We start from the raw sequence: 55,548 nt of genomic DNA on the forward strand, positions 1-55,548 counted from the left end.
GCGCCCGAACTGCTGCTGCAGCACCCGAAGACCTCACCGGCCCGGCACGCCATCTACTACCGGGTCAACGCCCGCAACCGGGTCTGGCTGGTGCGCCGCCGACTGCCCCTGCCGCTCATCCCCGTGCACCTCGGCGTGTGGACGGCGCTCACCCTGCTGCGGATCCGGTCGGCGAGTGGACTGCGCGCGTGGTTCGGCGGGTTCGTCGAGGGCCTGCGGGAACCGGCCGGTGAACGGCGGCCGATGCGGTGGCGAACGGTGTGGCACCTCACCCGGCTGGGACGCCCGCCCGTGATCTGAGGGCCCCTGGTCCGGGGACAGGACGAGGATCCCGGTCGTTCACCTCCACCGACCGGGACCCTCTCGCGTCCCACGGATCCGGCCGCGACGGCGACACTCCCCCGAGTTGCGCGTCGTACGCGCGCGCCCTCGGGCCAGATCCGATGATGTGATCACATCAGGTTGCGCCAACAAATCGCTAACATGTGGCCAACGCATCTACGTGTGGTGGTCCGCCGGTTGGCGCGAAGTCGACGGCGGCGATGGGGGACCGACGGTGTGCAACCGCGGAGCGACAACGGATTCCGGCAGTGGCCGGCATCGGACGGCTGGCGGGAAACCGCCGTGAAGAGGGCGGATTTCCGCCAGAAGTGGGCGGCGTGATGGGGCGCGGATCGCAGTCGGGGCTGCGGTTCGGACTGCTCGGGCCGCCGATTCTGTACGACGGCCAGGGCGGCGCCGGTGTCCGGGTCGTCGGCAGCCGCAAGCAGCGGATCCTGCTGGCCGCGCTGCTCCTCGAAGCCGGCCGGGTCGTCTCCACCCGCTCCCTCAAGGAGGCGCTGTGGGGGAGTACCCCGCCCGCCTCGGCCAAGGCCTCGCTTCACAACCACGTCTCCCGGCTGCGACGGCTGCTCGACGACCCCGAACGGCTGCAGGCGGTGGCCCCCGGCTATCTGCTGCGCGTCGCGCCGGGTGAACTCGACGTCCAGGTCTTCGAGAGCCACGCCGCCCGGGCCCGCGGCGCGCACGCCGACGGGAACTGGAGCGAGACCGTCCGGGAATGCGCCGCTGCACTCGCGCTGTGGCGGGGCGCACCGCTCAGCGGAGTCCCCTCCGAGCTCGCCGGCTACGCCCTGGTCCAGCGCCTGGAGGAGGCCCGGCTGCTTCTCCTGGAGTGGCACTACGACGCCGAGCTCGCCCTCGCCGACACCCGGCCGGACGCCCTCGTCCCCGAACTCTCCGAACTGGCCGCGGAACACCCGTTGCGCGAGTCCTACCACCGCCAGCTGATGCTCGCCCTCCACCGCACCGGCCGCCAGGCCGAGGCCCTCGCCGTCCACCGCGACCTGCGCACCCGCCTGGTCGAGGAACTCGGCGTGGAACCGGGCCCGGCGGTCCGCGAGGCACATGTGGAGGTGCTGCGCGGGGGAGACAGCGGCGGGCGGTCCGAGGCCGGGGCCCGGGGTGCGGGTGCTGTTCGGGACGACGGGTCCGACCGGACCGGACGTGAGGGCACAGCAGGCGCGACAGGCACAACGGGCCGTTCAGGAGCGGTCGTTGACTTCGGCGAGTCAAACGAGGAGACCAGCTCGGCCCCTACCAGTTCCCGCCTCGGCGCCCCTCCTGGTGTCCCTGCCGACGCCCTCCCTCTACGTGCTACGCGCGAAGATGCCCCGCCCGCCACCCATTCGTCGCACCCTGCCGCCCATCCGTCGCGCCCCGCCCCCGAGGCCGAGACCCCCCTCCCTCGCCCCGCTCAACTCCCCCCACCCCCAGGCCACTTCACCGGCCGTGTCGCCGCCCGTGACGACCTCCGCCGGGCCCTCACCCTGGGCGACGGCCCGGCCGTGGGCGTCGTCAGCGGTATGGCCGGCGTCGGCAAGAGCGCGCTCGCGCTGCATGTGGCCCATGGGCTGCGGGAACGTTTCCCTGACGGCCAGCTCTACGTCAATCTCCAGGGCGCCACCCCGGGAATGACCCCCCTCACCCCGTCCCAGGCCCTCACCGCCCTGCTGCGCGACCTCGGCGCCGACCCGCGCCGTATCCCCGAACACCCGGACGCCGCAGCCGCGTTGCTGCGTTCGCTGCTCGCGCCCACCCGCACGCTCATGGTGCTGGACGACGCCGCGAGCGCCGCTCAGGTACGGCCGCTGCTGCCGGCCGGCGGCGGCTGCGCGGTGATCGTCACCAGCCGTTCCCCCCTGACCGCCCTCGACGACGCCCACCGTTTCCCGCTCTCCCCGCTCTCGGCCGAGGAGAGCGCGGAGTTGTTGCGCGCGGTGTCGGGCCGTGACGGCCGGGACAGCCCCGGCGCCGATGGCGGACCCGCCGACCGCGGACCCTCTGACGGCGGACCCACTGACGGCGGACCCACTCACGGGGGCACCCGCGCCACCTCCGCTCCCGTCACCCCCACCACCCCCATAGACGCCACCCACCCCCTCATAGAACTCACCGGCCGCCTCCCCCTGGCCCTGCGCGTCGTGGCCGCCCGCCTGGCCGCCCGGCACGCCCTCACCCCCGATGTCCTGGCCGACCAACTGGCAGCCACCGAGGACCGGTTGCGGCATCTGGAGTACGACGACCTCTCCGTCCGCCGCTCCCTGGCCGTCGCCCACGACGCCCTCGCCGCCTCGGGCCGCCGGTCCGACCGCGACGCCGCCCTCGCCCTGTGCCGCATCGGCGCCCTCGACCTGCCCACCTACGGCGTCCCCCTCGTCGCCCGCCTCCTCGGCGCCGACGGCGGCGACGAGACCCGGGCCGAGGACGCGCTCGACCGCCTGGTCGACGTGGCCCTCCTGGAGGAGACGGCGTACGGCCGCTACGCCCCGCACGGCCTGGTCCGCGACTTCGCCCGGGAACTCGCGCGCACCGGGCACGCCCCCGACATCGCCCGTACCGCCCTGCGCTGGTACGCGGCCGTCGCCGAACGCGCCCTCATCGCGATCGCCGAACCCGGCCTCGACCTGGAGGACCGTTGCCGCCCGACCGCCGCGCAGCCACCGGAGCACGCGGCGCACGTGCTGGCCATCCCGCCGTTCCCCTCCTCCGAGAGGGCCTTCGCCTGGTGCGAGTCGGAGCTGGAGAACATCGTCGCCCTGGCCGAACGGCACGCGGACACCCCCGACGAACGCGCCGCCGCCCACGTCTCCACCCTGCTGCGACTGCTCTCGCCCTTCCTCCAGCGCAGCGGCCGGGTCGCCGAGACGGAGGTACTCGGCCGGGCCGCGCTCACGGTGGCGCGGCGGCTCGGTGACGATGAGGCCGAGGCGTGCGCCCTGGGCGACCTGGCCGGACTGCACTTCCTGACCGGCCGGCACAGCGAGGCCCTGCTCCTCAACGATCAGGCCCTCGCCATCTGGCGGCGGCTGGGCAGGGACTCCTGGACGCGCCGCTGCCTCAACAACCGGGGTCTGCTGCTCGAAGGCCTGGGCCGGTACGCCGAGTCGGGCGAGGCACTGCGGCAGAGCCTCGCCTACTCACCGCAGTTGAACGACCCCTTCGGCGAGGCCGTCACCCACAGCAATCTCGGCAACCTGTACGAGCACACCGACCCGCGCGCCGCCATCGAGCAGCACCGCCGCTCGCTGGCCATCGGCGAAGAGGCCGGCAGCGTGGTCGTACGGCACTCGGCGCACTGCAACATCGGCTACGCCCATCTCACCCTCGGCGAACCGGCCGCCGCAGTGGCCCACTTCGAGGAGAGCCTGCGCATTCTCGGCAGCCCCGGCGACTGGCACGGCGAGTCACAGAGCCGTCTCGGCCTGGTCCGCGCCCTGCGCCTGACCGGCCACGGTGAGCGCGCCGCCGCCGAGTGCGCGGAACTGCTGCGCCGTGCGGACGCCCGGGCCGACCGCTACACCGGCGCCCTCGCCCGCCACCAGCACGGACTCCTGCTGCGCGAGCGGGGCAGGACCGAGGAGGCGTACGGACAGTGGCGGGCCGCTCTCGACGCGCTGGACGGCACGGACGAGAAGACGGTGCTCCAGGAGCTCATCGCCCTGCTCGACGACTCCTGTTTACGGTGATCACTTCGCGGTGATCACTTCGCGTCGGTGCTCACTTCGCGTCCGTGTAGCACTCCACCACCGCCGTCGTGAACGGAAACCGCACCGGCGTCTCGCCGAACGTCAGCCGCCCGGCCAGATCCGACGCCTGTCCGATCGCCGCCACGACCGCCTCGGCCTCCTCCTCGGGACAGTGCACGATCACCTCGTCGTGCTGGAAGAAGACAAGTTCGGCCGCCATTCCCGCACAGGCCTGCCGCAGTGCGGCGAGCAGCAGCAGGGCCCAGTCGGCGGCGCTGCCCTGCACCACGAAGTTCCGCGCGAAGCGGCCGCGGGCACGGGTGTTGGTGGAGGCGTACCCGGGGGCCCAGCCGTCCTCGCCGGAAGCGGGCTGCCCGGCCGGGTCGTCCTGGGGGATGCCCGCCTCCTCAGCGTCACCCGCCCCGGCGGCCGGCGGGCACGTCCGCCCCAGCCAGGTCCGCACCAGCCGGCCCTCCTCGCCCGCGCGGGCCGCGTCGTCGACGTACGCGACCGCCTTCGGGAAGCGGCGTCTGAGCGCGGCGAGGTTCTTCAGGCCGTCGCCGGAGGTCTGGCCGTAGACCGCGCCGAGCACGGCGAGTTTGGCCTGAGCGCGGTCGCCGGAGAAGGCCCGTTCGGAGACGGCCTGGTAGAGGTCGGTTTCGCGTCCCGCCACCTCCATGAGCCCGGGGTCGCGGGAGATGGCCGCCAGCACCCGCGGCTCCATCTGGTCGGCGTCCGCGACGACGAGCCGCCAGCCCGGGTCGGCGACCACCGCACGCCGGATGACCTTGGGGATCTGAAGGGCACCGCCGCCGTTGGTGACCCATCTGCCCGTGACAGTCCCGCCCGCGTGGAACTCGGGCCTGAACCGCCCGTCCCGCACCCAGTCCTGGAGCCAGGACCAGCCGTGGGCGACCCAGATGCGGTACAGCTTCTTGTACTCGACCAGGGGCTTGACTGCCGGATGGTCGAGGGACTCGAGCTCCCAGCGGCGGGTCGACTTCACCTTGATGCCGGCCTGCGCGAACGCCTTGATGACATCGGCGGGCAGGTCGGGCCGCACCCGGCGCCCGAAGGCCGCGGACACCTCGTCGGCCAGTTCGGCCAGGCGCCGGGGCTCGCCGCCGCCGGCGTACCGCTCGCCGAGCAGTTCGTGCAGCACCCGGCGGTGGGTCTCGGCGCTCCACGGCAGCCCCGCGCGGTTCATCTCGGCGGCCACCAGCATCCCCGCCGACTCGGCGGCGGTCAGCAGCCGCATCCGGTCGGGGTGCGCGGTGGCGTCGTGCCGCCGCTGCTGGTCGGCGTAGACCTCGGCGAGGTCGGTCAGCGGCACATGGACGCTCTGCGGCTCGAACAGGGACGACTGCGAACCCGCTACGGCGGCGCGCTGGGGCGGGTCGGGCGGTACGGGGCCGCCGCGCAGGCGGGCCAGGGCGGCGGCGGCCGACCGCGGTTCCCCGTACCGCCCCGCGTGGCCGAGCAGGAGGGTCTCGGCGTCCTCGATGTCGTAGCACCGCTCCACGCGCACCCCCGCGGCGAGCAGCCGTGGATACACCTCGGCGGTGGACCGCCACACCCACCGCGCCACCTTCGGCCGCCCCCGCACGGCCTCGGCGAGATCCCCTTCCCGCCGCACCGGCCCGACGGGCAGCCCGTCGGGCCCGAGGGCGGCCACCTCCACGCCACCGTCCTCGGCCGGAGCGAGAGCCCAGCGGTCGGTCATACCTGCGAGTGTGCCAGCCACCTCTGACAACGGACCTTCCGGACATCAGGGGCTCTGGCGGCTCTCACGGCTCTCCTGCTTTCACGGCCCCACGACTCCGCCGACCCCGCCCGAGCCGGCTTTCACGGGTGCCTGGGTCTGACCCGCGAGTCTCTGAGCGGGCCGTCCGAGGCCGTCCGCGTGGGGGTGGCGTTCGGGGTTTTCGTTCGCCGCTTCCCGGCTCCCGAGGCACATGACACCCGCGAGCCGTGTGGCACACGACGCGGCCGTGCGCGCGGCCCGAGCGAGCGGGACGGGCATCCGGCGCCGCCGTGCGGAAAGTGCCCCTTGCGCCCCCTGCGGGAGGCTCACCCGCCAACCCTGCCCAACGAGGCAGCCCTCGCCCGGCAGGATCTGCGCGGATGTCCCGGCCGCCCCGGCCGAACCTCGCCGCCCAACCTCCTGGCCGCCCCGGCCGCCCCCTCAGCCCTGCTCGCCCCCGCCCCCTTCTCCGCCCTGCGACGTCACGTACTTCTCCAACTCCTTGGCGATCGCGCCCTCCACCGGGCTCTTCTCGATGCCGAGGCCCGACAGGACGCCCGTGCCGTGTTCGAACTCCAGGAGGGCCAGCAGGATGTGTTCGGTGCCGATGTAGTTGTGGCCCAGCCGGAGCGCCTCGCGGAAGGTGAGTTCCAGGACCTTCTTGGCGGCCGAGCCGTACGGGATGAGTTCGGGGACTTCCTCGGCGGCCGGCGGGAGCGCGTCCGTCGCGGCCTGGCGGACGGCGTCGAGGGTGACCCCCTGGGCGACGAGTGCCTTGGCCGCGAGGCCCTCCGGTTCGGCCAGCAGGCCGAGGACGAGATGCTCGGGCCGGCCCTCGGGGTTACGGGCGGCGATGGCCGCGTTGTGGGCCGCCATCACCACGTTGCGGGCCCGCGGGGTGTACCGGCTGAAGCCCTGGTCGGCCGACAGGTCCGCCGACTCCTTCGGCACGAACCGCTTCTGCGCCGCCTGCCGGGTGACCCCCATGCTCCTGCCGATGTCCGTCCAGGAGGCGCCCGAACGCCGGGCCTGGTCCACGAAGTGGCCGATCAGATGGTCGGCCACCTCCCCGAGGTGATCAGCGGCGATCACCGCGTCCTGGAGCTGGTCCAGGGGCTCGGGATGGACCTTCTTGATGGCCGTGATGAGGTCGTCGAGCCGTACGGATGACGTGATGTTGGGGTTCGTCGTCATGCTGTCAACCGTAGGTTGTCAGGGAGAGGGTGTCAACCAGAGGTTGCCTCTACTTCTTCACTTCGGTGAAGCCGCCAGCCGTACCGCCAGCCCCGTGAACACCGTCCCCGAGGCGAGGTTCATCCACCGGTTCACGCGCGCGCTGCGCCGAAGGACGTTCCCGAGCCGCCCGGAGAGCAGCCCCACACCGCCGTCCCACAGGAAGCCCATGACCACGAGGGTGATCCCGAGCAGCAGCAACTGCCCCGGGACATGGCCGAGCGAGGGGTTCACGAACTGGGGCAGGAACGCCACGTTGAAGAGGATCACCTTGGGGTTGAGCAGATTGGTGACCGCTCCCTGCCAGAAGGCCCGCCGCATCCCCGCCCCGCCGGCGGTGTCCCCGTCCTCACCCGGAACCGACCGGTCCCGGAACGCCTTCACCGCCAGGTGGAGCAGATAGGCCGCGCCCACCCAGCGCAGGACGTGGTACAGCGTCGGCAGCGTGTTGAACAGCGCCGACAGTCCGAGCGCCGCGGCGACCGTGTGCACGAGCATGGCGCAGGCCACGCCGAACGCGGCCATCACCCCCGCTGCGGGCCCGCCCCGCCCGCCCATCGCCACGATGAACATCATGTCGGGACCGGGAGTGACACAGAGCGCGAAGGCGGCGACGAGAAAGGCCGCGTACAGAGACATGTCCACCATGCCGCCATGCTCGAAGCGGCACACGCGCGTGGGCGACCGATTTTCGGAGAGTGAGACGATCGCCGCGTGAGCAGGAGTAAGAGCAGGGGCACGAGCGGCGGCAAGACCGGTGACAAGACCCATGGCCGACTCGGTGACAAGAGCGACAGCAGGCGCGGCGCCAAGAACAGCAGCGGTCCGACCGGCGACACGACCGGCACCGTCGACCGCGCCTTCCGTGCCGCCCTCTACGCCGACGACGACACCGCCCTGGACACCGGTGCCTCCCTCCTCGCCGCCGACCCCGCCTCCGACGCCGAACTGGCCCGGCGCGGCGCCGAGTTCGTGGCGCAGGCCTGGCGGCGTGGCTGGCAGCCCGCCGATGTCGTACGGATCGTGCGACGCGAACTGGACGACACCCATGTGCGGCTCGCCACGGCCCTGATCCACGCACAGGCCCCGGACGACCGCCCGCGCGGCCCCCGCTGGACCGCTCAACTCGCCCAGCTCTCCGAGTCGCAGGAGTCCGACGGGAACACCCCCCGCCCCGACCGCTTCACGCACGCCACCGCCGTACTGGAGCTGTACCGCCTGCTGCTGCGCCTGCCCGCGCTGGAACCGCTGGAGGAGCCCCGGCGGGAGCACAAGGGCGACGCCCGCATGCTGGGCCGTATCCGCGCCCTGCTCGCCAAGGCGGAGGCGACCGGCTACCCGGAGGAGGCGGAGGCGCTCACCGCCAAGGCGCAGGAGCTGACGGCCCGGCACAGTGTCGACGAGGCGCTGCTCGATGCTCGTGCGCCCGCGAAGGACACCCCCGGTGCCTGCCGGATCGGGGTCGAGCCGCCGTACGAGCAGGCGAAGGCGGTGCTCCTCGACGCGGTCGCCACCGCCAACCACTGCCGGGCCGTGTGGAACGAACCGTTCGCCTTCTCCACGGTCGTCGGCTTCGAGGGCGACCTGGCGGCGGTCGAACTCCTGTACACCTCGCTGCTCGTGCAGGCGCAGTCGGCGATGGCGACGGCGGAGGCGGCCCAGCGGGCGGCCGGTCGCAAGCGCACCAAAACCTTCCGGCAGTCCTTCCTCGCGGCCTACGCCCACCGCGTCGGAGACCGCCTGCGCACCGCCGCCGAGGCCCCCGTGACCGACGACCTGCTGCCGGTCCTCGCCTCGCGCGAGGTCGCCGTCACCGACCGTATGGAACAGATGTTCCCGCAGACCACGACGACCCGGCTGCGCGGTGTCAGCGACGAGGCGGGCTGGACCGAGGGTGCCCGGGCGGCGGACCGGGCGCAGGTCGGAAACCGGCCCCGGCTCAGTCCCCGGCCTGAGTGAAGGCGCCGACGGAGACGTTCGGGTCGCCGGCGTTGTCGCTCTTGCCCTGGACCGGTCCGTACGACCACTTGAAGCTCTTCTGGGTGTCCGCTCCGGGCAGGCCGATGGCCAGCGTCTTCACGTCGAGGCTCGCCTTGGCACCGGCCTCGCCGCGCGTGTACGTGAGGGTGAAGGTGGCGGCCGTGCCCTTGGCCAGGGTGACCTTCGTGGCCTTCGCGCCTTCCGTGGGCGGGACGCTCGCCGACGAGTCCGCGGCGTTCAGGTCGATGCCGGGGAAGCCGTCCAGCGTGCAGTCGGCGCTCTGGTTGGTGAGCGTGACGGGGATGTTGCCGGTGTCCCCGGCAGCGGGGGCCACGTTGGCGGGTCCCACCTCCACGTCCATGTGAGCGATCCGGCACGTGGTGCCGTTGCTCGGGCTCGCGACGGCGCTGCCGCCGCCGGAGCTGTCACCGTCACCGGAGCAGCCGGTCAACAGCAGGGCGGCGGCGAGGGCGGTGACGGCGAGGGGGGCGGCGCGCATGTGAAGTCCTCTGGTGTGAGCGATCCGGTGCATGGATCATCACGCATGGCAGAACAGCACGGTTGCCCACGCCCGCCGACATGTTCCGCTGCGGCGGGAGGCTTGCGTGCGGCCTGAGACCCCCTACGACCCGAGCCCCGTCGTAGGCAGACCGCTCGGCAGGTTGTTGCCCTCCGCGCGGGTGTAGGTCTCGGTGCCGATTCCGCCCGACCACTTCACCTTGAGCGTGGTCCTGTCCACCGACTCGACCGTCCCCTCGGCCCGGTCCGTGCTGCCGTCCGAGCACTTGAGGCGGATCCTGTCCGCGCTCGCGGTACCGCTGCACACCGCGCCGCCGGTGGCGAAGAGCCCGGCCCGGTCGCCGTTGACCAGGAGTGCCACCGCCTTGCCGCGGGTGGTGGCCAGCCAGTTGCCCGCGACCTCGCCGGACGCCGAGGACGACGTGCCGCCCGTGCCGCCGGAAGAGGTGGCCGAGGGCGACACCGGCGCGTTGGAGCTGGGCGACGTGTCGTCGTCCGAGCCCCCGCCGCTGCACGCGGTCAGGGCGAGCGCGCCCACCAGAGCCGCGGCCACGAGCCCGGCCCGCCGACCCGACACAGTGCGCGAGAAGATCGCCGAAGTCACTGGAAGCTCCCAAGCTGTAGCGGTCGGCCAGACGACCGCAGCAAGCTACCAGCGGGTACCCGTGAGTGCTACCAGGACGATTTGCGGACACCTGGCAGATAGCCCGCGTGCGCCTGCTCCCGCAGTCCCACCCGGGACAGTCCGAAGGCCCGGAAGTAGCCGCGCGGCCGCCCGTCCACCTGGTCCCGGTTACGCACGCGCGTGGCGCTCGCGTCCCGTGGCTGCCGCCGCAACTCCTCCCGCGCCGCGAGCCGTTCGGCGTCCGTGGACGACGGCCTGCGGATGATCTCCTTCAGCTCGGCCCGCCGTACGGCGTACCGCGCGACGATCTCCTGGCGCTTCTCGTTCTTCGCGATCTTGCTCTTCTTCGCCATACCGGTGCTCCCCTCAGATCCGCACACCGCGCGCGCGGATCCGCGCCACGGCCGCCTCGACGCCGATCGAGTCGACGGTCTTGATGCCCTTGGTGCTCAGCCGCAGCCGCACGTACCGGCCCTCGGTCGGCAGCCAGTAGCGCTTGGACTGGATGTTGGGGTCGAAGCGGCGCGAAGTGCGCCGGTGGGAGTGGGAGATGCGGTTGCCGAAGCCCGGCTGGGCGCCGGTCAGCATGCAGTGGGCGGACACGGGTGATGCACCTCTCTCGGAGCGGGGATGTAAATGGAATTCATTTTCAGTAAGGTACCAGCATGGCACGCAACGAACTCCGCCCGGTCATCAAACTCCGGTCCACCGCCGGGACCGGCTTCACCTATGTGACCCGCAAGAACCGCCGCAACGACCCGGACCGTATGACCCTGCGGAAGTACGACCCGGTCGTCGCCCGCCACGTCGACTTCCGAGAGGAGCGCTGACCATGCGCGAGGGAATCCACCCGCCCTACGGCCCGGTCGTCTTCCGTGACCGTGCCGCGAACCACGCCTTCCTCACCCGCTCGACCCTTTCGGCGACGGCGAGCGGGAAGACGATCGAGTGGGAGGACGGCCACACCTACCCGGTCGTGGACGTCGAGATCTCCAACGTCAGCCACCCCTTCTACACCGGCACGGCCCGCGTGCTGGACACCGCGGGCCGCGTGGAGCGCTTCGAGCGCCGGTACGGAAAGCAGGACTGATGCTCTCCGTCGTGATCGTCGGCGGGCTGCACGCCGATGCGCGCAAGGCGGCCGTCGGGCAGCTGCTCGCCGACGTTCCGGGCAGCGTCGTCCTCCACCACGACCTGGCGACGGCCGCGGCCGGCACCGTCGTACGGACGGTCCGCGACGCCACCGGCATCCTGTCCGCAGGCGAGACACCGTTGGTCAACGACTGCGCCTGCTGCGCGCTCCGGGAGGACCTGGTCCCGGAGCTGCGCCGCCTGGACGCGGCCGGGACGCTCCGCCTCGCGGTCGTCGAGCTGTGGGACTCCGTCGAGCCCAAGGCGATGGCCGAGGTGGTCGCGGCCGCCGGCCTCACGGTCACCGGCGTGATCACCGCGGTCGACCCGGCCCTCCTCCTGCCCTTCCTCGGCAACGGCGACGACCTCGCCGACCGCGGCCTCGCCGCCGCGGCCACCGACCAGCGCACGGTCGCCGACACCTTCGCCCGTCAGCTGGAGTACGCCCCCGTCCTCGCCGTCCTCGACTCCCCGGAGGCCGACGAGGAGGACCACGAACTCCTCACCCAACTCCACCCGACGGCCCACAGGGTGCCGATCCGTGACGGCGAACCGACCGACGAGGCGGGCACCCGCCATTTGGTACGGCACCGCACGCACTCACCCCTCGCCCGTGCCGCCCTCGCCGGGTTCGACGTGGAGGCCGCCGCAGCGGCCCAGCATCCCGCCTGTGCCCTGCTGCCCGCCGAGGCCGACGCGCACGGTGTCGCCACGCTCGTCTGGCACCGGCGTAGGCCCTTCCACCCGGAGCGGCTGTACGAGGCGCTGGAGGACATCACCTGCGCGGCCGCCCGCAGCCGGGGCCGGTTCTGGCTCGCCGACAAGCCGGACGTGCTGCTGCACTGGGACGCGGCCGGCGGTGCCCTGTGCGTGGAGAGCGCCGGGCCGTGGCTGGCCTCGCTCCCGGACGCGGCCTGGGACATGGTCCCGCCGGTACGCCGGGCGGCCGCCGCGATGGACTGGCACCCCGAGCACGGTGACTGCTGCCAGCACCTCGTCTTCACCTCGCCCGGCCTCGACCGCGACGGACTCGAACGCCTCCTGGAGTCCTGCCTGCTGACCGACGCCGAGTACACCGCGGGGCGCGACGCCTGGAAACGCCTCCCGCCCGCCTTCGACACCCTCCTGGAGGTCTGACCCGCCATGCCCCGCAAGCCCGAACGCAAGCCCGCCAAGGACCGCCCCAACCCGCTGGACCAAGCCAAGATCACTTACATCGACTACAAGGACACCGACCTGCTGCGGAAGTTCATCTCCGACCGCGGCAAGATCCGCAGCCGCCGCGTCACCCGCGTGTCGGCCCAGCAGCAACGACAGCTCGCCCGCGCCATCAAGAACGCCCGCGAGATGGCACTGCTGCCCTACTCCAGCAGGTGAGCAGCCACGTCGGTGATTCCCTACGGTCGACGCGCAGGGAATCACCGATGTCCTCGGTCTGACCCTCACCGCCGACCGTCTCCACGCTCTCCGGGCCGGGCATGGGCGACTTCGAGCCCGGCTCGGCCCGGAAGAACGGCGTGACCGCACCATGTAGTTGAGCCTGGGACCACCGAGACCACCGAGACCACCGAGACCACCGGGCCGACGCCGGACCGCGTCTTCGCCGCACTCGCGAGCGCCGTACGCCGTGAGGTGCGGCGACTGCTGCGTGATGGTGGGCCGCCCCGCGTCCGGGCTCTGGCCGGCGGCCACTTCGCCGTGCGGCGTCCGAGCCTGTCCGAGCCCTGAGGGTGCTGCGCGAGGCCGCCTCGTCTCCGGGCAGCGCTCCGACCGGCAGCGCATCAACCGCCTGGAGACGGCCCCGCCCGCCAAGGTCTGACGTGCCCTCGCCGAGCCACAGCTGCGCATGCAGCGGCAGATGCAGGAGTCGGAGGCGTTCCGGCTCAAGGCCGGACACCATTCACCACCGCCTCCGTCCACCGCCCGACTCACCTTCTCCGGCACCGGCGACGTGGAGTTTCCCGCCTTCGAGCCACACCGGACGCCAAGCCTCCGGTGACCCGACCCCGATCCTGCCAACTCCGCGCACCGGAACGTCACATGGAACATGGAACAGGAAGGGCCCGGGACGCGTCTCTTCCTAGTGCACGAGGGATTCGATCCCGACGGTCCCGCTCGGCCGAAAGCCCGGACGATCATGGACGGGGGCGGGCGGACACATGTGACGCCGGCACCGGGGCACACAATGGAACGTATCAAGCGCCCCGGGCGTCACATCTGTAACCACGGGAACACCCCGCGTGCACGTGCATCTGCTCATGCATCTGCAAGTGAACAGAGCTATGATCCGGACCAGTTGACCACTGCATCACTGGCCACAAGGGCCACCGCACCACCGGGGAGCGACCTGTGGACCTCGACGTGTACAACGGCATGACGGCCACGGAACTGCGCGGGGTGGCCTGGCAGAAGAGCCGGCACAGCAATTCGCAGGGTTCCTGCGTGGAGTTCGCACGCCTTCCGGACGGCGGAGTTGCCGTTCGCAACTCCCGCTTCCCGGACGGCCCCGCGCTCGTCTACACCCGCGCGGAGATCGAGGCGATGCTTCTCGGCATCAAGGACGGCGAGTTCGACCACTTGATAGCGGGCTGAACCCCGGTCACCTACAGGTGACCGGGGGTGAGGCTCACAGCGCAGCGTGTAACGCGCGTAGAATCGTGGCCTCGTAAAGCGTCGCGGTGCATCACTCGGTGGCGCCCGCGGTCGGCCCGGCGTGCGGCTGGAGCCGGAACAGCGCCCAGACCAGCTTGCCGCCCAGTGTTCCCGCCATCGGGTGCCATCCCCAGCTGTCGCTGAAGGAGTCGACGAGGAACAGTCCGCGCCCCGACTCCGCCGAGAAGTCCTCGGAGTCGCGCGCGACCGGACTCTCCTGGCTGGGATCGCGCACCGCGCACACCAGTCGCCCGGTCCACCGCATCAAGTGCAGCCGCACGGGCGGATTGTGCTCCACGGTGTGCACGCTGTTCGCCGGCACCGCGTGCCGCAGCGCGTTGGTGACCAGTTCGGAGACGACGAGACAGATGTCGTCGAAGTGGTCGCCCAGTTCCCACTGGTCGAGCGTTCTGCGAGTGAACCTCCGTGCGTCGCCCACCGCTTCGTAGCGGGCGGGCAGGGAACAGGAGGCGGCGTCGGACACGGCCGCGGGATCCAGCGGCGGAAGGCCCTGCCGTAACGGCTCGAGCATGGTCGATCCATTCATCCCCATGCGAGGCACTCCCGGGAACTCGCGGTCGTTGCGATGCAGCGGTTGCGCGGGACCATGGTTTCGGATGAGCGATGCAGATGCAAGGTGCAGATGCACGTGCACGTGACCGAATTCGCCCTACCCGTACCGCTTGTTGGCCATTTTTTCCGCCATCTTCTCTACAGGTTCTTGCCTCTTCCTCCCCTCTACCTGTCTCGGTGCTGTGCAGAATCTTCGGCTTCTTTCCGTATCTGTAATCGGACGAGTACTGCTCGGAGTGTTTTAGTGGCAGACTTCGGCCCCTGAAGACGTTGGGGAGGCTGGCGAACGTGAGCGCGGGAGAGCCCGGATCGGTGGTGCGGCGGATGCTGCTCGGCTCGCAACTCAGGCGGCTGCGTGAGGCCCGGGGCATCACGCGCGAGGCGGCGGGCTACTCGATCCGCGCGTCCGAGTCGAAGATCAGCCGGATGGAGTTGGGCCGGGTGAGCTTCAAGACGCGTGACGTGGAAGACCTGTTGACGCTGTACGGCATCACGGACGAGCAGGAGCGGGCCTCGCTCCTCTCCCTCGCCCGCGAGGCCAACGTCGCGGGCTGGTGGCACAGTTACTCCGACGTCCTGCCGAGCTGGTTCCCCACCTATGTGGGTCTGGAGGGCGCGGCCTCTCTCATCCGTGTCTACGAGGTCCAGTTCATCCATGGCCTGCTGCAGACCGAGGCGTATGCACGTGCAGTGGTGCGGCGCGGCATGAAGGGCGCGAGCGCGGCGGACGTCGAGAAGCGCGTGGCGCTGCGCCTGGAGCGGCAGAAGTACCTGGCCGACGACGGTGGCCCGGAGTTCCATGTGGTGCTCGACGAGGCGTCCCTGCGCCGCCCGTACGGCGACCGTCAGGTGATGCGCGGACAGCTCCAGCACCTCATCGACATCTCCGAACGTCCCAACGTCCGGCTGCAGATCATGCCGTTCGGCTTCGGCGGGCACTCCGGCGAGAGCGGCGCCTTCACGATCCTCAGCTTCACCGAGTCCGACCTGACGGACGTCGTCTACCTGGAGCAGCTCACCAGCGCGCTCTACCTGGACAAGCGCGAGGACGTCACGCAGTACGAGAAGGCGATGAAGGAACTCCAGCAGGACAGCCCGGGCCCGGACGAGAGCCGGGATCTGCTGCGCGGCCTCCTCCAGCTCTCCTGAGCGCGCGGGATCTCCACCAACCCCCCGAGGGTTCTCCCCAGAAGTTCGCTCAGCGTGCCCAACTGGCGTATCCCGCAAGTACGATGACGTGTGATCAGACCGTGACGTTGATCGTGTGTCTGCTAGTGATTTGGGGATCACATGTCGTCGTACTTCACCGACCTGGCCCAGCAGTACATCGACGGTGAGTGGCGCCCGGGCACCGGCTCCTGGGACATCATCGACTTCAACCCGTACGACGACGAGAAGCTCGCGTCGATCACGATAGCCACGGTCGATGAGGTCGACGAGGCGTACCGGGCCGCCGCCCGTGCGCAGAAGAAGTGGGCCGAGACCAACCCCTACGCCCGCCGCGCGGTGTTCGAGAAGGCGCTCCGGCTGATCGAGGAGCGCGAGGGGGAGATCTCCGAGGCGATCATCGCGGAGCTCGGCGGCACCCGTCTGAAGGCCGGCTTCGAACTCCACCTCGCCAAGGAGTTCCTGCGCGAGGCGATCAACCTGTCGCTGCGCCCCGAGGGCAGGATCATCCCCTCGCCGGTGGACGGCAAGGAGAACCGCGTCTACCGCGTCCCGGTCGGCGTCGTGGGCGTGATCAGCCCCTTCAACTTCCCCTTCCTGCTGTCGATCAAGTCGGTCGCCCCCGCGCTCGCGCTCGGCAACGCCGTCGTCCTCAAGCCGCACCAGAACACGCCGATCGTCGGCGGCTCCCTGGTCGCGAAGATCTTCGAGGACGCCGGGCTGCCCGCCGGTCTGCTCAACGTCGTCATCACCGACATCGCCGAGATCGGCGACGCCTTCCTGGAGCACCCGGTCCCGAAGGTCATCTCCTTCACCGGTTCCGACAAGGTCGGCCGCCACGTGGCCACCGTCTGCGCCTCGCACTTCAAGCGCTCGGTCCTCGAACTGGGCGGCAACAGCGCCCTGGTGGTCCTCGACGACGCCGACCTCGACTACGCGGTCGACGCCGCCGTCTTCAGCCGGTACGTCCACCAGGGCCAGGTCTGCATGGCCGCCAACCGCGTCCTGGTCGACCGTACGGTCGCCGAGGAGTTCACCGAGAAGTTCGTCGCCAAGGTGCGGACGCTGAAGGCCGGCGACCCGCGCGACCCCGAGACGGTCATCGGCCCGGTCATCAACTCCTCGCAGGCGGAAGCCATTTCGGGCGCCGTCGAGCAGGCGCTCGCCGAGGGCGCGACCGCGCTGATCCACGGCACCAGGACGGACAGCCTGGTCGAGCCCTCCGTCCTGACGGACCTGCCCGCGAACTCGCCCCTCCTCAAGCAGGAGCTCTTCGGCCCGGTCGCCCTCCTCGTCACCTTCGACGGCGAGGAGGAGGCCGTCCGCCTGGTCAACGACACCCCGTACGGCCTCAGCGGCGCCGTCCACACCGCGAACATCGAGCGCGGTGTCGCCTTCGCCAAGCAGATCGACACCGGCATGTTCCACGTCAACGACGGCACCGTCCACGACGAGCCGATCGTCCCCTTCGGCGGCGAGAAGCACTCCGGCATCGGCCGCCTGAACGGCGACACCATGCTGGACTCCTTCACCACCACCAAGTGGATCTCGGTCCAGCACGGCCGCAGCGCCTTCCCCTTCTGATCCGCTCTGATCCGCCGAGAACGACCGCCGCCACGGCCCCTTCAGGACAGAACCTGTCCTGAAGGGGCCGTAGCTTCGTGGGTGTCGGGGGAAGGCCCCCGCGTCCGACGAAAGGCGGCTGTCATGGTCACTCACGTTCCCGCGGAGAAGTACGGCGACGAGCGCGGAGCGCTTCTGGCCTTCCTGGAGGAGCAGCGCGGCGGGATCCGGCGGTCGGTGCTGGGACTGACGGACGAGCAGGCCGCCGCCAAGCCCAGCGCGAGTGAGCTCTCCCTCGCCGGGCTGGTCAAGCACGTCGCCGAGACCGAGCAGGGCTGGATCGCCCGCGCCAAGGGCGAGGAGCCGGCCGTGCGGCGGGACCAGTCGAACTGGCACGAGTGTTTCGCCCTGGTCGGCGACGAGACCGTCGCCTCGCAGCTGGCGTACTGGGAGAAGGTGGCCGCCGAGACGGAGGCGTTCGCCCGTTCGGTGCCGAGCCTCGACGACACCTTCCCGCTCCCGGACCAGCCCTGGTTCCCGCCCGAGGGCCGGGTCTCCGTGCGCTGGGTGCTGCTGCACCTGATCCGTGAGACGGCCCGCCACGCCGGCACGCCGACATCATCCGCGAGTCCCTCGATGGGAAGACCGCGTTCGAGCTGGTGGCGCTCGCCGAAAAGTGAGGCCATAACCTGGACCGCATGTCAGCGATCAGACTTCTCGTGCTCGGCGCGGTCCGCCAGCACGGGCGGGCCCACGGCTACCAGGTGCGCAACGACCTGGAGTACTGGGGCGCGCACGAGTGGTCCAACGCCAAGCCCGGCTCGATCTACCACGCCCTGAAACAGATGGCGAAACAGGGACTGCTGATCGAGCACGAGACGGCGCCGTCCACCGCGGGCGGGCCGCCGCGCACGGAGTACGAGATCACCGAGGCCGGCACCGAGGAGTGCTTCCGTCTGGTGCGCGAGGCGCTGACCTCGTACGACCAGAAGATGGACGTCAAGTCGGCGGCCATCGGCTTCATCGTCGAACTGCCGCGCGCCGAAGCCGTGGCACTGCTCAAGGAGCGGATCCGCGGGATCGAGGCGTGGCGGTCCTCGGTCACCGAGCACTACGTCCCCGAGGACGGTCCGGAACAGCTCGGCCACATCGGCGAGATCATGAACCTCTGGCTCCACACGGCCGACGCCGAGGCCGAGTGGACCCAGGGGCTCATCGCCCGCATCGAGGGCGGGGCGTACACCTTCGCGGGGGAGGGCGAGCCGTTCGTCGGTGTCCTCGCCGAGGGCGAGGAGAACCCGTACGCGACGGGGGAACGGCATCCCGGGGACATCGGCTAATCAAGTTTGACGAGTGTGGCCGATGGCGTTACTTTGGGAATGTAGTCAAGTTTGACTACGTTGTGATCCTGGAGGGTGCCCGATGACCGACGTGATCGTCGCGGAAGGCCTGCGGAAGCGGTACGGCGACAAGGCCGCCCTGGACGGGCTCGACCTGAGGGTCGCGCGCGGCAGCGTCCATGGCGTGCTCGGCCCCAACGGCGCGGGAAAGACCACCCTGGTCCGCGTCCTGTCCACCCTGTTGCGCCCGGACGAGGGCCGCGCCGAGGTGGCCGGCCATGACGTGGAGCGCGATGCCTATGACGTACGGCTGCGCATCGGCCTGCTCGGCCAGCACGCGGCCCTCGACGAGGAGCTCGGCGGCCGCCAGAACCTGGAGATGTTCGGCCGCCTGTACCACCTGGGCGCCCGCCGCGCGCGTGTGCGCGCCGACGAACTTCTGGAGCGCTTCGGCCTCGCCGACACCGGCCGCAAACCGGTCCGCGCCTACAGCGGCGGTATGCGGCGCCGCCTGGACCTCGCGGCCTCCCTGATCCGCGACCCGGAGGTGCTGTTCCTCGACGAACCCACGACCGGCCTCGACCCGCGCGGCCGCGCCGAGGTGTGGGCCGCGGTCCGCTCCCTGGTCGGCGGCGGTACGACGGTCCTGCTGACCACGCAGTACCTGGAGGAGGCCGACCAGCTCGCCGACCGGATCTCCCTCGTCGACCGGGGCCGGGTCGTCGCCGACGGCACGCCGGACGAGCTGAAGGCGCGCACCGCGGGCGACCGGATCGACGTGGTCCTGCGCGACGCGGGCCAACTGGGCGCGGCCGTCGCCCTGTTGCCGCTCGACGCCGCCGGGGTCTCGATCGACCCCGACCGCCGGCTGCTCAGCGCCCCGGTCACCGACCGGATGGCGGCGCTCTCCGAAGTCGTACGGGCCTTGGAGGCAGCCGGGATCGAGGCGGAGGACGTGGTCCTGCGCCGGCCCACGCTGGACGAGGTGTTCCTGCACCTCACCGGTGACGACCGCCGAGTGAAGGAGGCCGCGTGAGCACGTACGCGCTGACCGATTCCTGGACCATGACCCGGCGCGAACTCGCCCACTGGGCACGGCAGCCGGTGCGGATCCTGGTCGGGCTGGTGTTCCCCGTGATGCTGCTGCTGATGTTCGGTTATCTCGTCGGCGGCGGCCGGGGCGTCCAAGGGGAGTACGTCGACTACCTGGTCCCGGGGATGCTCGCGCTGACCATGGCGTTCGGGCTGGAGGCGACCATGATCGCCGTCACCCAGGATCTCAACAAGGGCGTGATCGACCGCTTCCGGTCCATGCCGATGGCCAACGGGGCGGTCCTGGTGGGCCGTTCGGCCGCCGACATGCTCCAGTCCGCGCTGAGCCTGGCCGCGATGATCGGCGTCGGGTACGCGATCGGCTGGCGGGTCCACGGGGGCGCCGGCGGACTCCTGGCCGCGGTGGGCCTGTTGCTGCTCTTCCGCTTCGCGATGCTCTGGATCGGCATCCACCTCGCGATGGTCGCCGGCAAACCGGAGATGGTGCAGGCCGTGCAGATCCTGGTCTGGCCGGTCGGCTTCCTGTCCAACGCGTTCGCAACCCCCGACTCCATGCCTGGCTGGCTGGGCACGGCCGTCGACTGGAACCCCATGTCCCAGACGGCAACGGCGGTCCGGGACCTGGTGGGCGGCCCGGGCGGCGAACCGGGACACGTGTGGGCGGCGGTGGTGTGGCCGGTGGTGTTGCTGGCGGTCTTCTTTCCGCTGGCGGTCCGCAGGTTCGCCCGGCTGAGCCGCTAGGTGTACCGCCCAGGCCGGTTGGTCCCGGGGCCCCAGCGGCGTCGCCGCGTCCGCCGTGGGCCCAGGTCTAGTGATGGAAGCCGGTCGCCGCGCCCTTGTTCCTGGTGAACGGGTGGGACTGCGCGCGCAGTTCGGGCAGCAACTGCTCCAGGTCCTCCACGAACAGTTCGGCGAGGTCGGCCGAGAAGCCGTTGCGGCACACCACCCGCAGTACCGACAGGTCCTCCCTGTTCGGCGGGAAGGTGTACGCCGGCACGAGCCAGCCCCGCTCGCGCAGCCGCCGGGAGACGTCGAAGACGTCGTACGCCTGGACGTCCGGGGCCGTCGTGAAGGCGAACACCGGGAGTTCGTCGCCGCGGGTCAGCAGCCGGAAGTCGCCGAGCGCCTCGACGCGGTCGGCGACGCTCCGGGCCACGTCCCGCGTGGACTGCTGCACGGCCCGGTAGCCCTCGCGGCCCAGCCGCAGGAAGGTGTAGTACTGCGCGACGACCTGGGCGCCGGGGCGGGAGAAGTTCAGTGCGAAGGTCGGCATGTCGCCGCCCAGGTAGTTCACGCGGAACACGAGCTCCTCGGGCAGGGCCTCCTTGTCCCGCCACAGCGCCCAGCCGACCCCGGGATAGACCAGCCCGTACTTGTGCCCGGAGGTGTTGATCGAGGCCACGCGGGGCAGCCGGAAGTCCCACACCAGGTCCTCGTCGAGGAAGGGCGCGACCATGGCGCCGGACGCCCCGTCGACGTGCACGGGGATGTCCAGACCGGTGCGCTCCTGGAGGGCGTCCAGAGCCGAGCAGAGGTCCGCGATGGGCTCGTACGAGCCGTCGAAGGTGGAGCCGAGGATGCCGACGACCCCGATGGTGTTCTCGTCGCACAGCTCGGCGGCGGCCTGCGGGTCGAGGTGGAAGCGGTCGCCCTCCATCGGCACCTGCCGGGCCTCGACCTCCCAGAAGTTGCAGAACTTGTCCCAGCAGACCTGGACGTTGACCCCCATGACCAGGTTGGGCCGCGCACCCGGGTACCGGTCGGCGTTGCGCTGCGCCCAGCGCCGCTTCAGCGCCATGCCCGCGAGCATGCACGCCTCACTGGATCCGGTCGTCGAACAGCCCACCGCCGCCGAGGGATCCGGCGCGTTCCACAGGTCGGCGAGCATGGCCACACAGCGGCGCTCCAGCTCGGCGGTGCGCGGGTACTCGTCCTTGTCGATCATGTTCTTGTCCCGGCACTCACCCATCAGGACCCCGGCCTGCGGTTCCATCCAGGTCGTGACGAAGGTGGCGAGGTTCAGCCGGGAGTTGCCGTCGAGCATCAGCTCGTCGTGGACCACCTGGTAGGCGGTCGACGGTGGCAGGGGAGCGGTGGGGAGCCGGTGCTTGGGCGGGGCCTCGGTCATGCCGCCGACCGGATCGGCCTCGCCGTAGAAGGGATTGACGGACAACGGGCGCTCGTCGGGCTTCTCGGGTCCTTTGTGCAGTGGCATGGGTGTGCCTCCTGAAGGGATCAACGTGGGTCAGCGGACGGAGGTTCCGTCCTCGCGCAACTGCATCTGCGGCCGCCCCGTCACCAGCAGCCAGGCCGCGAGGGAGCCGATGCACAGGAGCGCGAGGATCGTGGGCGAGGCCACCAGCACGGCGGCGACGAACAGACTCACCCAGGCCTGTCGGGTGATGGCGAGCAACACGCCCAGCACCCCGGCCGCCACGCCGACGGCCGGGTGTACGGAGTCCACGAGCGCGTGCGCGCACAGCCCGAAGGCGACGCCCACGAACACGGCCGGGAAGATCCGCCCGCCCCGGAAGCCGCAGGAAGTGGCCACGAGCAGCGCGGCCAGCTTCACGACCGTCATGGTGGCGAACTGCCCGGCCGACCATCCGTCGGGATCGGCAGCCAGCTCCCCGGTCTCGTCGAGCCCTTTGAAGAGCGTCAGATGGCCGCCCACGGCCGCCAGCAGCCCCAGGACGAGCCCGCCCACCGGCAGCATCAGCATCGGATGCCGCAACCGCGCGAACGCGCCGTGGACGTACGGGAGGGCGAGCACGGCCGCCATGCCGAGCAGCGCGGCGGCCGACGCGATCACCAGCATCGCCAGCAGGTCGCCCCAGTCGGGCAGCCCGAACGCGGGCAGATGCAGGTCGAAACTCGGCTCGGCCACCAGAGTGGTCGTCAAGGCGCCGGCCGTCGCCGCCACCAACGGGCCGAAGACGTTGTCCCACAGAGCACCCTTGAGCTGCCGGCCGGCCAGCGCCTCGGAGATCACCAGCGCCGCCGCCACCGGCGTCCCGAACAGCGCGCCGATCGTCGCCGCCTCCGCCAGCACCGGCCACAGCGCGCCCGGCATCCGCGGGATCAGCCTGCGCCCCAGCCAGAAGGCGAGCCCCACGTTCACCGCGATGATCGGGTTCTCGGGCCCCAGGCTCGGCCCTCCCGCGAGCATCAGCGCGGTCGCCAGGAGGAGCCCCGGCAGCACGGCGGGCGGCAGCACGGGAGCGTCCAGACCGGTGGTCGCCGGATCCGGACCGGCGTGCCCGGGCGCCTTCCACACCACCAGACCCACGGCCACCCCGGTCGCGGTGAGCATGACCAGCATCCACAGCACGGAGTACCGGCCCACCCCCAGTGCGTCCGGCAGGTTCCGCCACAGCACGTGCTGGAGCTGCTCGGCCGCCGCGCTCACCCCGAGGAACAGCAGACTCGCGGCCACCCCGACGACGAGAGCGGGGAGGATCAACGGCAGCAGGGCGCGCGCCGGGGTCGCCGGGGCGGCGGGTGCCTGCTGCGCGGTGTCCTGGGCCACGAGCTCACGATAAGCGGACATAACGGGCGGGACATCCGGAGGTGTCCGTACGGACTTGCACCTCACGTCGCGTGAGGAGCCACCGTGGAGCGCGTACCGAGAAGGGAGCGGACGAAGTGAGCTACTCCGTGGGACAGGTCGCGGGCTTCGCCGGCGTCACGGTGCGCACGCTGCACCACTACGACGACATCGGCCTGCTCGTACCGAGCGAACGCAGTCACGCGGGCCACCGGCGCTACAGCGACGCCGACCTCGACCGGTTGCAGCAGATCCTGTTCTACCGCGAGCTCGGCTTCCCGCTCGACGAGGTCGCAGCCCTGCTCGACGACCCGGCCGCGGACCCGCGCGCGCATCTGCGCCGCCAGCACGAGCTGCTGACCGCCCGGATCGAGAAGCTGCAGAAGATGGCGGCGGCCGTGGAGCACGCGATGGAGGCACGCACGATGGGGATCGATCTCACGCCGGAGGAGAGGTTCGAGGTGTTCGGCGACAAGGACCCGGAGCAGTACGCGCAGGAGGCGGAAGAGCGCTGGGGCGGCACAGAGGCGTACGCCGAGTCGCAGCGCCGCGCCGCGAGCTACACCAAGGACGACTGGAAGCGCATGCAGGCCGAGGTGGCCGACTGGGGCGAGCGCTACGACGCCCTGATGGCCGCCGGTGACGCACCGACCTCGCAGGCAGCGATGGACATGGCCGAGGAACACCGGCAGCACATCTGCGCATGGTTCTACGCATGCCCGTACGACATGCATCAGGGCCTGGCCGAGATGTACGTGTCGGACGAGCGCTTCAAGGCGTTCTACGACGCCATGCGCCCCGGTCTCGCCGAGCACCTCAGGGACGCCATCAGGGCGAACGCGGCCAGGCACACCGCCTAGGCCTTGCCCGGCACCTGACCCGGGGGCTACTCCCGGGTCAGGACCACCGCAGTGCCGTAGGCGCACACCTCCGTGCCGACGTCCGCCGCCTCGGTCACGTCGAAGCGGAACATCAGCACGGCGTTTGCCCCACGCGCGCGTGCCTGCTCGACGAGCCGCTCCATGGCCTGGTTGCGGGTCTGCACCAGCGTCTTGGTGAGCCCCTTGAGCTCGCCGCCGACCATCGACTTCAGCCCGGCGCCGATCTGGCTGCCGAGGTGCCGGGAGCGCACGGTCAGCCCGAAGACCTCACCCAGCACCTCCTGCACCCGGTGACCGGGCACGTCGTTCGTCGTCACCACGAGCACGTCGGGCCGAGGCCCCTGGCCGCCGCCGTATTCGTCAATACCCATGGCTCACAGCTTTGTCCCGGACGGCGCACAGTGCATCCTGAGGACACCCATGGAACCTGGGCCACCATGGCTGCGTTGATACTTGAGGGCAGCCAGTCCCCGCCCCGATCCCCACACGCAGGAGCCACAATCCCGTGACCACGCTCGCGCTCGGCCCCGAGTGGATCAGCCCCGACTATCTGATCCAGACCTTCAGCCTCCCGGGCATCCTGCTGATCGTCTTCGCCGAGTCGGGCCTTTTCGCGTTCCTGCCGGGTGACTCCCTGCTGTTCACGGCGGGTCTCTTCGTGGCCGAGGGGAACTTCATCAGCCAGCCGCTGTGGCTGGTGTGTGCGCTCATCGTGCTGGCCGCCGTCCTCGGCGACCAGGTCGGTTACATGATCGGCAAGTTCTTCGGCCCGAGGCTCTTCAGCCGTCCCAACTCCAGGCTCTTCAAGCAGGAGAACCTGGAGAAGGCCCACGAGTTCATGGAGAAGTTCGGCCCCAAGGCGATCGTCCTGGCCCGCTTCGTGCCGATCGTGCGGACCTTCGCCCCCATCGTGGCGGGCGCCGGCCGGATGAAGTACCGCACCTTCCTGACGTACAACGTCATCGGCGGCGTGGCCTGGGGCACGGGCGTGACCCTCGCCGGCTACTGGCTCGGCCAGATCGACGCCATCAAGAAGAACGTCGAGGCGATCCTCGTCCTGATCGTCCTGGTCTCGGTGGTCCCGATCCTCATCGAGTACCTGCGTGAGCGCTCCAAGAAGAAGAAGGCGGCGGCCCAGGCCCCGCCCCAGCAGCCGTACCAGCCCATGGACGACGCGACGACCCAGCTCCGCCGCATCCCGTCCGACCACGAGCAGCAGCCCCCGCAGCAGCCCGGCGGCTACGACCAGTACTACGGCCAGCAGCCGCAGCAACAGCAGCCGTACGGCCAGCAGCCGCAGCCCTACGCCCAGCAGTACCCGCAGGGCTACGGCGACCAGCAGTACGGCGGGCAGAACCAGCAGAACCCGTACAACCAGGGGTACTGAGAGCTGCCGCGGCGGGTCAGAACCCCCGAGTCCTCTTCGCGGCCCGCCGCTTCCCCGCGGAACCGACCCTCAGGAACAGGCGGGAGATCTCCGACCCCAGGTTGACCCCGATGGCGATGGCCATGGCCAGAGCCGCTGCCTTCGACAGGGACACCAGCCCTTCGTCGACCCGGCTCCCGGCGATCGACAGCAACCCGAAGTACGTGGCGGAACCCGGCAGCAGGGGCCCGATCGCCGCGGTCGTGTACGGCAGCGCGGACGCGAACCGGTACCGGGACAGCAACTGCCCGAACAGCCCGACCAGCCCCGCCGCCACGGCCGTGGAGGCGACCGGGGAGAACTCGCCGGTGTAGTGCATCGCGCCGTACACACACCACGCGACACCGCCGTTCAGTGTGACGGCCAGCACGGTGGATCGTTCCTGCTGCAACAGCACCGCGAACGTCAGCGACAGCAGCATCGACGCCGCGATCTGCCACAGCGGCCGCGGATCCGTCGACAGCGCCTCGTCGGGGTTGAGATGCGCCCCCAGCTGCACCCCGACGTAGAGCATCACGAGCACGCCCACCACGATGCCCACGAAGAAGTACATGACCTCCAGGAGCCGCGCCGACGCGGTGATGTAGAAGCCGGTCAGGCCGTCCTGGACGCCCGCCACCAGCGCCCGCCCGGGCAGCAGCGCGAACAGCCCACCGGTGATGACCGCGGACGCCTTCACGTCCACATGGGCCAGCGTCAGCGCGATCCCGATCGCGGCCGGCGGCATCGCGGCGACCGTGAACTGGTAGAACTCCGGCAGCCCCCGCCCCGCGCACAGCCACGCCAGCCGGTCGCCGAGCATCGCGCCCAGCATGGCCGCGACGAACACCAGCAGGTCACCGCCGACCAGGATCGAGGCCGCGCCCGCGAGCAGCCCGCTCGCCGAGGTGAGCACCCAGGTCGGATACGGGTGCCGGTTGCGGCGGATCTCCGCGAGCCGCCGGTAGGCGTCCTCCAGGGAGATGGCCGTCTCAGGGTCGCTGAGATCGTCCACGAGCTGGAACACGGCCGCGAGGCGCGTGTAGTCGGTACCGCGCCGCCGCACCGTCCTGGAGGCCGTCACAGGGTCGTCCACCAGCGACGGCTGGTACGTGATGGACAGCAGCGTGAAGGTGACGTTGGGCTCGCAGCGGTCCAGTCCGTAGGACCGGCAGACGGCGAACATCGCCGCCTCCACGTCCTCGGCGCCCTCACCGCCCGCGAGCAGCAACTCGCCGATCCGCAGGGTCAGGTCGAGCACGCGCGGGACGGCCGGGCCGGCATCGTCCTCGGTCTTCTGCGCCGGCTCCGGGGCGGGCCGCTCGGCCACCGGCATCCGCAGCATCGTGCGCATCCGGTCCTGCCAGGGCACGTCCTTGGTGAGTCTGACCACCGGTATGCCGGCCGGCGGTGTGAACGCGGGCGGCGCGTCCTTCGCGCTGTAGGTGCGGGGCATACTGAACGCCGACCCCTCCGGCTCCGCCACCGACGGCTGCGGAACGTCCAGTCCCTTCGGCACCGCGAACTCCGACGTGGTCTCCGGTTCGCCGCCGACGACGGTTCTCGGCACGGCGAGCCCGTCGGGAAGGGCGAACTCGGACGTGATCTCGGAGTCGTAGAAACTCCTGGCCTCGTCCGACTGCGGCTTGCGGTGCTCCGCCTCCGTCACTGAGTAACGCTCCCTGAACGACACATTCCGTAGGCCTCAGTATGCGCGGGCATGCGAACGGGCCGCACGCGTGCGCGTGCGGCCCGTCCGTGACACAGGCTCAGTGGCCGCCCGAGTCCTTGAAGCGCTTGTAGGACCGCTCGATCTCGGCCTCGGCGTCGACGCGGCCGACCCAGTCGGCACCCTCGACGGACTTGCCGGGCTCCAGGTCCTTGTAGACCTCGAAGAAGTGCTGGATCTCCAGGCGGTCGAACTCGGAGACGTGGTGGATGTCGCGCAGGTGCTCGACACGCGGGTCCGTCGCCGGGACGCACAGCAGCTTGTCGTCGCCGCCCGCCTCGTCCGTCATGCGGAACATGCCGATCGCACGGCACTTGATGAGGCAGCCCGGGAACGTCGGCTCGTCAAGAATGACCAGCGCGTCCAGCGGGTCGCCGTCCTCGCCGAGGGTGTTCTCGACGAAGCCGTAGTCGGTCGGGTAGGCGGTCGAGGTGAAGAGTCGACGGTCCAGGCGGATCCGACCGGTCTCGTGGTCCACCTCGTACTTGTTCCGCGAACCCTTCGGGATCTCGATCGTGACGTCGAACTCCACCGGTGACTCCTCCATGATCAACACATAGTTCTGGTGGTTAAGTGTCCCTCACGCAGGTGTGTGATCGCGAAAGGGGCTGTTGGTCGTGCCTGAACTGAGGCCTTGGCGGGCCGCGGGACCGCGGGTGAAGCGGATCGCGAACGCCGTACGACCGCGTCTGGCACGCGCCGCGGACGCCGTACGACCAGGACTGACCCGGGCCACGGACACCGTACGGCCGTATCTCGCACGGACCGCCGAAGCTGTGAAACCGCAGGTCACACGGCTTGCCGGGATGAGCAGGCCGAAGACCGCCAAGACCTGGCAGTACACCGCCGGTGCCGTCGGCGCCGGTCTGGCACTGGCCGCCACCGTGGCGACCGCCGCCGGTCCGTGGGACTCCTCGGGTCAGCGTACGGCCGAGCGGGACCGGGCGGTCGCACTGGAGCAACCGGGTGGCGCAGATCACGGCGTTGATTCCGGTACGTCGGCCAGGGCCCCGCGGCCCGCCCCGAGCGCCGCGTCCGTCCTCACCGGACTGGGCCCTGCCGTCGTCACCGTGAAGTCCGCGCCGACCGGCAAGGCCCTCGCCGACGTCCTGGGGCCGCTCCTCGGCAACACGGCCCTCGGCACCCGCCGCACGGCCGTCGTCGTGGACGTCGCCGACGGCAAGCGGCTCTACGGCACGGGCGCCGACACGGCGCTGACCCCCGCCTCCACCACGAAGATCGCCACCGCGGTCGCCGCCCTGTCCGCCCTCGGCGCCGACCACCGCCTCACCACGCGCGCGATGCTGGAACCCGACACCAGGGAACTCGTCCTCGTCGGCGGCGGCGACCCCACGCTCACCGCCCGCGCGGACGGCGGGGGAGGCTGGGCGAGCCTGCGCGAACTGGCCCGGGAGACCGCCGCCGCGCTCAAGAAGCGGCACCTCACGACCGTCACGCTCTCCTACGACAAGACCCTCTACGCGGGCCCCGAGATCCACCCGATCGGGGTCAACGACAACCTGGCCCCGGTCAGCGCCCTGATGGTGGACGAGGCCCGCACCGACGACTCCGCGAGCGGCCCCGTCGCGCGCGTGAGCGACCCGGCGACGGACGCGACCCGCGCGTTCGCGCGGTTCCTCGCGGACGACGGCATCAGGACGACGTCCCCCGGCCCCTCCAAGGCGACCGGCCGCGCCGAGGACCTCGCCGAGGTCTCCTCACCGCCCCTGTCCGCCCTGGTCGAACGCATGCTGACCAACAGCGACAACGACATCGCCGAGGCCCTCGCCCGCCAGACCGCCCTGGCCGACAAGCGGCGCGCCGACTTCGAGGGCGGCGGCGCCGCCATTCGTGACCGGCTGCGGAAACTCGGACTCCCGCTGACCGGCGCCGACTTCCACGACGGCAGCGGACTCGACCGCGCCGACCGGCTCACGGCGAACCTGCTGACCTCCCTCCTGGTGAAGGCGGGCGACCCGGCCCACCCCGAATTGCGCCCGGTCCTCACCGGCCTCCCGGTGGCCGGTTTCACCGGCACTCTGAGCAGCCGTTACACCGACGGCGCAGCAGGCGTCGTACGGGCGAAGACGGGCACATTGACCGGGGTGAACACCCTGGCGGGGACGGTCGTCGACCGGGACGGCCGGCTGCTGGCCTTCGCCTTCCTGGCCTCGGACACGACGGACCCGGGAGCGGCGCAGAGCGCACTGGACCGCACGGCCTCGGCGCTGGCCGCCTGCGGCTGCGGCTGACCTGCCGTCCGCTTCCCCGCCCGCGCGGCCTGCCCCAAGCGGGAGCGCTCACGTACGGTTGACGCATGACGAGCATCGGTGGTGCCGAGATGGTCGACTGGAATCTCGCGGTGGCGACCGCGACCCGACTGGTACGGCCGGGCCCCGACGTGAGCCGCGACGAGGCCCGGGCCGTCGTCGCGGAACTGCGCCGGCACGCCAAGGCCTCGGAGGAACACGTCCGCGGCTTCACCCGGATGGGGACGGAAGGCGTCCACGACACACCCGTCCTCGTCGTCGACCGTCCCGGCTGGGTCCGGGCGAACGTCGCCGGGTTCAGGGAGATCCTCAAACCGCTCCTGGAGAAGATGCAGGAACGGCGCGGCAACACCCCCGGCGGCGCGGTCCTCGGCGCCGTCGGCGGCAAGGTGACCGGCGTCGAACTCGGAATGCTGCTGTCGTTCCTGTCGTCCCGCGTCCTCGGCCAGTACGAGACCTTCGCCCCGGCCACCCGCGAACTCCCGGCCGGGGGCCCCTCTGATTCACCGAATGGCGGCGGCCGACTCCTCCTGGTCGCCCCGAACATCGTCCACGTGGAGCGCGAACTCGACGTCCAGCCCCATGACTTCCGCCTGTGGGTGTGTCTGCACGAGGAGACGCACCGCACCCAGTTCACGGGCGTGCCCTGGCTGCGCGACCACCTGGAGGGCGAAATCCAGTCGTTCCTGGGGGAGACCGAGGTCGACCCCATGACGGTCCTGGAGCGCATCCGGGAGGCCGCCCAGTCGCTCGCCGGCGGACGGCCCGAGGGCGAGGACGAGGACGACGGCGGGCGCTCGCTCGTGGAGATCGTGCAGACGCCGGCCCAGCGGGAGATCCTCGGCCGCCTCACCGCCGTGATGTCCCTCCTGGAGGGCCACGCCGACTTCGTCATGGACGGAGTGGGCCCGGCCGTGGTGCCGAGCGTCGCCGAGATCCGCGAGAAGTTCCAGCAACGGCGGGCCAAGGGCGCCTCCCGCCTGGACATGGCCCTGCGCAAGCTGCTCGGCCTGGACGCCAAGCTCCGGCAGTACCGCGACGGCGAACGCTTCGTGCGGGCCGTCGTCGACCAGGTCGGCATGGACGGCTTCAACCGCGTGTGGACCTCCCCGAACACACTCCCGACCAAGACGGAGATCGCCAAACCGGCGGACTGGGTCGCGCGGGTGCACCGCAAGGCCGAGTCGTGAACCGCGTACGGACGTCGTGAGAGGAATCCGGCCGACGGCAGGCGAACGCCCCTTCAATCACCCGTCCGAGGGACCGTGAGCGATGGGTAGGCGTGCAATGCTCGGGGAACGCCCCGGTTCTGTCACCATCTACACACTCTGAGTGACCGAACCTCGGGCTCACCCCCCGAAAACTTCATGAAGGGAACCGGACATGGGTCCCCATCCTGCGGTCGCGGCGATACGCCTGGCGGTCCGCCGCGTCCTCCACGACCTCCTCAACGACCATCACGCCTCTGACGCCCATCATGCTCCTGCCGGGCAGCGCCCGCCGTCGCCGCTCGTGCTCGTGGCCTGCTCCGGCGGTGCCGACTCCATGGGCCTCGCCTCCGCCCTCGCCTTCGAGGCTCCCAAGCTCGGCATCCGCGCCGGCGGCATCACCGTCGACCACGGCCTCCAGCCCGGCTCCGACCTGCGCGCCGAGGAAGTCGTCCTCAGGCTGCGCGAACTCGGCCTGGACCCCGTCGAGTCCACCGCCGTGAGCGTCGGCCGCGAAGGCGGACCCGAGGCCGCCGCGCGGGACGCCCGCTACGCCGCCCTCGACGCCGCGGCCGAACGCCATGGCGCGATCGCCGTCCTGCTCGGCCACACCCGCGACGACCAGGCCGAAACCGTCCTGCTCGGCCTCGCCCGCGGCTCCGGCATCCGCTCGCTGTCCGGCATGGCCGCGGTCTCGGGGGCCGACGGCCGTTACCGCCGCCCCTTCCTGGAGCTCGACCGGCAGACTGCCCGCAAGGCCTGCATGGTCCAGTCGCTGCCCGTGTGGGACGACCCGCACAACACCGACCCCGCCTACACGCGCTCCCGGCTGCGCCACGAAGGCCTGCCCGCCCTGGAGAAGGCCCTCGGCAAAGGAGTCGTCGAGGCCCTCGCCCGTACGGCCCAGCTCTCCCGCGACGACGCCGACGCCCTCGACAGCTGGGCCCGCCAGGCCGAGGCCTCCGTACGCGACGCCGCCGGCCTCCTGGAGTGCGCCAAGCTCTACGCGCTGCCGCCCGCCGTGCGCCGCCGCATCCTGCGCCGGGCGGCCATCGAGGCAGGCGCCCCGGCCGGATCGCTGTTCGCCCGCCACATCGAGGAAGTCGACCGGCTGATCACCGGCTGGCGCGGCCAGGGAGTCATCAATCTCCCGGGCAAGGTCGTCGCCCAGCGGCAGGGTGGCAGACTGGTGATTCGGCAAGGCTGAATCCCTGCCTCCTTCGGGGGGCGACGGGCGGCGCTGGTGGGACGACCGAAAGTGATGCGGGTGGACGCGAAAGACATGGGTGCCGACCTCAAAGAGGTACTCATCACCAAGGAAGAGATCGACGCGAAGCTCGTGGAGCTCGCCGCGAAGATCGACGCGGAGTACGCGGGCAAGGACCTCCTGATCGTCGGCGTCCTCAAGGGCGCGGTGATGGTCATGGCCGACCTCGCCCGGGCGCTGTCCACCCCTGTCACGATGGACTGGATGGCCGTGTCGTCCTACGGCGCGGGCACCCAGTCCTCCGGTGTGGTGCGGATCCTCAAGGACCTCGACACCGACATCAAGGGCCGGCACGTGCTGATCGTCGAGGACATCATCGACTCCGGCCTGACCCTGTCCTGGCTGCTGTCGAACCTGGGCTCGCGCGAGCCGGAGTCGCTCAAGGTGTGCACCCTGCTGCGCAAGCCGGACGCCGCCAAGGTCGCCATCGACGTCGAGTGGGTCGGCTTCGACATCCCCAACGAGTTCGTCGTCGGTTACGGTCTCGACTACGCCGAGAAGTACCGCAACCTCCCGTTCGTGGGTACGCTCGCGCCCCACGTCTACGGCGGCTGAGCCAGATAGCCCAAGCCCTGTAAGACGATCGGGAACCCCAGCGGGTTTCGCGCCGTTGGAGGGAGCAGACGGGTTCGTCAGCCACTCCTGTGCGGCTTCGGTCCACAATGCTGGGGTACCGTCAGAAGAACTGTCTTATCAAACTCACTATGGCAGGAGGGACGGGGCGACACCGCTCCGTATGGATGGACGTGAAGCGATACTTCCGTGGGCCGGTCATGTGGATCGTGCTGGCCGTCCTTGCCGTGGTCGTGTTGATGCAGGTCGTCGGCTCGTCCGGCGGCTACAAGACGGTGGACACCGGCCAGGTCGTCCAGGCGATCAATGACAACAAGGTCGAACAAGCCAAGCTGACCACCGGCGACGAGCAGACCATCAAGGTCGAGCTCAAGGACGGCGAAAAGGTCGAGGGCAGCTCGAAGATCCAGGCGAGCTACATCGGCGACCAGGGCGTGACCATCGCCAACACGCTGCAGACCAAGTTCCAGGACAAGCAGATCCCCGACGGGTACACCGTCTCTCCGACGAAGCAGAACGCCTTCGTCGGGATCCTGCTCTCCCTGCTCCCCTTCGTCCTCATCGTGGTCGTCTTCCTGTTCCTGATGAATCAGATGCAGGGCGGCGGCTCCCGGGTCATGAACTTCGGGAAGTCCAAGGCGAAGCTCATCACCAAGGACACCCCGAAGACGACGTTCTCGGACGTCGCCGGCTCGGACGAGGCCGTCGAGGAGCTCCACGAGATCAAGGAGTTCCTCCAGGAACCGGCGAAGTTCCAGGCGGTCGGGGCCAAGATTCCCAAGGGCGTACTGCTGTACGGCCCCCCCGGCACCGGCAAGACCCTCCTCGCGCGCGCCGTCGCGGGCGAGGCCGGCGTGCCGTTCTACTCGATCTCCGGTTCCGACTTCGTCGAGATGTTCGTCGGTGTCGGTGCCTCCCGAGTCCGTGACCTGTTCGAGCAGGCCAAGGCGAACGCCCCGGCGATCGTCTTCGTCGACGAGATCGACGCGGTCGGCCGCCATCGCGGCGCCGGCCTCGGCGGCGGTCACGACGAGCGCGAGCAGACGCTGAACCAGCTGCTCGTCGAGATGGACGGCTTCGACGTCAAGGGCGGCGTGATCCTCATCGCCGCGACGAACCGGCCCGACATCCTCGACCCGGCCCTCCTGCGCCCCGGCCGCTTCGACCGCCAGATCGCGGTCGACCGCCCGGACATGCAGGGCCGTCTGGAGATCCTCAAGGTCCACCAGAAGGGCAAGCCGGTCGCGCCCGACGTCGACCTGTCGGCCGTCGCGCGTCGCACGCCGGGCTTCACCGGCGCGGACCTGAGCAACGTCCTCAACGAGGCCGCCCTGCTCACCGCCCGCAGCGACAAGAAGCTGATCGACAACTCGATGCTCGACGAGGCGATCGACCGTGTGGTGGCGGGCCCGCAGAAGCGGACCCGGATCATGTCGGACAAGGAGAAGAAGATCACCGCGTACCACGAGGGCGGACACGCCCTGGTCGCGGCGGCTTCCCCGAACTCCGACCCGGTCCACAAGATCACGATCCTCTCCCGAGGCCGTGCTCTGGGCTACACCATGGTCCTGCCGGACGAGGACAAGTACTCGACCACCCGCAACGAGATGCTCGACCAGCTCGCCTACATGCTGGGCGGCCGCGCTGCCGAGGAACTGGTCTTCCACGACCCGACCACCGGCGCCGCGAACGACATCGAGAAGGCCACGGCAACGGCCCGCGCGATGGTCACCCAGTACGGCATGACCGAGCGTCTCGGCGCCATCAAGTTCGGTGGCGACAACACCGAGCCGTTCCTCGGCCGCGAGATGTCGCACCCGCGTGACTACTCGGAAGAGGTCGCCGCGCTGGTCGACGAAGAGGTCAAGAAGCTCATCGAGACGGCGCACAACGAGGCCTGGGAGATCCTGGTCGAGAACCGTGACGTCCTCGATCAGCTGGTGCTCCAGTTGCTGGAGAAGGAGACGCTGAACAAGGAGCAGATCGCCGAGATCTTCGCTCCCATCGTCAAGCGTCCGCCGCGGCCGGCCTGGACCGGTTCCTCCCGGCGTACGCCCTCCACCCGTCCGCCGGTGCTCTCCCCCCGGGAGCTCGCACTGACGAACGGCGCCAACGGCGCGACCCCGGCGATCAGCACCGCCAAGGCCACCGCGTCGGAGCAGGCCACGGATCCCGTTCCCGAGGAGCGCCCCGAGAGCTGACGCTCACCCCTTTCGCGCCGGTGACCTCACCGGGCCCGGAATGGATGCCGCGCCCCCCAGGTTTTAGCCTGGGGGGCCGCGGCGTTTTTCGGCCGTGAGGACTCTAGGAACGAGGCACCAGATGACCGACCCCGTGACGCTCGACAGCGAGGGCTCCATCGGCGAGTTCGACGAGAAGCGCGCCGAGAACGCCGTACGCGAGCTGCTGATCGCGGTCGGCGAGGATCCGGACCGCGAGGGGCTCCGGGAGACGCCGGGGCGGGTGGCGCGGGCCTACCGGGAGATCTTCGCGGGGCTGTGGCAGAAGCCCGAGGACGTGCTGACCACGACGTTCGACCTGGGGCACGACGAGATGGTGCTCGTGAAGGACATCGAGGTGTACTCGACCTGTGAGCATCATCTCGTGCCGTTCCGGGGCGTCGCGCACGTCGGATACATTCCCGCCACCACCGGCAAGATCACGGGCCTGTCCAAGCTGGCCCGGCTCGTGGACGTCTACGCCCGCCGGCCGCAGGTGCAGGAACGACTCACCACGCAGATAGCGGACTCCCTCATGGAGATCCTGGAGCCGCGGGGCGTGATCGTCGTCATCGAGTGCGAGCACATGTGCATGTCGATGCGGGGCATCCGCAAGCCCGGCGCCAAGACGCTCACCTCGGCCGTACGCGGTCAGCTGCGGGACGCGGCGACGCGGAACGAGGCGATGAGCCTCATCCTGGCGCGCTGACGGCTCGGCCTGTCAGGCCGCCGACGGGGCCCCGGTGTTGCGGTCGTCGTCCTCCGGCAGCTTGCACACCCGCTCCAGGAAGATCGCCGCCGCTATCACCGCGATGCCCGCGAGGACCGAGAAGCCGGCGTAGACGGCCTGGTCGCGGCGGGCGGGGATGTCGAGGGATTCCAGGAGGAAGACGCCGGTGCCGCCGTACATGCCGGAGACGAGGGCGGCGACCAGGGCGCTGGCCTGGCCGAAGACGACCGCGCGGGCCGCCATCAGGGGGTCGACGCCCTTCGCCTCGGGGACGCGCTCGCGCTGGGCCTTCAGGCGGGCGCGCAGGGAGAGCGCCGTGGCCATCAGGACCACGGCGATCAGGGCGAGGACGATGGGGGCGGCCAGCGGGACGCTGGGCAGGGTCCCGACCGAGTTCCACAGGCGGGCGCCCGCCCAGGACAGGAGCCCGGCCACGGCGAACACGCCGGCCAGCAGCCTGATGCGCAGCTCTTTCACGGTGCCCCTTCAGCTCCCCCGAGGTCCTTGGGCGGTCCCACGGACTGTGGTCGTCTTGACCTTAACGGCTATTCGGGCAGCCGGAGTTCCAGGTCCTTGCGGGGTTCCACGCCGTTTCGCGTGACGGTGTCGAGGAGTGCTGCGACCGGACCGTGGCCGGGCAGTTGTGCCTCGGGGTCCACGTCGTGCCAGGGGGCGAGCACGAACGCGCGCTCATGGGCGCGCGGGTGCGGCAGGGTGAGGACCGGATCGTCGGAGACCACCTCGGCGTACGTCACGATGTCGACGTCGAGGGTGCGCGGACCCCAGCGCTCGTCCCGCACCCGGTTGAAGGCCTCCTCGACCGCGTGGGCCCGCTCCAGCAGGGAGGACGGGGGGAGCGTGGTCTTCAGCACGACGACCGCGTTGAAGTAGGACGGCTGGCTGTCGGCGTCCACGCCCCACGGCTCGGTCTCGTAGACCGGGGAGACGGCCTTGACGCGGACGCCGGGCGTGTCCTCCAGGGCGTCGACGGCCCCCTGGAGGGTCTCCAGACGGTTGCCGAGGTTGGAACCGAGGGAGAGCACGGCGCGCTTGGGGTTGTGGAGGGTGACGTCGGCGGCGTCCACCTGCTGCACGACGGAGGCGGGCACCGGCTGTACGGTCGGGTCGCTGTGACCCGCGGCGAAGGACGCGGTCATACTCGGCTCCGGGTGATGGTGACGGTCACGTCGTCGAAGGGCACGGTGATCGGTGCGTCGGGTTTGTGGACCCTGACCTCGACCTCCTCTACCCGCTGGTGCTTCAGACAGACCTGGGCGATGCGCTCGGCGAGCGTCTCGACGAGGTTGACGGGCTCGCCCTCGACGACGGCCACGACCTCCTCCGCCACGATGCCGTAGTGCACGGTCTTCGCCAGGTCGTCGTCGGCGGCGGCCGGCCGGGTGTCCAGCCCGAGGACGAGGTCCACGACGAAGGTCTGGCCCTCCTTGCGCTCCTCGGGGAACACACCGTGGTGCCCGCGGGCCTTCAGGCCGCGCAGCGCGACACGATCCACGCGAATCACTCCTGCAATCGTCGGTGACGGCCGGTCCGTACCGTGTGCGGGCGGTACCCCGGCCTCGAACGAATCTACCTGCGAGCACTGACAGGGCAGAGCCACGGGGCCGCTGCTCACGGGCTGGTAGCCGCCCATACCCGGGGGTTCGTGATCCCAACCACTTCTTGGTCCGGGCGGGTCAGGAAGGAGTTTCCTCGTCCTCGTCCTCGCCGTTCTCGGCCAGCACCGGCGAGGCGTGGTGGGACCACATCTTCCAGCCCTCCGAGGTGCGGCGGAACACGTTCGTGGCGACCACCAGCTGCCCGACGAGCGGGCCGAGCTCCTCGCCGCCCTCGGGCGCCGGGCCGCCGCTGAGGATGTTCTCGGTGCAGGTCACCAGGGCGGTGTCGCCGGTCACGGAGACGTGCACGTCCGTGAGGAAGAACTGGATGTAGTCCGTGTTCGCCATGATCAGCGCGTACGACCTCAGGACCTCGCCGCGCCCGGTCAGCACGGGCCAGCCGGGGTGCACGCAGGAGACCACGCCGACGTCCGCCGGGTCGTGGTAGGTCTCGTCGACGCCCAGGTCGGCAGGGGTGAGCCAGAAAGAGGACAGCTCCTCGAAGTCGCCGCGCTCCAGCGCCTCGTAGAAGGCGGTGTTGGCGGCTTCCACCTGCTCCACGTCGGTGTGGGGGGCGCTCACCGGGCCCCCTCCACGGCACGGGCGACTCGCACCGCGTCGGCCGTGGTACGCACCTCGTGCACCCGCACCGCCCACGCGCCGGCGTGTGCGGCGAGGGCGGAGACGGCGGCCGTGGCGGCGTCGCGCTCGCGCGCGGGCGGCGGGGCGCCCTCGGGCCCGGCGAGGACACGGCCGAGGAAGCGCTTGCGGGAGGCGGCGACGAGCAGGGGGTGGCCGAGGCCGAGGAGGCGGTCGAGGTGGGAGAGGAGGACCAGGTCGTGCTCGGCGTCCTTGGAGAAGCCGAGCCCTGGGTCGACGATCACACGGTCGGGGGAGATGCCGCCCGCGAGGACGGCGTCCACGCGCGCGTGGAGTTCGTCGACGACCTCGGCGACGACATCGTCGTAGACGCCCCTGACGTTGCCGCCCTCCAGGAAGCCGCGCCAGTGCATGACGACGAAGGGGGCGCCCGCGTCGGCGACGACCGGGACCATCGCCGGGTCGGCGAGGCCGCCGCTGACGTCGTTGACGAGGGCCGCGCCGGCGGCGAGCGCCTGTTCGGCGACACGGGCGCGCATGGTGTCGACGGAGACGGTGACGCCCTCGGCGGCGAGGCCGCGGACGACGGGGATGACGCGCCGGAGCTCCTCGGCCTCGTCGACGCGGGTGGCGCCGGGGCGGGTGGACTCGCCGCCGACGTCGACGAGGTCGGCGCCCTCCTCGACGAGGGCCAGGCCGTGTTTGACGGCGGCCGCGGTGTCGAACCAGCGGCCGCCGTCGGAGAAGGAGTCGGGGGTGACGTTCACGACTCCCATGACCGCGCAGCGGTCCCAAGGGGGAAGGCCGGCGACGCGCCCGCGTCCGCTCTTCTTGCTCATGCGTTCAGCCTAGGCCCAGCAGGGAGCGGGGGTACCGCGCGGCCTGTGGGTCAGGCCGCTCTGACGTCCCGTTCCGCGACCGCGTGGGCACACGCGCGTGCGGTGTGCGTGCGGCGGCGCAGGAAGCGCGGCAGCGGGAGGGCGAGGTTGACGAAGCCCTCGGCCTGCATGGCGGCGAAGCCGATGCGCGGCAGGTCTCCGGAGGCCCGGTACACGACGAAGCGGGGCTCCCAGCGAGGCTGGAACTTCGCGTTGAACTTGTACAGGGACTCGATCTGGAACCAGCGGGACAGGAACACCAGCAGGCCCCGCCAGGCGCGCAGCACCGGCCCCGCGCCGATCTTCTCGCCGCGTGCCAGCGCCGCGCGGAACATCGCGAAGTTGAGGGACACGCGCGTGATGCCGAGTTTGGGGGCCGCCTGGAGGGCCGCCACGATGAGCAGTTCGTTCATGCCGGGGTCCGCCGAGCGGTCCCGCCGCATCAGGTCCAGGGAGACGCCGTCCGCGCCCCACGGAACGAAGTGCAGGATCGCCTTGAGGTCGCCGTAGGGACCGGGCTGGTCGTCGGCCTTGTGGGCGGTGGCGATGAGGCAGTCGCCGTCGGCGAGGTCGCCGATGCGGCCCAGGGCCATCGAGAAGCCGCGTTCGGTGTCGGTGCCGCGCCAGTCGTCGGCGGCCTGCCTCACCCGCTCCAGCTCCGTCTCCCCGAGGTCACGGACGCGCCGTACGCGGGTCTCGTAACCGGCCCGCTCGATGCGCTTGACCATCTGGCGGACATTGCGCATCGCGCGGCCGGCGAGCGAGAAATCCGCGACGTCCACCACCGCCTCGTCGCCCAGTTCGAGGGCGTCCAGGCCGGTCTCACGGGTCCAGACCTCGCCGCCGGTCTCCGAGCAGCCCATGACGGCGGGAGTCCAGGAGTGCGCCCTGGCCTCGTCCATGAAGCGCTCGATGGCACCCGGCCAGGCCTCCACGTCACCGATCGGGTCGCCGCTGGCGAGCATCACCCCGGACACGACGCGGTAGGTCACCGCCGCCTTGCCGCTGGGGGAGAAGACGACGGCCTTGTCGCGGCGCAGCGCGAAGTGGCCGAGGGAGTCGCGGCCGCCGTGCTTGGCCAGGAGCGCCCTGAGGCGGGACTCGTCCTCCTCGGTGAGCTGTGCGGCGGGGTGCTCGGGACGGAAGGCGAGGTAGATCGTCGTGATCGCCGTGAGCAGGCCCAGGGCACCCAGCGAGGCGCCGACGGTCCACGAGGTGTCGCCCTGGTAGTCGACCGGGCCCTCGAAGCCGAACAGGCCGTACAGGACGTGCGTGAGGCGATCGGCCAGGCTCGGGTTTCCGACCATGCGGTTCGGATGGGCGCTGACGATGATCAGCCCGAGGGCGAGGGAACCAGCGCCCATGAGCACGAAGTTGGCGAGTGCGCGCCAGCGGCTGCGCGGGTCGGGCAGCGCCCTGAACTGGTCGCGGTGGCGCAGCAACGGGGCGAGCAGGGCGAGCGAGATGGCCGCCCCGACGAGGGAGTGACGGTACGTGAACTGCGCCAGCGCGCCGGCCGGCAGCAGCACCACGGCCGCCCGCCAGGCCCGGCGCTTGTGCCGCCTGAGGCCGTGGGCTAGCAGCAGCAACAGCACGCCGGTGCTGAGCGAGAGCGCGGCCGCGAACGGGCCGAGCGCACCGGGCAGGACCTCGGCCATGGTGTGCATACGGCTGTGCCGGAAGCGCGGGAAGACGCCGGCGGCGACGTCCAGAAGGCCCACGAGCGCGCAGGCTCTGGCGACGAGGACGGGGACGGCCTCGGGGCGCGGTCCGTGCAGTGCACGCCGCAACCGTGTTGATCGGATCGGAACCCCGCCCGACATTTCCTCATCTGTCCTGACAGACATCGCATCCCATGGTTCTGCGAGTGACTCTGGATCCGGAGCTCCGATTCGGGCATCCGGCGACATTGCGCCCTCTAGGACGGTGTCTCGGGAGGAGAGGTTCACTCACCTCCTCAAAGCCGTTTCAAAGGCCGAGGAAAGCGAAAGCAAGCAATGGGTCTCACGAGCAACAACACGCTGGTGGCAGCGGTCTTGGCCGCCATGGCGCTGTTCGCCGGCACGGTGTGGCTCTGGCCACGACTGGCGCGCCGCGGCTGGCGGTCCGTCGGCGGCCGCATCGGGCTGCTGCTCGCGACGCAGTTCATGCTCTTCGTCTCGGCGGGTCTCGCCGCCAACCATGCCTTCGGCTTCTACGCCTCCTGGGCCGACCTGTTCGGCCAGGAGACCGACCAGGGCGTGGTGGTCGACCACACCCCGGGCATCCGGTCGAGCGGGCCTCTGAAGGTGACCGAGATCGGGGACGTGCCCGGCAGGGGCGGCTTTCGGCCGTCGTCGGTCGGGCAGATACAGAAGGTCGACATCGTCGGCCCCACGAGCCACATCGCCAGTCCCGCGTACGTCTATCTGCCGCCGGAGTATTTCCAGGCGCGCTATCAAAAGCGCACCTTCCCGGCCGCCGTCGTGCTCACCGGTTATCCGGGCACCGCGAGAGCGCTGGTGGACAAACTCCACTTTCCGCGCACGGCTCTGGAACTCGCCAAGGACGGCCGTATGCAGCCGATGATCCTGGTGATGCTGCGACCGACGGTGGCGCCGCCGCGCGACACCGAGTGCGCGGACGTTCCGGACGGTCCGCAGACCGAGTCGTTCTTCGCGAAGGACCTTCCCGAAGCGGTGACCGCGCACTACCGGGTGGGCAGGGAACCGGGGAGCTGGGGCATCATCGGGGACTCCACGGGCGGCTACTGCGCGCTCAAGCTCGCCATGCACCACCCCAAGGTGTACGGCGCGGGGGCGGGCCTGTCCCCGTACTACAAGGCGCCCGTCGACCCCACCACGGGCGACCTGTTCCACGGTGACAGGACGCTGCGCGGCCGGGCCGACCTGTGGTGGTGCCTCAAGCACCTGCCCGCCCCCGACACCTCACTGCTCGTCACCAGCAGCAAGGTGGGCGAGGCGAACTACAAGGACACGCTGAAGTTCATCGAGCGGGTGAAGGCGACGGAAACGACCCGGATCTCGTCGATCATCCTCGAAAGCGGCGGGCACAACTTCAACACCTGGCGGCGCGAGATCCCGGCGACCTTGGAGTGGGTCAGTGAGCGGCTGAGTGGCCGGTCGGCGAGCGACGAGTGAGCGATGAGTGATCAATAGGCGGAATTCGGTGGCTCCTCGGATTCCTGATGTCGTGTGAAGACCGCGGGGTGGCGGTGTTTTTACGGGGCGGGGCACCATGGTTCGCCTACTCGCGGTAAGTTTCTGGCCATGCCACGTGGACGTCACCGCCATTCCCCGCCTCTGCACAGGCTGCTGCCTCCGTCGGCGATCGCAGGCGTCTCCCTCGTCTGCGCCTTCGGCCCCTGGGTGTTCTCGCAACAGGCCGTGCTGCGCGTCATAGCCGCGTTCGCCGCGGCGGTCGCGGTCGTCGGGGCGGCCGTCATGCGCCGTTGGGACGCGCAGGCGGGCAAGCAGGTCGCCGACCTCACGCGCGCGCGTGCGAGCGACGAGTGGCGGCACGAGGAGCGGATCGCCGAACTCGAGACCGACCTCGAGGAGTCGCGGGAGCTGCGCGTCAAGCTGGAGCAGCGGCTGCGGGCCAAGCGCGCGGAGCTGGCGGGCCTGCGCAACGAACACGCGGCGCTGCTGCGGCGGTACGCCACGGCGGAGACCGAGCGGGCGAGCGCCCTGGAGGGCCGCCGGCTGCTGGAGATAGAGGCCGCCCCGGCACGTGCGCTGCCGCCGGCGGAGCGGGCCGACGCGCAGACCGTGGCGGTGGCTGCCGAGGACGGGCCCGAGACGGAAGCTTCGGATGCCGTGGAGGCCGCGGACGGGGCGGAGGCTTCGGAGGCCTTGGACGCCGTGGACGCTTCCGAGGAGAAGCCGGAGCGGCCCGCGATCTTCTCCCCGGAGGGCTCCCGGCTGTTCCTGCGGGCGAACGAGGCACTGAGGCGGCTCGACGAGGGCGGCGACGGCGCCGTCGGGACGAAGGCCAAGGACGACGCCGATCCCGAGGTCGACAAGGGTCGGTCGGTGAACGCCGGTTCCGCCGCGGCGGAACCCGCCGGCACCGAGGCGGAGGCCGCGCAGGAGGACGAGGCGCGGGGGAAGCCCGAGGCGGCCGACGTGCATGAGCGTGCGGCCGCCACCACCACGGCGAGAGCCGCCGCCCAGCCGCAGCAGCGGCCCGCCGGGCACTTCATAGCGCCGACCGCCGTGGCGGTCGCACCCGCGGCTCCCGTGCGACGCCCGCGGGTCGAGGGCGGGTTCGACTTCTTCGGCACCAAGTCGGGGGCCTCGCGGGACGCCCTGGAGGCCGTGCAGAACGAGGACCTCGCCGACGTCGTCGGCCAGGAGGCCCTCGCCCTGCACAAGGCCGAGGCGGAGGCGGAGTTCAAGCCGGCCGGCGAGGAGTCGCGGGGCATCGGCCAGGTCATCGACCTGACGGCCCACGACGAGACGGAACAGATCGACGTACAGGGACTGCGCAGCGCGGTCTCCTGACGGACGTACAGATGCTCGCGGGGGCACGGTCAGACCATCCAGCGGTCGGGCCGTGCCCCTCTCCGTCCCGTCCGTGACCGCTCCGCCTGCGCCCCGAGCAGCTCCGCGGCCTCCTGGGCGTCCCGCAGGCGGGCCGTGACGGTCTTGTTGGCTCCCGTGTCCACGTGCACGTCGGCGACCCGCCAGAGCCGCTCCCAGGGCCCCTGCGTGAGCCGTACGCTCTGGACCTTCGCGTGCGGGACGAGCGACAGGCGCCGGCGCAGCAGCCCCTGACGGGAGGCGAACACCGCGTCCGTGACGGCGAGTCCGTAGCCGCGCCACCACAGCGGCACGCACCAGCGGGCCCGCCGCGGGGGCCGTGACAGCGCCTGCAGCGGGGGCACGGTCACCCCCGGCAGCACGCGCGCGACGACCGCCTCGGCGACCTCGCGCGGGGCGACCGGCACCAGCACGGAGTTGGACGACCCGGCGACGTCCAGCTCGACGCGCACCCAGCCGCGCCGCCGCCACAGCAGCGGCTCCACGATCCGTACGGTCTGCACGCGCCCCGGCGGCACCGTCTCGTGGGTGCGGTCCAGGAGGCCGTGGTCGATGCGCAGCCCGTCCGGGGACTCGCCCACCGTCCAGTCGTACTCGGTGACGAACCGCCCCACACTGCTCGCCCCCGCCGCGCCGAGCAGCGGTACGGCGGTCGCGAGGACCGTCCACAGGCTGTGGGTGGCCATCCACAGCAGCGACGGAACGACGAGGGTGGCGACCAGCGTGCCCCAGGTGGCGCCCGTCAGCACGACGGAGAGCGCGAGATCACGCGGCGGCGTACGCATCAGCTCGCGCGCCGGAGCCTCACCGACCTCGTGCGCGGTCTCGGGAGCGAACCCGGCGGCGCGCGCGAGGAGTTCCGCGCGCAGGTCCCGCGCCTCGCGCTCCCCGAGGAAGGCCAGCTCGTCCTTCTTGTCGGTGCCGACGACGTCCAGCCGGAGCTTGGCGACACCCGCCACGCGCGCGAGGAGCGGCTGGGTGACGTCGATCGCCTGGATCCGCTCCAGCCGGATGTGCGCGGTGCGCCGGAACAACAGGCCGGTCCTTATGCGCAGTTCGCTGTCGGTCACCGCGAAGTGGGTGAACCACCAGGTGAGAAAGCCGTACAGGGCGGCGGCCGGGACGATGACGGCGAGGGCGATCAGCAGGGTGGTGGTCGTCAGCCGGGTCAGCTGGCGCTGCGCCTGGTCGGGGTCGTGCACGGCCCACCCGATGACGACGGCGACCGGCGCCCACGCCCGCCTGAGCGGCGTTATGGGATGCAGCCGCCGCTCGGCGACGGGTTCCTGCCCCGGTTTCTCCGCTACGGCGTCGTCGACGCCCGGCGCTGTCACAGGCCTGCCGATCGGGCCTCGCCGAGTTCGGTGAGCCGGTCGCGCAGCCGCTCCGCCTCGGCCGGGACGAGGCCGGGGATGGTCGCGTCGGTCGCCGCGGCCGCCGTGTGCAGCTGGACGCTGGCCAGCCCGAAGTGCCGCTCCACCGGCCCGGAGGTGACCTCCACCAGCTGCATGCGGCCGTACGGCACGACGGTCTCCTCGCGCCACAGCACGCCCCGGCTGATCAGCAGGTCGTCGGCGCGCTCGGCGTAGCGCCAGGAGCGCCAGTTGCGGCCGAGCAGCACCCAGCCCCAGCCCATCAGGGCGAGCGGCAACAGCGCGAAGCCCGCCCACACGGGCCCGCACAACAGCCCGAGCAGCAGCCCCAGGGCCACCGCGAGCAGTCCCAGCCACACCACCAGCAACAGCCGCCGCATCCGCAGCAGCCCCCGCGGCAGCCCGGTCCACACCGGTTCGTCGCCGGCGACCTCAGTGTCGTGCCTGCTCCCCGTCTCCATGGGGCCAGCGTACGTAGGAGAGACTGTGTCCATGACTCCTACGACGGAGACCACGGTCGGCATCGGCGGCGCCGCGGAGAGCACCGACATGGTGCTGAACATCGGACCGCAGCACCCGTCCACCCACGGCGTTCTGCGCCTGAGGCTGGTCCTGGACGGCGAGCGCATCCTGAGCGCGGAGCCGGTGATCGGCTACATGCACCGCGGCGCGGAGAAGCTCTTCGAGGCGCGCGACTACCGCCAGATCATCATGCTCGCCAACCGCCACGACTGGCTGTCGGCCTTCTCCAACGAGCTGGGCGTGGTCCTCGCCGTGGAGCGCATGCTCGGCATGGAGGTCCCCACGCGCGCGGTGTGGACGCGCACGCTGCTCGCCGAGCTCAACCGGGTGCTGAACCACCTGATGTTCCTGGGCTCGTATCCGCTGGAGCTCGGCGGCATCACCCCGGTCTTCTACGCGTTCCGGGAGCGGGAGGTCCTCCAGAACGTCATGGAGGAGGTCTCCGGCGGCCGGATGCACTACATGTTCAACCGCGTCGGCGGCCTCAAGGAGGACCTTCCGGCCGGCTGGAGCACGCGCGCGCGTGCCGCGGTCTCCGCCGTGCGCTCGCGCATGGACCGCTTCGACGACCTGGTGCTCGGCAACGAGATCTTCCGGGGCCGCACCCGGGGCGTGGGCGTCCTCGCGCCCGAGGCCGTCCATGCGTACGGCGTCAGCGGGCCCGTAGCGCGCGCCTCGGGCGTCGACTTCGACCTGCGCCGCGACGAGCCCTACCTCGCCTACGGGGAGCTCCAGGACACCCTGAAGGTGGTGACCCGCGAGGAGGGCGACTGCCTCGCCCGCTTCGAGGTCCTTCTTGAGCAGACCCACAACGCCCTCGACCTCGCCGACGCCTGCCTCGACCGGCTCGCCGAGCTGCCGCCCGGGCCGATCAACCAGCGCCTCCCCAAGGTCCTCAAGGCGCCCGAGGGGCACACGTACGCGTGGACCGAGAACCCGCTCGGCATCAACGGCTACTACCTCGTCAGCAAGGGCGAGAAGACCCCGTACCGGCTGAAGCTGCGCTCCGCGTCGTACAACAACATCCAGGCGCTGGTCGAGCTGCTGCCGGGCACGCTGGTGGCGGACATGGTGGCGATCCTGGGCTCACTGTTCTTCGTGGTCGGGGACATCGACAAGTAGGTCCGCACCGGGCGTGCCCACTGGCTGGAGCAGCCAGCCGAAGTCGCCGAGCCCGCCCGCCGCGGTGAGCTCGGCAGCCTCTCCGGCGCGCGCGAGGGCGCGCACATACTCCGCGGGGTGCGTGGACGCCAGCGAGAGCGCGGGGCGTGTGCCCTCGATGCCCAGGGCGCGCAGGGCATCGCGCTGGGTCCGCACAAGCCCCCCGGGGAGCGCGCACGCGTCCAGCGCCACATGGGCCGTGAGGTCGCACGACCCGTCCGGTACGGGTGCCGTCTCGCGCCCCTCCCGGAAGCCGGTGAGCGTCCCTAAGAGGGGGCGCGAGGACGCCGTGTGGGCGTAGTCGACGGCGACCGCGAGCCCCCGCTCCACCGCGGCGACCGCCGACGCCCAAGCCTCGTCCCGGGGCAGGCCGATCTCGGCCCGCAGTCCCTCCTCGGCCGGCAGCGGCCACCACCGGTCCAGCCACTCGGCCTCCGCACCGGCCACGGGTTCCCCGAGACGCTCGCGGCCGTCGCGTCGTACGAGCACCCGTCGCGGTACGCCCGAGGAGTCCGTCTCGGCGATCTCCACGGGTACGTTGTCCAGCCATTCGTTGGCGAACAGCAGCCCCGTGATGTTCTTCGGAGGCTCGGACAGCCACTCGATCCGGTGATCGAGGGCGGCCGGGCGGTCGGCGACCTCGACGGCGTACACACGCGTGCGTGCGGTCACCTCGGCGGGCAGCGCGGCGAGGACGCCGGTGGCCAACTCGCCCCGCCCCGCGGCCATGTCGACGAAGTCGAGCCGGGCGGGCCGGCCCAACGCCTCGTCGAGGCGGCACAGCAGCCGGGCCACGGCCCGTGCGAACAACGGGGAGGCGTGCACGGACGTACGGAAGTGTCCGGCGGGCCCCTCCGGCCTGCGATAGAAGCCGTCCGGGCCGTAGAGCGCGGCCTCGGTGGCGGCGCGCCAGCCGGTCCAGCCGCCCGTCGTGTCATCGGTCACGTCGTCAGGCTAGGCGCACCGGGGAACGGGGCCTCCACCTTGGGGAGTACGCGCGAGCGGTACGGATCGGTCCTCCGGTTGACCCCTGCACACATCCCGCTTCCCTACGCTGGGTTACGTGCAACGCCTCTATGACTTCCTCCGCAGGCACCCGACAGGGGTCGACGTCTTCTGGGCCGTCTTCCTGCTCGGGATCTCGCTCGCGAGCGAAACCACCCGTGGGGAGTCCCGGGGGACCGAGTCCCCCCTGGCGATCATTCCGATCGTCCTGCTGCTGTGCCTGGTGACAGCGCTGCGCAGACGTATGCCGGAGCGGATGCTGCTGCTGGCCATCGGGCTCGGTCTCGCGCAGGTCGTCCTGGACGTGCAGACCACGCCCGCCGACTTCGCCTTCCTGGTGATCGTCTACACCGTGGCCGCCACGGGCACCCGCTGGGCCTCCCGGCTGGCGCTGACCGTCGGCCTGTGCGCCGCTCCCGTGGCGCAGATGCGCTGGTGGAACGACAACACCAGCGGCCTCGGCAATGTCGCCCTCATGATCTTCCAGGCCGTGCCCTTCGCCCTGGCCTGGGTCCTCGGCGACTCGATCCGCACCCGCCGCGCCTACTTCGCGCAGCTCGAGGAGCGCAACGCCCGCCTGGAGAAGGAGCGCGAGGCGCAGGCCAAGGTCGCCGTCGCCGCCGAGCGCGCCCGGATCGCCCGCGAACTGCACGACGTCGTCGCGCACAACGTCTCCGTCATGGTCGTCCAGGCCGACGGCGCCGCCTATGTCCTCGACGCCGCGCCCGACCAGGCCAAGAAGGCCCTGGAGACCATCTCCTCGACCGGCCGCCAGGCGCTCGCCGAGATGCGCCGCCTGCTGGGCGTGCTGCGCACCGGCGAGCACCAGGAGGGCGGCGAATACGTCCCGCAGCCCGACGTCGAGCAGATCGAGGACCTCGTCGAGCAGTGCCGCGGCTCCGGGCTCCCCGTCGACTTCAAGATCGAGGGCACCCCGCGTCCGCTGCCCAGCGGCGTCGAGCTCACCGCGTACCGCATCGTGCAGGAGGCGCTCACCAACACGCGCAAGCACGGCGGCCCGAACGCGGGCGCGAGCGTGCGCCTGGTCTACTTCGACGACGGTCTCGGCCTGCTCGTCGAGGACGACGGCAAGGGCGCCCCGCACGAGCTGTACGAGGAGGGCGGCGCCGATGGAGCCGGCCACGGCCTGATCGGCATGCGCGAGCGCGTCGGCATGGTCGGCGGCACCCTGGACGCGGGCCCCCGCCCCGGCGGAGGATTCCGCATCAGTGCGCTCCTGCCGCTCAAACCAGCGCACTGACACCGACGCACGCCCCCTGGTGACACCTGTCACGCCCCCTGGCGACCCGCCGAACGACCCCGAGAAAACGGAAGAGGCCCGATGACGATCCGCGTGATGCTCGTCGACGACCAGGTGCTGCTGCGCACCGGGTTCCGGATGGTGCTCGCAGCCCAGCCGGACATGGAGGTCGTCGCGGAGGCGGGCGACGGCGTGGAGGCCCTCCAGGTGCTGCGCGCGACCGCCGTGGACGTGGTCCTGATGGATGTGCGCATGCCCAAGCTCGACGGTGTGGAGGCCACCCGCCGCATCTGCTCGGAGCCCGACCCGCCGAAGGTGCTGATCCTGACCACCTTCGACCTCGACGAGTACGCCTTCTCCGGGCTGAAGGCGGGCGCCTCCGGCTTCATGCTCAAGGACGTGCCCCCGGGCGAACTGCTCACCGCGATCCGCTCGGTGCACAGCGGCGACGCCGTGGTCGCCCCCTCGACGACCCGGCGCCTGCTCGACAGGTTCGCGCCCATGCTGCCCACCACCGGCAAGGAGCCCCAGCACAAGGAGCTCGAGCGGCTCACCGGCCGCGAACGCGAGGTCATGATGCTCGTCGCGCAGGGGCTGTCCAACGGCGAGATCGCGGCCCGGCTGGTGCTGTCGGAGGCGACGGTGAAGACGCATGTCGGCCGCATCCTGACCAAGCTCGGCCTCAGGGACCGGGTGCAGGTGGTGGTCCTCGCCTACGAGACGGGGCTGGTGCGCGCGGGCGGCCAGGCCTGAGACACAGCCCGCACACCGGCTGCCGACTCCCTAGCGGCCGACCTCCTGGCCGCCGACTCCCTGGCTGCCAACCTCCCGCAGCCGGGCGACGAAGTCGGCGGCCGCCGCCTTCACATCGGCCGCCGTCCACTCCAGGGCGGCGGCACGGACGTAGACCTCGGTCATGGACAGGCCCGGGGCCTTAGCGTCCCAGGGCTGGACGAACAGGGCCGTCCCCGTCTCCTCCGACTGCCGGATCGCCGCCTCGGAGAGCTCGTCGACGCCGTATGGCAACCAGACCTGGAAGTCGAACGTGTGCGGCACCTCGGGGTGGACCCGCGCCCACGGCACCCCGGCCTCCGCGAACCCCTCGCGCAGCGCGGCGGCCACCACGCGCGCGTGGGTCACGTACTCGGGCAGGCGGGGCAGTTCGTGTTCCAGGCCGGCGAGGGCCGACAGGGCGGTCGGGAACTGCTGGAAGACCGCGCCTCCGTAGCGGTGCCGCCAGGTCTTCGCCTCCTCGACCAGGGCTCTCGGGCCGGCGAGGGCGGCTCCGCCGAAGGCATGGAAGGACTTGTAGAACGACACGTAGACGCTGTCCGCGAGGTCCGCGATCTCGGCCAGGGGGCGGCCGAAGTGGGCGGTGGTCTCCCACAGGCGTGCCCCGTCGAAGTGCACCACCGCGTCCCGCTCCCGTGCCGCCTCCACGACCTCGGTGAGCTCCTCCCAGGTGGGCAGCACGAAACCGGCGTCCCTCAGGGGCAGTTCCAGCATCAGCGCCCCGAAGGGCTCCTCGAAGCCGCGTATCTCGTCGGCCGTGGGCTGCCTCGGTTCGCTCGTCACACGGACCGGGCGCAGACCGGAGACCTCCCTGAAGGCGTCGCGCTCGTGCACCTCGGGGTGGGCCAGGGCGTGCAGGGCGACGGTGGGGTTGCCGGTACGGCCCGCCCAGCAGCGCAGCGCCACCTGCTGTGCCATCGTGCCGGTCGGGAAGAAGGCGGCAGCCTCCTTGCCGAGGAGTCCTGCGACCTTCTCCTCCAGGGCCTCGACGATGCCGTTGCCGTAGAGGTCACCCGGCTCGTCCAGGTCGTAGAGCGTGTGCGCCTCGTCGAGCAGTGCCAGGCGCTCGCGAAGGGGCGCGAGCAGTCCCAGACGCGCCAGTGTGCGCCCTGCGCTGTGGTAGGCACTGATGCGCCGTGCGCGGCGGCGCACGAGCCGTTCCTCCTCCGTGAGCCGCTCCGAACGGGCCTCGTCCGCCGCCTGCTCCGCGCTCTGCTCCGCTGTGTCACCCATGCGCGGATCATCTCGTGCGCCCCGGACGCGGGCACCCGGATTTCCGCGCACCCCGGCCCACACGGAAACCCACAGCCTGTGGACAACCGGACGCCCCTCGAACCGATCGCGTTAACATGACGAGAAATCGTCCGGTACCCAGATGCGGACTGGAACGGGAAGGCCGCCGTCGCGTGACTACAGTCCAACAGCCAGACAGCAAGGACCGCCGCCCCGCGCGGCTCACCGTCGGCGTCGTCGGCGCCGGCCGGGTGGGGCCGACGCTCGCCGCGTCCCTCCAGCTCGCCGGACACCGTCCGGTGGCCGTCTCCGGAGTCTCCGACGCCTCCAGGCGGCGGGCCGCGCTCATGCTCCCGGACGTCCCGCTGGTCACCCCCGCGGACGTCCTGCAGCGCGCCGACCTGGTGCTGCTCACCGTCCCCGACGACACCCTGCCCGGTCTCGTCGAGGGCCTCGCCGAGACCGGTGCGGTACGGCCGGGGCAGCTGCTCGTGCACACCTCCGGGCGTTACGGCGCGAAAGTCCTGGACCCCGCCCTGCGCGCGGGAGCGCTGCCGCTGGCCCTGCACCCGGCGATGACCTTCACGGGCACCCCCGTGGACGTCCAGCGCCTCGCGGGCTGCTCCTTCGGCGTCACCGCCCCCGAGGAACTGCGGCTGGCCGCCGAGGCCCTCGTCATCGAGATGGGCGGCGAGCCCGAGTGGATCGCCGAGGAGATGCGCCCGCTCTACCACGCGGCCCTCGCCCTCGGCGCCAACCACCTGGTCACGCTGGTCGCCCAGGCCATGGAGCTGCTGCGCTCGGCCGGTGTCGAGGCACCCGACCGGATGCTCGGCCCGCTGCTCGGCGCCGCCCTCGACAACGCCCTGCGCTCCGGTGACGCGGCCCTGACCGGACCCGTCGCGCGCGGGGACGCCGGCACCGTCGCCGCGCACATCACGGAACTGCGCAAGCACGCCCCGCAGACCGTCGCCGGGTATCTGGCGATGGCCCGCGCGACCGCCGACCGGGCGCTCGCCCACGGCCTGCTGAAGCCGGAGCTCGCCGAGGACCTCCTCGGGGTACTCGCCACCGGGACCAACGGCGCCGAGGGAGACACCCGATGACCACGACCCTGCTGCGCACCGCCGGTGAACTGCACGCACGCACGCGCGTGGGGCGCCGGGCCGTGGTGATGACCATGGGCGCCCTGCACGAGGGCCACGCCACGCTGATCCGCACCGCGCGCGAGATCGCCGAACCGGACGGCGAGGTCGTCGTCACGGTCTTCGTGAACCCCCTCCAGTTCGGCGCGGGCGAGGACCTCGACCGCTACCCGCGCACCCTGGACGCCGACCTCAAGATCGCCGAGGACGCCGGCGCGGACGCCGTCTTCGCGCCCTCCGTCGACGAGGTCTACCCCGGCGGCGAGCCCCAGGTGCGCATCAGCGCGGGCCCGATGGGGGAGCGCCTGGAGGGCGCCTCACGCCCCGGCCACTTCGACGGCATGCTCACCGTCGTCGCCAAACTGCTCCACCTCACCCGCCCCGACATCGCCCTCTACGGCCAGAAGGACGCCCAGCAGCTCGCCCTGATCCGGCGGATGGTGCGCGACCTGAACTTCGGCGTCGAGATCGTCGGCGTGCCCACCGTGCGCGAGGACGACGGCCTGGCCCTCTCCAGCCGCAACCGCTACCTCGGCCCGCAGGAACGGCGCACGGCACTCGCGCTCTCCCGCGCCCTGTTCGCCGGCCGCGACCGGCACGCGGCACAGGAGGCGCTGCGCGCCCGGGCCCGCGAAGTGCCCGCCACACACGCGCGTGCCGAGGCCCTGAGCGCCCTCGGCGAGTCCCGCGCGGCCGCCGACGCGCACGCGGTCGCGAAGGCCCTGCCGGGAGCCCCCTCGTCCGTCCGCGCGGCCGCCCGCCTGATCCTCGACGACGCCGCGCGCCAGGACCCGCCACTCGCCCTGGACTACCTCGCGCTCGTCGACCCCTCCGACTTCACCGAGATCGAGGACGACTTCACCGGCGAGGCCGTCCTCGCCGTCGCCGCCCGGGTGGGGACGACCCGGCTGATCGACAACATCCCCCTGACCTTCGGAGCCGCCTCGTGACCAGCACAGGCATACGACTGCACGCCCCCGCCCCCGGGTGGTCCATCGACGCGGACGTCGTGGTCGTCGGCTCCGGCGTCGCCGGCCTCACCGCGGCCCTGCGCTGCGAGGCCGAGGGCCTGCGGACCGTCGTCGTCACCAAGGCCCGCCTGGACGACGGCTCCACCCGCTGGGCGCAGGGCGGCATCGCCGCGGCCCTCGGCGAGGGCGACACCCCCGAACAGCACCTGGACGACACGCTGGTCGCGGGCGTGGGCCTGTGCGACGAGGAGGCCGTCCGCATCCTCGTCACCGAGGGACCCGACGCCGTACGCCGCCTGATCGAGACCGGCGCGCACTTCGACGAGTCCGAGGCGGGCGACCTCGAGCTCACCCGCGAGGGCGGCCACCACCGCCGCCGCATCGCGCACGCTGGCGGTGACGCCACCGGCGCGGAGATCTCCCGGGCACTCGTCGAGGCCGTACGCGCGCGGGGACTGCGCACGATCGAGAACGCGCTCGTGCTCGACCTGCTGACCGACGCCGACGGCCGCACGGCGGGCGTCACCCTGCACGTCATGGGCGAGGGGCAGCACGACGGCGTGGGTGCCGTGCACGCCCCCGCGGTCGTCCTCGCGACCGGCGGCATGGGACAGGTGTTCTCCGCGACCACCAACCCGTCCGTGTCCACGGGCGACGGCGTCGCGCTCGCCCTGCGCGCGGGCGCCGAGGTCAGCGACCTGGAGTTCGTGCAGTTCCACCCCACCGTGCTGTTCCTCGGCCCGGACGCCGAGGGACAGCAGCCGCTCGTCTCCGAGGCCGTGCGCGGCGAGGGCGCCCACCTGGTCGACGCCGACGGCGTGCGCTTCATGACCGGGCAGCACGAACTGGCCGAGCTGGCGCCCCGCGACATCGTCGCCAAGGGCATCACGCGGCGCATGCAGGAGCAGGACGCCGAGCACATGTTCCTCGACGCCCGGCATTTCGGCGCCGACATGTGGGAGCACCGCTTCCCGACGATCCTCGCCGCCTGCCGCGCCCACGGCATCGACCCGGTCACCGAGCCCATCCCGATCGCACCGGCCGCCCACTACGCCTCCGGCGGCGTGCGCACCGACTCCCGGGGCCGTACGACCGTCCCGGGCCTGTACGCGTGCGGCGAGGTCGCCTGCACCGGTGTGCACGGCGCGAACCGGCTGGCCTCCAACTCCCTCCTCGAGGGCCTGGTCTACGCCGAGCGCATCGCCGCCGACATCACGGGGAGCCGCGCCGGCCTCCACGCGCGTGTGCCCGCCCCGGTCGAGCGGTCCGAGAGGCCCGCGCACCCGCTGCTCGCCCCCGAGACGCGGTTCGCGATCCAGCGGATCATGACCCGGGGCGCGGGCGTCCTGCGCTCCGCCGAGTCCCTCGCCACGGCGGCCGACCAGTTGCAGCGGCTGCACACCGACGCCCGCGACGCCCTCGCCGAGAACGGCAAGACGGCCGAGCCCGGCGTCGACACCTGGGAGGCCACCAACCTCCTGTGCGTGGCCCGTGTCCTGACCGCCGCGGCCCTGCAGCGCGAGGAGACGCGCGGCTGCCACTGGCGCGAGGACAAGCCGGACCGGGACGACACGGCATGGCGCCGCCACATCGTCGTACAGCTGAATCCGGACCGGACCCTCGCCGTACGCACCACCGATACCGCAGACTTCCCCCCGACCCGGCAGCACCCTCAGGAGCAGTGACACCAGTGAGCACCGACGACCTTCCCCTCGCCCCGTCCGGCGGCTGCGGCGACGGCTGTGCCTGTGGCACCGCCGACGGCGGCGACGAGGAATACCTGGAGTGCGGGCTCGACCCCGCGCTCGCGCAGCTCCTGGCCGACGCCGGGCTCGACCCGGTGGAGGTCGAGGACATCGCCAACGTCGCCATCCAGGAGGACCTCGCCCACGGCGTGGACGTGACGACTGTCGCGACCATCCCCGAGGACGCCGTCGCCACCGCCGACTTCGTCGCCCGCGAGGCGGGCGTCGCGGCCGGCCTCCGGGTCGCCGAGGCGGTCGTCTCGGTGGTCTGCGAGGACGAGTTCGAGGTCGAGCGGCACGTCGAGGACGGCGACCGGGTGGAGGCCGGGCAGAAGCTCCTGTCGGTCACCACCCGCACGCGTGACCTCCTCACCGCCGAGCGCAGCGCCCTGAACCTGCTGTGCCGGCTCTCCGGCATCGCGACCGCCACACGCGCGTGGGCGGACGCCCTGGAGGGCACCAAGGCACGCGTGCGGGACACGCGCAAGACGACTCCCGGCCTCCGGTCGCTGGAGAAATTCGCGGTGCGGTGCGGCGGCGGGGTCAACCACCGGATGTCGCTGTCCGACGCGGCGCTGGTCAAGGACAACCACGTGGTCGCCGCCGGTGGCGTCGCGCAGGCCTTCAAGGCCGTCCGGGAGGCCTTCCCGGACGTGCCGATCGAGGTCGAGGTCGACACCCTGCACCAGCTGCGGGAGGTCGTGGACGCGGGCGCCGACCTGATCCTGCTGGACAACTTCACGCCCGGCGAGTGCGAGGAGGCGGTGGCGCTCGTGGACGGGCGGGCCGCGCTGGAGGCCTCCGGGCGGCTGACGCTGGCCAACGCGCGCGCGTACGCCGACACCGGCGTCGACTACCTCGCCGTCGGGGCGCTCACCCATTCCTCGCCGATCCTCGACATCGGTCTCGATCTGCGCGAGGCGGAGTAGTCGCGATGCTCCTCACGATCGACGTAGGCAACACGCACACCGTCCTCGGGCTGTTCGACGGCGAGGACATCGTCGAGCACTGGCGGATCTCCACGGACGCGCGCCGGACGGCGGACGAGCTGGCGGTCCTGCTGCAGGGCCTGATGGGCATGCATCCGCTCCTCGGGGACGAACTGGGCGACGGCATCGACGGGATCGCGATCTGCGCGACCGTGCCGTCCGTGCTGCACGAGCTGCGCGAGGTGACGCGCCGCTACTACGGCGACGTGCCGGCCGTGCTGGTCGAGCCGGGGGTCAAGACGGGGGTGCCGATCCTCACCGACAACCCCAAGGAGG

54 protein-coding genes and 1 pseudogene (2 of these 55 only partly in view) are annotated in these 55,548 nt (G+C 71.4%); 32 read left to right on the plus strand and 23 right to left on the minus strand.

Going from position 1 to position 55,548, the window contains the following annotated elements; translation table 11 throughout:
- Positions 1 to 300: the end of a glycosyltransferase family 2 protein gene (locus ACZ39I_RS23080; RefSeq protein ID WP_467246269.1), read on the plus strand. Its footprint begins 597 nt before the window's first position; only the last 300 of its 897 coding nucleotides appear in the window; its start codon lies beyond the left edge, outside the window; its stop codon occupies positions 298 to 300.
- A 362-nt stretch (positions 301 to 662) separates the two neighbouring features.
- Positions 663 to 4,028: an AfsR/SARP family transcriptional regulator gene (locus ACZ39I_RS23085; RefSeq protein ID WP_467246189.1), complete on the plus strand. Its 3,366-nt coding sequence runs from the start codon at positions 663 to 665 to the stop codon at positions 4,026 to 4,028.
- 31 nt (positions 4,029 to 4,059) lie between these two features.
- On the opposite strand, the gene ACZ39I_RS23090 is transcribed toward ACZ39I_RS23085, so the two are convergent.
- The 3 genes from ACZ39I_RS23090 to ACZ39I_RS23100 form a co-directional block, all read right to left on the minus strand.
- Positions 4,060 to 5,751 carry a bifunctional 3'-5' exonuclease/DNA polymerase gene (locus ACZ39I_RS23090; protein ID WP_467246190.1) on the minus strand — a complete coding sequence of 564 codons (1,692 nt, stop codon included), beginning with the start codon at positions 5,749 to 5,751 and terminating at the stop codon, positions 4,060 to 4,062.
- 462 nt (positions 5,752 to 6,213) lie between these two features.
- A complete protein-coding gene (locus ACZ39I_RS23095; protein WP_467246191.1) occupies positions 6,214 to 6,966 on the minus strand; it encodes a Clp protease N-terminal domain-containing protein in 753 nt (250 codons plus the stop codon).
- A 57-nt stretch (positions 6,967 to 7,023) separates the two neighbouring features.
- Positions 7,024 to 7,653 carry a LysE family translocator gene (locus tag ACZ39I_RS23100; protein ID WP_467246192.1) on the minus strand — a complete coding sequence of 210 codons (630 nt, stop codon included), beginning with the start codon at positions 7,651 to 7,653 and terminating at the stop codon, positions 7,024 to 7,026.
- Positions 7,654 to 7,719: 66 nt separating this feature from the next.
- Between ACZ39I_RS23100 and ACZ39I_RS23105 the strand changes: the two genes are divergently transcribed.
- A complete protein-coding gene (locus ACZ39I_RS23105) occupies positions 7,720 to 8,964 on the plus strand; it encodes a DUF2786 domain-containing protein (protein ID WP_467246193.1) in 1,245 nt (414 codons plus the stop codon).
- Here ACZ39I_RS23105 and ACZ39I_RS23110 read toward each other — a convergent pair.
- The 4 genes from ACZ39I_RS23110 to rpmB all read right to left on the minus strand — a co-directional run bounded on the left by ACZ39I_RS23110 (position 8,945) and on the right by rpmB (position 10,732).
- The gene (locus tag ACZ39I_RS23110) at positions 8,945 to 9,484 is read right to left on the minus strand and encodes a DUF4232 domain-containing protein (RefSeq protein ID WP_467246194.1); all 540 of its coding nucleotides are present in this window, start codon (positions 9,482 to 9,484) and stop codon (positions 8,945 to 8,947) included. The genes ACZ39I_RS23105 and ACZ39I_RS23110 overlap by 20 nt on opposite strands.
- A gap of 123 nt (positions 9,485 to 9,607) precedes the next feature.
- Positions 9,608 to 10,108 (minus strand): hypothetical protein, encoded by a 501-nt coding sequence (locus ACZ39I_RS23115; protein ID WP_467246195.1) that lies wholly within the window; start codon positions 10,106 to 10,108, stop codon positions 9,608 to 9,610.
- Positions 10,109 to 10,176: 68 nt separating this feature from the next.
- Entirely contained in the window at positions 10,177 to 10,482 is a 306-nt protein-coding gene (gene rpsN, locus ACZ39I_RS23120) for a 30S ribosomal protein S14 (protein WP_352387863.1), read from the minus strand.
- Positions 10,483 to 10,495: 13 nt separating this feature from the next.
- Positions 10,496 to 10,732, minus strand: a complete 237-nt coding sequence (rpmB, locus tag ACZ39I_RS23125) for a 50S ribosomal protein L28 (protein ID WP_467246196.1) — start codon at positions 10,730 to 10,732, stop codon at positions 10,496 to 10,498.
- A gap of 62 nt (positions 10,733 to 10,794) precedes the next feature.
- Between rpmB and rpmG the strand changes: the two genes are divergently transcribed.
- The 5 genes from rpmG (at position 10,795) to ACZ39I_RS23150 (ending at position 13,852) form a co-directional block, all read left to right on the plus strand.
- Positions 10,795 to 10,959, plus strand: coding sequence for a 50S ribosomal protein L33 (rpmG, locus tag ACZ39I_RS23130; RefSeq protein ID WP_030043314.1), 165 nt, complete (start codon positions 10,795 to 10,797; stop codon positions 10,957 to 10,959).
- A gap of 2 nt (positions 10,960 to 10,961) precedes the next feature.
- Entirely contained in the window at positions 10,962 to 11,219 is a 258-nt protein-coding gene (locus ACZ39I_RS23135; protein ID WP_467246197.1) for a type B 50S ribosomal protein L31, read from the plus strand.
- Positions 11,219 to 12,397, plus strand: a complete 1,179-nt coding sequence (locus ACZ39I_RS23140) for a CobW family GTP-binding protein (protein WP_467246198.1) — start codon at positions 11,219 to 11,221, stop codon at positions 12,395 to 12,397. Before ACZ39I_RS23135 ends, ACZ39I_RS23140 begins: the two co-directional genes overlap by 1 nt.
- A gap of 6 nt (positions 12,398 to 12,403) precedes the next feature.
- Positions 12,404 to 12,637: a 30S ribosomal protein S18 gene (gene rpsR, locus ACZ39I_RS23145; protein ID WP_393602712.1), complete on the plus strand. Its 234-nt coding sequence runs from the start codon at positions 12,404 to 12,406 to the stop codon at positions 12,635 to 12,637.
- A 972-nt stretch (positions 12,638 to 13,609) separates the two neighbouring features.
- Positions 13,610 to 13,852 (plus strand): DUF397 domain-containing protein, encoded by a 243-nt coding sequence (locus ACZ39I_RS23150; protein WP_020122589.1) that lies wholly within the window; start codon positions 13,610 to 13,612, stop codon positions 13,850 to 13,852.
- A gap of 91 nt (positions 13,853 to 13,943) precedes the next feature.
- On the opposite strand, the gene ACZ39I_RS23155 is transcribed toward ACZ39I_RS23150, so the two are convergent.
- On the minus strand, positions 13,944 to 14,444 hold the full coding sequence (locus ACZ39I_RS23155; protein ID WP_467246199.1) for an ATP-binding protein: 501 nt from the start codon (positions 14,442 to 14,444) through the stop codon (positions 13,944 to 13,946).
- A gap of 365 nt (positions 14,445 to 14,809) precedes the next feature.
- Between ACZ39I_RS23155 and ACZ39I_RS23160 the strand changes: the two genes are divergently transcribed.
- From ACZ39I_RS23160 to ACZ39I_RS23185, 6 genes and pseudogenes are all read left to right on the plus strand, one after another.
- The gene (locus ACZ39I_RS23160) at positions 14,810 to 15,634 is read left to right on the plus strand and encodes a helix-turn-helix domain-containing protein (protein ID WP_352388076.1); all 825 of its coding nucleotides are present in this window, start codon (positions 14,810 to 14,812) and stop codon (positions 15,632 to 15,634) included.
- A 141-nt stretch (positions 15,635 to 15,775) separates the two neighbouring features.
- Positions 15,776 to 17,236 (plus strand): aldehyde dehydrogenase family protein, encoded by a 1,461-nt coding sequence (locus tag ACZ39I_RS23165; RefSeq protein WP_467246200.1) that lies wholly within the window; start codon positions 15,776 to 15,778, stop codon positions 17,234 to 17,236.
- A 123-nt stretch (positions 17,237 to 17,359) separates the two neighbouring features.
- Positions 17,360 to 17,895, plus strand: a pseudogene (locus ACZ39I_RS23170) (DinB family protein).
- Positions 17,896 to 17,913: 18 nt separating this feature from the next.
- A complete protein-coding gene (locus ACZ39I_RS23175; RefSeq protein ID WP_467246201.1) occupies positions 17,914 to 18,555 on the plus strand; it encodes a PadR family transcriptional regulator in 642 nt (213 codons plus the stop codon).
- An 82-nt stretch (positions 18,556 to 18,637) separates the two neighbouring features.
- Positions 18,638 to 19,591: an ATP-binding cassette domain-containing protein gene (locus ACZ39I_RS23180; protein ID WP_467246202.1), complete on the plus strand. Its 954-nt coding sequence runs from the start codon at positions 18,638 to 18,640 to the stop codon at positions 19,589 to 19,591.
- Entirely contained in the window at positions 19,588 to 20,349 is a 762-nt protein-coding gene (locus ACZ39I_RS23185) for an ABC transporter permease (RefSeq protein ID WP_467246203.1), read from the plus strand. Before ACZ39I_RS23180 ends, ACZ39I_RS23185 begins: the two co-directional genes overlap by 4 nt.
- Positions 20,350 to 20,416: 67 nt before the next feature.
- On the opposite strand, the gene ACZ39I_RS23190 is transcribed toward ACZ39I_RS23185, so the two are convergent.
- Both ACZ39I_RS23190 and ACZ39I_RS23195 read right to left on the minus strand, forming a co-directional pair.
- Positions 20,417 to 21,823, minus strand: coding sequence for a glutamate decarboxylase (locus ACZ39I_RS23190; RefSeq protein WP_467246204.1), 1,407 nt, complete (start codon positions 21,821 to 21,823; stop codon positions 20,417 to 20,419).
- Between the two features lie 30 nt (positions 21,824 to 21,853).
- The gene (locus ACZ39I_RS23195) at positions 21,854 to 23,137 is read right to left on the minus strand and encodes an ion channel protein (protein WP_467246205.1); all 1,284 of its coding nucleotides are present in this window, start codon (positions 23,135 to 23,137) and stop codon (positions 21,854 to 21,856) included.
- Between the two features lie 116 nt (positions 23,138 to 23,253).
- On the opposite strand from ACZ39I_RS23195, the gene ACZ39I_RS23200 reads away from it, so the two are divergent.
- Positions 23,254 to 24,015, plus strand: coding sequence for a MerR family transcriptional regulator (locus tag ACZ39I_RS23200; protein WP_467246206.1), 762 nt, complete (start codon positions 23,254 to 23,256; stop codon positions 24,013 to 24,015).
- A gap of 26 nt (positions 24,016 to 24,041) precedes the next feature.
- Here ACZ39I_RS23200 and ACZ39I_RS23205 read toward each other — a convergent pair whose 3' ends face one another.
- On the minus strand, positions 24,042 to 24,407 hold the full coding sequence (locus tag ACZ39I_RS23205; RefSeq protein ID WP_280850111.1) for a YbjQ family protein: 366 nt from the start codon (positions 24,405 to 24,407) through the stop codon (positions 24,042 to 24,044).
- Between the two features lie 134 nt (positions 24,408 to 24,541).
- Between ACZ39I_RS23205 and ACZ39I_RS23210 the strand changes: the two genes are divergently transcribed.
- Complete coding sequence (locus ACZ39I_RS23210; protein ID WP_467246207.1) at positions 24,542 to 25,423, plus strand: DedA family protein; 882 nt, start codon at positions 24,542 to 24,544, stop codon at positions 25,421 to 25,423.
- Positions 25,424 to 25,439: 16 nt separating this feature from the next.
- Here ACZ39I_RS23210 and ACZ39I_RS23215 read toward each other — a convergent pair whose 3' ends face one another.
- Together ACZ39I_RS23215 and ACZ39I_RS23220 are read right to left on the minus strand one after the other, a co-directional pair.
- The gene (locus ACZ39I_RS23215; protein WP_467246208.1) at positions 25,440 to 27,110 is read right to left on the minus strand and encodes a threonine/serine exporter family protein; all 1,671 of its coding nucleotides are present in this window, start codon (positions 27,108 to 27,110) and stop codon (positions 25,440 to 25,442) included.
- 100 nt (positions 27,111 to 27,210) lie between these two features.
- Positions 27,211 to 27,702, minus strand: coding sequence for an inorganic diphosphatase (locus tag ACZ39I_RS23220; protein ID WP_059209164.1), 492 nt, complete (start codon positions 27,700 to 27,702; stop codon positions 27,211 to 27,213).
- 79 nt (positions 27,703 to 27,781) lie between these two features.
- On the opposite strand from ACZ39I_RS23220, the gene dacB reads away from it, so the two are divergent.
- The 6 genes from dacB to folE all read left to right on the plus strand — a co-directional run bounded on the left by dacB (position 27,782) and on the right by folE (position 35,416).
- Positions 27,782 to 29,422, plus strand: a complete 1,641-nt coding sequence (gene dacB, locus ACZ39I_RS23225) for a D-alanyl-D-alanine carboxypeptidase/D-alanyl-D-alanine endopeptidase (RefSeq protein WP_467246209.1) — start codon at positions 27,782 to 27,784, stop codon at positions 29,420 to 29,422.
- A 65-nt stretch (positions 29,423 to 29,487) separates the two neighbouring features.
- Positions 29,488 to 30,630 (plus strand): zinc-dependent metalloprotease, encoded by a 1,143-nt coding sequence (locus ACZ39I_RS23230; protein WP_467246210.1) that lies wholly within the window; start codon positions 29,488 to 29,490, stop codon positions 30,628 to 30,630.
- 193 nt (positions 30,631 to 30,823) lie between these two features.
- Positions 30,824 to 31,855, plus strand: coding sequence for a tRNA lysidine(34) synthetase TilS (gene tilS / locus ACZ39I_RS23235; RefSeq protein WP_352387906.1), 1,032 nt, complete (start codon positions 30,824 to 30,826; stop codon positions 31,853 to 31,855).
- Positions 31,856 to 31,909: 54 nt separating this feature from the next.
- The gene (gene hpt / locus ACZ39I_RS23240) at positions 31,910 to 32,470 is read left to right on the plus strand and encodes a hypoxanthine phosphoribosyltransferase (protein ID WP_020122574.1); all 561 of its coding nucleotides are present in this window, start codon (positions 31,910 to 31,912) and stop codon (positions 32,468 to 32,470) included.
- 185 nt (positions 32,471 to 32,655) lie between these two features.
- The gene (gene ftsH / locus ACZ39I_RS23245; RefSeq protein ID WP_352387908.1) at positions 32,656 to 34,689 is read left to right on the plus strand and encodes an ATP-dependent zinc metalloprotease FtsH; all 2,034 of its coding nucleotides are present in this window, start codon (positions 32,656 to 32,658) and stop codon (positions 34,687 to 34,689) included.
- 121 nt (positions 34,690 to 34,810) lie between these two features.
- The gene (folE, locus tag ACZ39I_RS23250; RefSeq protein ID WP_352387910.1) at positions 34,811 to 35,416 is read left to right on the plus strand and encodes a GTP cyclohydrolase I FolE; all 606 of its coding nucleotides are present in this window, start codon (positions 34,811 to 34,813) and stop codon (positions 35,414 to 35,416) included.
- A 12-nt stretch (positions 35,417 to 35,428) separates the two neighbouring features.
- Here the strand turns inward: folE and ACZ39I_RS23255 are convergent, their stop codons facing one another.
- The 6 genes from ACZ39I_RS23255 to ACZ39I_RS23280 all read right to left on the minus strand — a co-directional run bounded on the left by ACZ39I_RS23255 (position 35,429) and on the right by ACZ39I_RS23280 (position 40,354).
- Positions 35,429 to 35,914: a DUF3180 domain-containing protein gene (locus tag ACZ39I_RS23255; RefSeq protein WP_467246211.1), complete on the minus strand. Its 486-nt coding sequence runs from the start codon at positions 35,912 to 35,914 to the stop codon at positions 35,429 to 35,431.
- A gap of 68 nt (positions 35,915 to 35,982) precedes the next feature.
- On the minus strand, positions 35,983 to 36,594 hold the full coding sequence (folK, locus tag ACZ39I_RS23260) for a 2-amino-4-hydroxy-6-hydroxymethyldihydropteridine diphosphokinase (protein WP_467246212.1): 612 nt from the start codon (positions 36,592 to 36,594) through the stop codon (positions 35,983 to 35,985).
- The gene (gene folB, locus ACZ39I_RS23265) at positions 36,591 to 36,950 is read right to left on the minus strand and encodes a dihydroneopterin aldolase (protein WP_467246213.1); all 360 of its coding nucleotides are present in this window, start codon (positions 36,948 to 36,950) and stop codon (positions 36,591 to 36,593) included. The genes folK and folB overlap by 4 nt, the downstream gene beginning before the upstream one ends.
- Positions 36,951 to 37,131: 181 nt before the next feature.
- Positions 37,132 to 37,635 (minus strand): nuclear transport factor 2 family protein, encoded by a 504-nt coding sequence (locus ACZ39I_RS23270; RefSeq protein WP_352387918.1) that lies wholly within the window; start codon positions 37,633 to 37,635, stop codon positions 37,132 to 37,134.
- Complete coding sequence (gene folP / locus ACZ39I_RS23275) at positions 37,632 to 38,492, minus strand: dihydropteroate synthase (RefSeq protein ID WP_467246214.1); 861 nt, start codon at positions 38,490 to 38,492, stop codon at positions 37,632 to 37,634. The genes ACZ39I_RS23270 and folP overlap by 4 nt, the downstream gene beginning before the upstream one ends.
- Before the next feature lie 50 nt (positions 38,493 to 38,542).
- Positions 38,543 to 40,354 (minus strand): phosphatidylglycerol lysyltransferase domain-containing protein, encoded by a 1,812-nt coding sequence (locus ACZ39I_RS23280; RefSeq protein WP_467246270.1) that lies wholly within the window; start codon positions 40,352 to 40,354, stop codon positions 38,543 to 38,545.
- A 174-nt stretch (positions 40,355 to 40,528) separates the two neighbouring features.
- On the opposite strand from ACZ39I_RS23280, the gene ACZ39I_RS23285 reads away from it, so the two are divergent.
- Positions 40,529 to 41,671 (plus strand): alpha/beta hydrolase, encoded by a 1,143-nt coding sequence (locus ACZ39I_RS23285; protein ID WP_467246215.1) that lies wholly within the window; start codon positions 40,529 to 40,531, stop codon positions 41,669 to 41,671.
- A 129-nt stretch (positions 41,672 to 41,800) separates the two neighbouring features.
- Complete coding sequence (locus ACZ39I_RS23290) at positions 41,801 to 43,036, plus strand: hypothetical protein (protein ID WP_467246216.1); 1,236 nt, start codon at positions 41,801 to 41,803, stop codon at positions 43,034 to 43,036.
- Positions 43,037 to 43,065: 29 nt separating this feature from the next.
- Here ACZ39I_RS23290 and ACZ39I_RS23295 read toward each other — a convergent pair whose 3' ends face one another.
- Together ACZ39I_RS23295 and ACZ39I_RS23300 are read right to left on the minus strand one after the other, a co-directional pair.
- Positions 43,066 to 44,409, minus strand: coding sequence for a PH domain-containing protein (locus ACZ39I_RS23295; protein WP_467246217.1), 1,344 nt, complete (start codon positions 44,407 to 44,409; stop codon positions 43,066 to 43,068).
- A complete protein-coding gene (locus tag ACZ39I_RS23300) occupies positions 44,406 to 44,909 on the minus strand; it encodes a PH domain-containing protein (RefSeq protein ID WP_467246218.1) in 504 nt (167 codons plus the stop codon). Before ACZ39I_RS23300 ends, ACZ39I_RS23295 begins: the two co-directional genes overlap by 4 nt.
- A 31-nt stretch (positions 44,910 to 44,940) precedes the next feature.
- Between ACZ39I_RS23300 and ACZ39I_RS23305 the strand changes: the two genes are divergently transcribed.
- Complete coding sequence (locus ACZ39I_RS23305; protein WP_467246219.1) at positions 44,941 to 46,092, plus strand: NADH-quinone oxidoreductase subunit D; 1,152 nt, start codon at positions 44,941 to 44,943, stop codon at positions 46,090 to 46,092.
- Here the strand turns inward: ACZ39I_RS23305 and ACZ39I_RS23310 are convergent.
- Positions 46,057 to 47,076, minus strand: a complete 1,020-nt coding sequence (locus tag ACZ39I_RS23310) for an SAM-dependent methyltransferase (RefSeq protein ID WP_467246220.1) — start codon at positions 47,074 to 47,076, stop codon at positions 46,057 to 46,059. The genes ACZ39I_RS23305 and ACZ39I_RS23310 overlap by 36 nt on opposite strands.
- Before the next feature lie 118 nt (positions 47,077 to 47,194).
- Between ACZ39I_RS23310 and ACZ39I_RS23315 the strand changes: the two genes are divergently transcribed.
- The gene (locus tag ACZ39I_RS23315; protein WP_467246221.1) at positions 47,195 to 48,397 is read left to right on the plus strand and encodes a sensor histidine kinase; all 1,203 of its coding nucleotides are present in this window, start codon (positions 47,195 to 47,197) and stop codon (positions 48,395 to 48,397) included.
- A gap of 81 nt (positions 48,398 to 48,478) precedes the next feature.
- Complete coding sequence (locus ACZ39I_RS23320; RefSeq protein ID WP_352387936.1) at positions 48,479 to 49,150, plus strand: response regulator transcription factor; 672 nt, start codon at positions 48,479 to 48,481, stop codon at positions 49,148 to 49,150.
- A 30-nt stretch (positions 49,151 to 49,180) separates the two neighbouring features.
- Here ACZ39I_RS23320 and ACZ39I_RS23325 read toward each other — a convergent pair whose 3' ends face one another.
- Positions 49,181 to 50,422: a threonine aldolase family protein gene (locus ACZ39I_RS23325; protein WP_467246222.1), complete on the minus strand. Its 1,242-nt coding sequence runs from the start codon at positions 50,420 to 50,422 to the stop codon at positions 49,181 to 49,183.
- Positions 50,423 to 50,595: 173 nt separating this feature from the next.
- Here ACZ39I_RS23325 and ACZ39I_RS23330 point away from each other — a divergent pair, with 173 nt between their 5' ends.
- The 5 genes in view from ACZ39I_RS23330 to ACZ39I_RS23350 are tightly spaced (at most 5 nt apart) and all read left to right on the plus strand, a layout consistent with a single transcriptional unit that may run on beyond the window.
- A complete protein-coding gene (locus ACZ39I_RS23330) occupies positions 50,596 to 51,528 on the plus strand; it encodes a Rossmann-like and DUF2520 domain-containing protein (protein WP_467246223.1) in 933 nt (310 codons plus the stop codon).
- Positions 51,525 to 52,517, plus strand: a complete 993-nt coding sequence (gene panC, locus ACZ39I_RS23335; protein ID WP_467246224.1) for a pantoate--beta-alanine ligase — start codon at positions 51,525 to 51,527, stop codon at positions 52,515 to 52,517. The genes ACZ39I_RS23330 and panC overlap by 4 nt, the downstream gene beginning before the upstream one ends.
- Positions 52,514 to 54,223 (plus strand): L-aspartate oxidase, encoded by a 1,710-nt coding sequence (locus ACZ39I_RS23340; RefSeq protein ID WP_467246225.1) that lies wholly within the window; start codon positions 52,514 to 52,516, stop codon positions 54,221 to 54,223. The genes panC and ACZ39I_RS23340 overlap by 4 nt, the downstream gene beginning before the upstream one ends.
- A 5-nt stretch (positions 54,224 to 54,228) precedes the next feature.
- Positions 54,229 to 55,212, plus strand: a complete 984-nt coding sequence (gene nadC / locus ACZ39I_RS23345) for a carboxylating nicotinate-nucleotide diphosphorylase (protein ID WP_467246226.1) — start codon at positions 54,229 to 54,231, stop codon at positions 55,210 to 55,212.
- Between the two features lie 5 nt (positions 55,213 to 55,217).
- A protein-coding gene (locus ACZ39I_RS23350; protein WP_352387948.1) for a type III pantothenate kinase crosses the window boundary here: on the plus strand, positions 55,218 to 55,548 show its 5' portion. It continues 467 nt past the right edge of the window; the window shows 331 of its 798 coding nt (coding positions 1–331); it begins with the start codon at positions 55,218 to 55,220; its stop codon lies beyond the right edge, outside the window.

This window comes from Streptomyces sp. NPDC024687, assembly GCF_055559055.1.

What these genes read in the sequence shown, in the direction of transcription:
- ACZ39I_RS23085 (WP_467246189.1), top strand. Translation starts at nt 663, where the DNA reads ATGGGGCGCGGATCGCAGTCGGGGCTGCGGTTCGGACTGCTCGGGCCG.
- ACZ39I_RS23090 (WP_467246190.1), bottom strand. Translation starts at nt 5,751, where the DNA reads ATGACCGACCGCTGGGCTCTCGCTCCGGCCGAGGACGGTGGCGTGGAG.
- ACZ39I_RS23095 (WP_467246191.1), bottom strand. Translation starts at nt 6,966, where the DNA reads ATGACGACGAACCCCAACATCACGTCATCCGTACGGCTCGACGACCTC.
- ACZ39I_RS23100 (WP_467246192.1), bottom strand. Translation starts at nt 7,653, where the DNA reads ATGGTGGACATGTCTCTGTACGCGGCCTTTCTCGTCGCCGCCTTCGCG.
- ACZ39I_RS23110 (WP_467246194.1), bottom strand. Translation starts at nt 9,484, where the DNA reads ATGCGCGCCGCCCCCCTCGCCGTCACCGCCCTCGCCGCCGCCCTGCTG.
- rpsN (WP_352387863.1), bottom strand. Translation starts at nt 10,482, where the DNA reads ATGGCGAAGAAGAGCAAGATCGCGAAGAACGAGAAGCGCCAGGAGATC.
- rpmG (WP_030043314.1), top strand. Translation starts at nt 10,795, where the DNA reads ATGGCACGCAACGAACTCCGCCCGGTCATCAAACTCCGGTCCACCGCC.
- ACZ39I_RS23135 (WP_467246197.1), top strand. Translation starts at nt 10,962, where the DNA reads ATGCGCGAGGGAATCCACCCGCCCTACGGCCCGGTCGTCTTCCGTGAC.
- ACZ39I_RS23140 (WP_467246198.1), top strand. Translation starts at nt 11,219, where the DNA reads ATGCTCTCCGTCGTGATCGTCGGCGGGCTGCACGCCGATGCGCGCAAG.
- rpsR (WP_393602712.1), top strand. Translation starts at nt 12,404, where the DNA reads ATGCCCCGCAAGCCCGAACGCAAGCCCGCCAAGGACCGCCCCAACCCG.
- ACZ39I_RS23155 (WP_467246199.1), bottom strand. Translation starts at nt 14,444, where the DNA reads ATGCTCGAGCCGTTACGGCAGGGCCTTCCGCCGCTGGATCCCGCGGCC.
- ACZ39I_RS23160 (WP_352388076.1), top strand. Translation starts at nt 14,810, where the DNA reads ATGCTGCTCGGCTCGCAACTCAGGCGGCTGCGTGAGGCCCGGGGCATC.
- ACZ39I_RS23165 (WP_467246200.1), top strand. Translation starts at nt 15,776, where the DNA reads ATGTCGTCGTACTTCACCGACCTGGCCCAGCAGTACATCGACGGTGAG.
- ACZ39I_RS23175 (WP_467246201.1), top strand. Translation starts at nt 17,914, where the DNA reads ATGTCAGCGATCAGACTTCTCGTGCTCGGCGCGGTCCGCCAGCACGGG.
- ACZ39I_RS23180 (WP_467246202.1), top strand. Translation starts at nt 18,638, where the DNA reads ATGACCGACGTGATCGTCGCGGAAGGCCTGCGGAAGCGGTACGGCGAC.
- ACZ39I_RS23190 (WP_467246204.1), bottom strand. Translation starts at nt 21,823, where the DNA reads ATGCCACTGCACAAAGGACCCGAGAAGCCCGACGAGCGCCCGTTGTCC.
- ACZ39I_RS23205 (WP_280850111.1), bottom strand. Translation starts at nt 24,407, where the DNA reads ATGGGTATTGACGAATACGGCGGCGGCCAGGGGCCTCGGCCCGACGTG.
- ACZ39I_RS23230 (WP_467246210.1), top strand. Translation starts at nt 29,488, where the DNA reads ATGACGAGCATCGGTGGTGCCGAGATGGTCGACTGGAATCTCGCGGTG.
- tilS (WP_352387906.1), top strand. Translation starts at nt 30,824, where the DNA reads ATGGGTCCCCATCCTGCGGTCGCGGCGATACGCCTGGCGGTCCGCCGC.
- hpt (WP_020122574.1), top strand. Translation starts at nt 31,910, where the DNA reads ATGCGGGTGGACGCGAAAGACATGGGTGCCGACCTCAAAGAGGTACTC.
- ftsH (WP_352387908.1), top strand. Translation starts at nt 32,656, where the DNA reads ATGGACGTGAAGCGATACTTCCGTGGGCCGGTCATGTGGATCGTGCTG.
- folE (WP_352387910.1), top strand. Translation starts at nt 34,811, where the DNA reads ATGACCGACCCCGTGACGCTCGACAGCGAGGGCTCCATCGGCGAGTTC.
- folK (WP_467246212.1), bottom strand. Translation starts at nt 36,594, where the DNA reads ATGACCGCGTCCTTCGCCGCGGGTCACAGCGACCCGACCGTACAGCCG.
- folP (WP_467246214.1), bottom strand. Translation starts at nt 38,492, where the DNA reads ATGAGCAAGAAGAGCGGACGCGGGCGCGTCGCCGGCCTTCCCCCTTGG.
- ACZ39I_RS23280 (WP_467246270.1), bottom strand. Translation starts at nt 40,354, where the DNA reads ATGTCGGGCGGGGTTCCGATCCGATCAACACGGTTGCGGCGTGCACTG.
- ACZ39I_RS23285 (WP_467246215.1), top strand. Translation starts at nt 40,529, where the DNA reads ATGGGTCTCACGAGCAACAACACGCTGGTGGCAGCGGTCTTGGCCGCC.
- ACZ39I_RS23290 (WP_467246216.1), top strand. Translation starts at nt 41,801, where the DNA reads ATGCCACGTGGACGTCACCGCCATTCCCCGCCTCTGCACAGGCTGCTG.
- ACZ39I_RS23300 (WP_467246218.1), bottom strand. Translation starts at nt 44,909, where the DNA reads ATGGAGACGGGGAGCAGGCACGACACTGAGGTCGCCGGCGACGAACCG.
- ACZ39I_RS23305 (WP_467246219.1), top strand. Translation starts at nt 44,941, where the DNA reads ATGACTCCTACGACGGAGACCACGGTCGGCATCGGCGGCGCCGCGGAG.
- ACZ39I_RS23320 (WP_352387936.1), top strand. Translation starts at nt 48,479, where the DNA reads ATGACGATCCGCGTGATGCTCGTCGACGACCAGGTGCTGCTGCGCACC.
- ACZ39I_RS23325 (WP_467246222.1), bottom strand. Translation starts at nt 50,422, where the DNA reads ATGGGTGACACAGCGGAGCAGAGCGCGGAGCAGGCGGCGGACGAGGCC.
- panC (WP_467246224.1), top strand. Translation starts at nt 51,525, where the DNA reads ATGACCACGACCCTGCTGCGCACCGCCGGTGAACTGCACGCACGCACG.